55 protein-coding genes and 2 pseudogenes (1 of these 57 only partly in view) are annotated in these 55,026 nt (G+C 68.5%); 24 read left to right on the plus strand and 33 right to left on the minus strand.

The window, feature by feature from the left end; all coding sequences use genetic code 11:
* The coding region (locus MKK84_RS34970) for a MucR family transcriptional regulator (protein WP_243927605.1) at positions 1 to 383 on the minus strand (383 nt) is incomplete at its 3' end.
* A 248-nt stretch (positions 384 to 631) separates the two neighbouring features.
* On the opposite strand from MKK84_RS34970, the gene MKK84_RS34975 reads away from it, so the two are divergent.
* From MKK84_RS34975 to MKK84_RS34995, 5 genes are all read left to right on the plus strand, one after another.
* Positions 632 to 931, plus strand: coding sequence for a hypothetical protein (locus MKK84_RS34975; protein WP_313899395.1), 300 nt, complete (start codon positions 632 to 634; stop codon positions 929 to 931).
* A 34-nt stretch (positions 932 to 965) separates the two neighbouring features.
* Entirely contained in the window at positions 966 to 1,151 is a 186-nt protein-coding gene (locus MKK84_RS34980) for a hypothetical protein (RefSeq protein WP_243927608.1), read from the plus strand.
* Between the two features lie 46 nt (positions 1,152 to 1,197).
* The gene (locus MKK84_RS34985) at positions 1,198 to 1,452 is read left to right on the plus strand and encodes a hypothetical protein (protein ID WP_243927610.1); all 255 of its coding nucleotides are present in this window, start codon (positions 1,198 to 1,200) and stop codon (positions 1,450 to 1,452) included.
* 118 nt (positions 1,453 to 1,570) lie between these two features.
* Positions 1,571 to 1,804, plus strand: coding sequence for a DUF6894 family protein (locus MKK84_RS34990; RefSeq protein ID WP_243927612.1), 234 nt, complete (start codon positions 1,571 to 1,573; stop codon positions 1,802 to 1,804).
* A gap of 81 nt (positions 1,805 to 1,885) precedes the next feature.
* Positions 1,886 to 2,314 (plus strand): hypothetical protein, encoded by a 429-nt coding sequence (locus MKK84_RS34995; RefSeq protein ID WP_243927614.1) that lies wholly within the window; start codon positions 1,886 to 1,888, stop codon positions 2,312 to 2,314.
* A 4-nt stretch (positions 2,315 to 2,318) separates the two neighbouring features.
* Here MKK84_RS34995 and MKK84_RS35000 read toward each other — a convergent pair whose 3' ends face one another.
* From MKK84_RS35000 to MKK84_RS35010, 3 genes are all read right to left on the minus strand, one after another.
* Positions 2,319 to 2,612, minus strand: a complete 294-nt coding sequence (locus MKK84_RS35000) for a hypothetical protein (RefSeq protein ID WP_243927616.1) — start codon at positions 2,610 to 2,612, stop codon at positions 2,319 to 2,321.
* A 214-nt stretch (positions 2,613 to 2,826) separates the two neighbouring features.
* Entirely contained in the window at positions 2,827 to 4,854 is a 2,028-nt protein-coding gene (gene thrS / locus MKK84_RS35005) for a threonine--tRNA ligase (protein WP_243927618.1), read from the minus strand.
* Positions 4,855 to 5,440: 586 nt separating this feature from the next.
* Positions 5,441 to 6,820, minus strand: a complete 1,380-nt coding sequence (locus MKK84_RS35010; RefSeq protein ID WP_409566577.1) for an RsmB/NOP family class I SAM-dependent RNA methyltransferase — start codon at positions 6,818 to 6,820, stop codon at positions 5,441 to 5,443.
* Positions 6,821 to 6,875: 55 nt separating this feature from the next.
* Between MKK84_RS35010 and MKK84_RS35015 the strand changes: the two genes are divergently transcribed.
* Together MKK84_RS35015 and MKK84_RS35020 are read left to right on the plus strand one after the other, a co-directional pair.
* Complete coding sequence (locus tag MKK84_RS35015) at positions 6,876 to 7,112, plus strand: DUF1674 domain-containing protein (RefSeq protein ID WP_243927619.1); 237 nt, start codon at positions 6,876 to 6,878, stop codon at positions 7,110 to 7,112.
* Positions 7,113 to 7,172: 60 nt separating this feature from the next.
* A complete protein-coding gene (locus MKK84_RS35020; protein ID WP_243927621.1) occupies positions 7,173 to 7,481 on the plus strand; it encodes a cupin domain-containing protein in 309 nt (102 codons plus the stop codon).
* A gap of 135 nt (positions 7,482 to 7,616) precedes the next feature.
* On the opposite strand, the gene MKK84_RS35025 is transcribed toward MKK84_RS35020, so the two are convergent.
* Together MKK84_RS35025 and bluB are read right to left on the minus strand one after the other, a co-directional pair.
* Entirely contained in the window at positions 7,617 to 8,126 is a 510-nt protein-coding gene (locus tag MKK84_RS35025) for a L,D-transpeptidase (RefSeq protein WP_243927623.1), read from the minus strand.
* 182 nt (positions 8,127 to 8,308) lie between these two features.
* Positions 8,309 to 8,947: a 5,6-dimethylbenzimidazole synthase gene (gene bluB / locus MKK84_RS35030; RefSeq protein ID WP_243927736.1), complete on the minus strand. Its 639-nt coding sequence runs from the start codon at positions 8,945 to 8,947 to the stop codon at positions 8,309 to 8,311.
* Between the two features lie 348 nt (positions 8,948 to 9,295).
* Between bluB and MKK84_RS35035 the strand changes: the two genes are divergently transcribed.
* On the plus strand, positions 9,296 to 9,670 hold the full coding sequence (locus tag MKK84_RS35035; protein ID WP_243927625.1) for a DUF2794 domain-containing protein: 375 nt from the start codon (positions 9,296 to 9,298) through the stop codon (positions 9,668 to 9,670).
* A gap of 10 nt (positions 9,671 to 9,680) precedes the next feature.
* Here MKK84_RS35035 and MKK84_RS35040 read toward each other — a convergent pair.
* From MKK84_RS35040 to MKK84_RS35060, 5 genes and pseudogenes are all read right to left on the minus strand, one after another.
* Positions 9,681 to 10,498 (minus strand): annotated as a pseudogene (locus MKK84_RS35040) (dihydrodipicolinate synthase family protein).
* Positions 10,499 to 10,641: 143 nt separating this feature from the next.
* A complete protein-coding gene (locus tag MKK84_RS35045) occupies positions 10,642 to 11,412 on the minus strand; it encodes a Bax inhibitor-1/YccA family protein (RefSeq protein ID WP_243927627.1) in 771 nt (256 codons plus the stop codon).
* 341 nt (positions 11,413 to 11,753) lie between these two features.
* Positions 11,754 to 12,494, minus strand: coding sequence for a carbonic anhydrase (locus tag MKK84_RS35050; RefSeq protein ID WP_243927629.1), 741 nt, complete (start codon positions 12,492 to 12,494; stop codon positions 11,754 to 11,756).
* 163 nt (positions 12,495 to 12,657) lie between these two features.
* Positions 12,658 to 15,234, minus strand: a complete 2,577-nt coding sequence (locus MKK84_RS35055; RefSeq protein WP_243927631.1) for an ABC transporter permease — start codon at positions 15,232 to 15,234, stop codon at positions 12,658 to 12,660.
* Complete coding sequence (locus tag MKK84_RS35060) at positions 15,234 to 15,920, minus strand: ABC transporter ATP-binding protein (protein ID WP_409566578.1); 687 nt, start codon at positions 15,918 to 15,920, stop codon at positions 15,234 to 15,236. The genes MKK84_RS35055 and MKK84_RS35060 overlap by 1 nt, the downstream gene beginning before the upstream one ends.
* A gap of 108 nt (positions 15,921 to 16,028) precedes the next feature.
* Between MKK84_RS35060 and MKK84_RS35065 the strand changes: the two genes are divergently transcribed.
* Both MKK84_RS35065 and thpR read left to right on the plus strand, forming a co-directional pair.
* Positions 16,029 to 16,724, plus strand: a complete 696-nt coding sequence (locus MKK84_RS35065) for an arylesterase (RefSeq protein WP_409566579.1) — start codon at positions 16,029 to 16,031, stop codon at positions 16,722 to 16,724.
* The gene (gene thpR / locus MKK84_RS35070) at positions 16,724 to 17,263 is read left to right on the plus strand and encodes an RNA 2',3'-cyclic phosphodiesterase (RefSeq protein ID WP_243927634.1); all 540 of its coding nucleotides are present in this window, start codon (positions 16,724 to 16,726) and stop codon (positions 17,261 to 17,263) included. The genes MKK84_RS35065 and thpR overlap by 1 nt, the downstream gene beginning before the upstream one ends.
* Before the next feature lie 319 nt (positions 17,264 to 17,582).
* Here thpR and coaA read toward each other — a convergent pair whose 3' ends face one another.
* The 3 genes from coaA to MKK84_RS35085 form a co-directional block, all read right to left on the minus strand.
* Positions 17,583 to 18,572 (minus strand): type I pantothenate kinase, encoded by a 990-nt coding sequence (gene coaA, locus MKK84_RS35075; protein WP_243927636.1) that lies wholly within the window; start codon positions 18,570 to 18,572, stop codon positions 17,583 to 17,585.
* Positions 18,569 to 18,892, minus strand: a complete 324-nt coding sequence (locus MKK84_RS35080) for a phosphoribosyl-ATP diphosphatase (protein ID WP_243927638.1) — start codon at positions 18,890 to 18,892, stop codon at positions 18,569 to 18,571. The genes coaA and MKK84_RS35080 overlap by 4 nt, the downstream gene beginning before the upstream one ends.
* Before the next feature lie 316 nt (positions 18,893 to 19,208).
* Positions 19,209 to 20,156 (minus strand): aspartate carbamoyltransferase catalytic subunit, encoded by a 948-nt coding sequence (locus MKK84_RS35085; RefSeq protein ID WP_243927640.1) that lies wholly within the window; start codon positions 20,154 to 20,156, stop codon positions 19,209 to 19,211.
* 415 nt (positions 20,157 to 20,571) lie between these two features.
* On the opposite strand from MKK84_RS35085, the gene MKK84_RS35090 reads away from it, so the two are divergent.
* A complete protein-coding gene (locus MKK84_RS35090; RefSeq protein WP_243927642.1) occupies positions 20,572 to 21,432 on the plus strand; it encodes a cytochrome b/b6 domain-containing protein in 861 nt (286 codons plus the stop codon).
* On the plus strand, positions 21,429 to 22,388 hold the full coding sequence (locus tag MKK84_RS35095; RefSeq protein WP_243927644.1) for a molybdopterin-dependent oxidoreductase: 960 nt from the start codon (positions 21,429 to 21,431) through the stop codon (positions 22,386 to 22,388). The genes MKK84_RS35090 and MKK84_RS35095 overlap by 4 nt, the downstream gene beginning before the upstream one ends.
* Before the next feature lie 4 nt (positions 22,389 to 22,392).
* Here the strand turns inward: MKK84_RS35095 and MKK84_RS35100 are convergent, their stop codons facing one another.
* Positions 22,393 to 22,722, minus strand: a complete 330-nt coding sequence (locus tag MKK84_RS35100) for a BrnA antitoxin family protein (protein WP_243927646.1) — start codon at positions 22,720 to 22,722, stop codon at positions 22,393 to 22,395.
* Positions 22,682 to 22,954 carry a BrnT family toxin gene (locus tag MKK84_RS35105; RefSeq protein ID WP_243927647.1) on the minus strand — a complete coding sequence of 91 codons (273 nt, stop codon included), beginning with the start codon at positions 22,952 to 22,954 and terminating at the stop codon, positions 22,682 to 22,684. The genes MKK84_RS35100 and MKK84_RS35105 overlap by 41 nt, the downstream gene beginning before the upstream one ends.
* A 207-nt stretch (positions 22,955 to 23,161) precedes the next feature.
* Between MKK84_RS35105 and topA the strand changes: the two genes are divergently transcribed.
* A complete protein-coding gene (topA, locus tag MKK84_RS35110) occupies positions 23,162 to 25,870 on the plus strand; it encodes a type I DNA topoisomerase (protein WP_243927649.1) in 2,709 nt (902 codons plus the stop codon).
* A gap of 212 nt (positions 25,871 to 26,082) precedes the next feature.
* Here topA and MKK84_RS35115 read toward each other — a convergent pair whose 3' ends face one another.
* A complete protein-coding gene (locus tag MKK84_RS35115) occupies positions 26,083 to 26,271 on the minus strand; it encodes a hypothetical protein (protein WP_243927651.1) in 189 nt (62 codons plus the stop codon).
* A gap of 386 nt (positions 26,272 to 26,657) precedes the next feature.
* On the opposite strand from MKK84_RS35115, the gene parE reads away from it, so the two are divergent.
* Entirely contained in the window at positions 26,658 to 28,718 is a 2,061-nt protein-coding gene (gene parE / locus MKK84_RS35120) for a DNA topoisomerase IV subunit B (protein WP_243927653.1), read from the plus strand.
* Between the two features lie 370 nt (positions 28,719 to 29,088).
* Here the strand turns inward: parE and MKK84_RS35125 are convergent, their stop codons facing one another.
* Positions 29,089 to 29,580, minus strand: coding sequence for a PRC-barrel domain-containing protein (locus MKK84_RS35125; protein ID WP_243927655.1), 492 nt, complete (start codon positions 29,578 to 29,580; stop codon positions 29,089 to 29,091).
* A gap of 188 nt (positions 29,581 to 29,768) precedes the next feature.
* A complete protein-coding gene (locus tag MKK84_RS35130) occupies positions 29,769 to 30,635 on the minus strand; it encodes an outer membrane protein (protein WP_243927657.1) in 867 nt (288 codons plus the stop codon).
* A gap of 414 nt (positions 30,636 to 31,049) precedes the next feature.
* On the opposite strand from MKK84_RS35130, the gene MKK84_RS35135 reads away from it, so the two are divergent.
* The 3 genes from MKK84_RS35135 to MKK84_RS35145 all read left to right on the plus strand — a co-directional run bounded on the left by MKK84_RS35135 (position 31,050) and on the right by MKK84_RS35145 (position 34,280).
* A complete protein-coding gene (locus MKK84_RS35135; RefSeq protein ID WP_243927658.1) occupies positions 31,050 to 31,382 on the plus strand; it encodes a hypothetical protein in 333 nt (110 codons plus the stop codon).
* Positions 31,383 to 31,568: 186 nt separating this feature from the next.
* Positions 31,569 to 33,119 carry a DEAD/DEAH box helicase gene (locus MKK84_RS35140; protein ID WP_243927660.1) on the plus strand — a complete coding sequence of 517 codons (1,551 nt, stop codon included), beginning with the start codon at positions 31,569 to 31,571 and terminating at the stop codon, positions 33,117 to 33,119.
* A gap of 102 nt (positions 33,120 to 33,221) precedes the next feature.
* Positions 33,222 to 34,280 (plus strand): sensor domain-containing diguanylate cyclase, encoded by a 1,059-nt coding sequence (locus MKK84_RS35145; RefSeq protein WP_243927662.1) that lies wholly within the window; start codon positions 33,222 to 33,224, stop codon positions 34,278 to 34,280.
* Positions 34,281 to 34,430: 150 nt separating this feature from the next.
* Here MKK84_RS35145 and MKK84_RS35150 read toward each other — a convergent pair whose 3' ends face one another.
* Both MKK84_RS35150 and MKK84_RS35155 read right to left on the minus strand, forming a co-directional pair.
* Positions 34,431 to 34,808, minus strand: coding sequence for a HesB/IscA family protein (locus MKK84_RS35150; protein ID WP_243927664.1), 378 nt, complete (start codon positions 34,806 to 34,808; stop codon positions 34,431 to 34,433).
* 122 nt (positions 34,809 to 34,930) lie between these two features.
* Positions 34,931 to 35,914 (minus strand): threo-3-hydroxy-L-aspartate ammonia-lyase, encoded by a 984-nt coding sequence (locus MKK84_RS35155; protein WP_243927666.1) that lies wholly within the window; start codon positions 35,912 to 35,914, stop codon positions 34,931 to 34,933.
* Positions 35,915 to 36,422: 508 nt separating this feature from the next.
* Between MKK84_RS35155 and MKK84_RS35165 the strand changes: the two genes are divergently transcribed.
* A complete protein-coding gene (locus MKK84_RS35165) occupies positions 36,423 to 37,391 on the plus strand; it encodes an HNH endonuclease (protein WP_243927668.1) in 969 nt (322 codons plus the stop codon).
* Between the two features lie 165 nt (positions 37,392 to 37,556).
* Here MKK84_RS35165 and lpdA read toward each other — a convergent pair whose 3' ends face one another.
* The 7 genes from lpdA to MKK84_RS35200 form a co-directional block, all read right to left on the minus strand.
* The gene (gene lpdA, locus MKK84_RS35170; RefSeq protein ID WP_243927669.1) at positions 37,557 to 38,996 is read right to left on the minus strand and encodes a dihydrolipoyl dehydrogenase; all 1,440 of its coding nucleotides are present in this window, start codon (positions 38,994 to 38,996) and stop codon (positions 37,557 to 37,559) included.
* Between the two features lie 13 nt (positions 38,997 to 39,009).
* Positions 39,010 to 40,413: a pyruvate dehydrogenase complex dihydrolipoamide acetyltransferase gene (locus MKK84_RS35175; RefSeq protein WP_243927671.1), complete on the minus strand. Its 1,404-nt coding sequence runs from the start codon at positions 40,411 to 40,413 to the stop codon at positions 39,010 to 39,012.
* A 4-nt stretch (positions 40,414 to 40,417) separates the two neighbouring features.
* Positions 40,418 to 41,011: a Uma2 family endonuclease gene (locus tag MKK84_RS35180; RefSeq protein ID WP_243927673.1), complete on the minus strand. Its 594-nt coding sequence runs from the start codon at positions 41,009 to 41,011 to the stop codon at positions 40,418 to 40,420.
* Between the two features lie 15 nt (positions 41,012 to 41,026).
* Positions 41,027 to 41,314: a DUF5076 domain-containing protein gene (locus MKK84_RS35185; RefSeq protein WP_243927675.1), complete on the minus strand. Its 288-nt coding sequence runs from the start codon at positions 41,312 to 41,314 to the stop codon at positions 41,027 to 41,029.
* Between the two features lie 65 nt (positions 41,315 to 41,379).
* Positions 41,380 to 42,822: a pyruvate dehydrogenase complex E1 component subunit beta gene (locus MKK84_RS35190; RefSeq protein ID WP_243927677.1), complete on the minus strand. Its 1,443-nt coding sequence runs from the start codon at positions 42,820 to 42,822 to the stop codon at positions 41,380 to 41,382.
* 58 nt (positions 42,823 to 42,880) lie between these two features.
* Positions 42,881 to 43,957, minus strand: coding sequence for a pyruvate dehydrogenase (acetyl-transferring) E1 component subunit alpha (pdhA, locus tag MKK84_RS35195; RefSeq protein WP_243927679.1), 1,077 nt, complete (start codon positions 43,955 to 43,957; stop codon positions 42,881 to 42,883).
* Between the two features lie 138 nt (positions 43,958 to 44,095).
* Complete coding sequence (locus MKK84_RS35200) at positions 44,096 to 44,407, minus strand: FtsB family cell division protein (protein ID WP_243927681.1); 312 nt, start codon at positions 44,405 to 44,407, stop codon at positions 44,096 to 44,098.
* 82 nt (positions 44,408 to 44,489) lie between these two features.
* Here MKK84_RS35200 and MKK84_RS35205 point away from each other — a divergent pair, with 82 nt between their 5' ends.
* Positions 44,490 to 45,671, plus strand: a complete 1,182-nt coding sequence (locus MKK84_RS35205) for an adenylate/guanylate cyclase domain-containing protein (protein WP_243927683.1) — start codon at positions 44,490 to 44,492, stop codon at positions 45,669 to 45,671.
* Between the two features lie 265 nt (positions 45,672 to 45,936).
* Here the strand turns inward: MKK84_RS35205 and eno are convergent, their stop codons facing one another.
* Positions 45,937 to 47,226 (minus strand): phosphopyruvate hydratase, encoded by a 1,290-nt coding sequence (gene eno / locus MKK84_RS35210; protein WP_243927685.1) that lies wholly within the window; start codon positions 47,224 to 47,226, stop codon positions 45,937 to 45,939.
* A 295-nt stretch (positions 47,227 to 47,521) separates the two neighbouring features.
* Between eno and queF the strand changes: the two genes are divergently transcribed.
* Positions 47,522 to 47,974 (plus strand): preQ(1) synthase, encoded by a 453-nt coding sequence (queF, locus tag MKK84_RS35215; RefSeq protein ID WP_243927687.1) that lies wholly within the window; start codon positions 47,522 to 47,524, stop codon positions 47,972 to 47,974.
* Between the two features lie 75 nt (positions 47,975 to 48,049).
* Here the strand turns inward: queF and MKK84_RS35220 are convergent, their stop codons facing one another.
* A complete protein-coding gene (locus tag MKK84_RS35220; RefSeq protein WP_243927689.1) occupies positions 48,050 to 48,391 on the minus strand; it encodes a hypothetical protein in 342 nt (113 codons plus the stop codon).
* 326 nt (positions 48,392 to 48,717) lie between these two features.
* On the opposite strand from MKK84_RS35220, the pseudogene MKK84_RS35225 reads away from it, so the two are divergent.
* Positions 48,718 to 49,389 (plus strand): annotated as a pseudogene (locus MKK84_RS35225) (class I SAM-dependent methyltransferase); the annotation flags it as partial.
* Between the two features lie 111 nt (positions 49,390 to 49,500).
* Here MKK84_RS35225 and kdsA read toward each other — a convergent pair.
* The gene (gene kdsA, locus MKK84_RS35230) at positions 49,501 to 50,355 is read right to left on the minus strand and encodes a 3-deoxy-8-phosphooctulonate synthase (RefSeq protein ID WP_243927693.1); all 855 of its coding nucleotides are present in this window, start codon (positions 50,353 to 50,355) and stop codon (positions 49,501 to 49,503) included.
* 9 nt (positions 50,356 to 50,364) lie between these two features.
* The gene (locus MKK84_RS35235) at positions 50,365 to 50,754 is read right to left on the minus strand and encodes a hypothetical protein (protein WP_243927695.1); all 390 of its coding nucleotides are present in this window, start codon (positions 50,752 to 50,754) and stop codon (positions 50,365 to 50,367) included.
* 433 nt (positions 50,755 to 51,187) lie between these two features.
* Between MKK84_RS35235 and MKK84_RS35240 the strand changes: the two genes are divergently transcribed.
* Together MKK84_RS35240 and MKK84_RS35245 are read left to right on the plus strand one after the other, a co-directional pair.
* The gene (locus tag MKK84_RS35240) at positions 51,188 to 51,973 is read left to right on the plus strand and encodes an FkbM family methyltransferase (RefSeq protein WP_243927697.1); all 786 of its coding nucleotides are present in this window, start codon (positions 51,188 to 51,190) and stop codon (positions 51,971 to 51,973) included.
* 132 nt (positions 51,974 to 52,105) lie between these two features.
* Complete coding sequence (locus MKK84_RS35245) at positions 52,106 to 53,116, plus strand: alpha/beta fold hydrolase (protein WP_243927698.1); 1,011 nt, start codon at positions 52,106 to 52,108, stop codon at positions 53,114 to 53,116.
* A gap of 224 nt (positions 53,117 to 53,340) precedes the next feature.
* Here MKK84_RS35245 and MKK84_RS35250 read toward each other — a convergent pair whose 3' ends face one another.
* Positions 53,341 to 54,516 (minus strand): amidinotransferase, encoded by a 1,176-nt coding sequence (locus tag MKK84_RS35250; RefSeq protein WP_243927700.1) that lies wholly within the window; start codon positions 54,514 to 54,516, stop codon positions 53,341 to 53,343.
* A gap of 210 nt (positions 54,517 to 54,726) precedes the next feature.
* On the opposite strand from MKK84_RS35250, the gene MKK84_RS35255 reads away from it, so the two are divergent.
* Positions 54,727 to 55,026 carry the 5' portion of a flippase-like domain-containing protein gene (locus MKK84_RS35255; protein ID WP_243927702.1) on the plus strand. Its footprint extends 813 nt past the window's final position, so only the first 300 of its 1,113 coding nucleotides appear in the window; it begins with the start codon at positions 54,727 to 54,729; its stop codon lies beyond the right edge, outside the window.

The following is a 55,026-nucleotide window of genomic DNA, read 5'->3' on the forward strand; positions in this document are numbered from 1 at the left end:
TGCTCGGCGTAAGCCGGGGCGACCATCGGGTAATCGGCCGGCAGGCCGTAGCGGTCGCGGTAGGCCCGCGGGTCCAGCCCGTGGCTGGTCAGGTGGCGCTTGAGCGTCTTGTAGGTCTTGCCGTCGATGAAGCTGACGATCCCGTCCGGACGAACCGACTTGCGGATCTGGGCCGCGCTCGGCCGGTCGATATCGGGCTGGGCCGCCGTGCCGGTCTCCGCCGTCAGGGTGCCCGAGACGAGGCCCGCGATGGCCCCATGAACCCGGGCGATCAGCGCCGGCAGCTCCGCGGCCGGAACGGGATTGTTCGACACGTAGGCGGCGACGATGTCACCGGCCAGCTCGATGAAGTTGGGGGTGGGCCCGGTGGTTTCTTCTGTCACTTCAGCATTCCTAGTGTGCCCCTCACAAGTGATTTGCTACTTCCCCCCGCTGAATGCAAGTTACAAAATCGTTTGTGGACCGGCATCCGGTGCATGATTGGCATGCCCGGCACGGCCGGCAGCCGGGTATTTCCGGCAATCGTCCAAGAGATCTTAGCCGCGGCGGCCGGGCGATACCGTCGACTGCCGGACTGTTAATCCCAGGCTGCGAAACGATCCAGCAATGCACCTAGAGTTCAGGAATATCCGTGGCCGCGCGCTTCAGGTATTCGGTCGACGGGGCTGCGACGGCGCGAGACCGCCGTGGTGACGGCGCGGCCGCGACGTGGCATTGCGCGACCATGCTCCTGCTGGCCCTCATCCTCGCCCTCCTCGTCGTCTTGGTGATGATGATCGTCCTGCGGCGCTGGACCGGCCGGCTGGCCTCGCTGGCGACGCTGCTCGCTGCGGCGATCATGGCCCTCTGGCTGGCCGAGGTCGGGTTGCTCCCGGGGTCCAAGGGGCCGCTGACCGCCGACCGACCCCTCGTGCCCGGACTCGACCGGTAACGGTCCGGTAAGCCTGTCGCGGCCAGCATGGACCATGCCCACGCTCTCCGCACCGCGCCTCCTGACCTTTCTCGTGTCGGCCGTTCTGATCGGTCTCGCCGTCGCCAGCCTGTACACACGGATCCCGATGGTCGGACGGACCGTGGTGGCGCACCGGCAATGGTTCTTCATCGGCGCCTACGTCCTTCTGGCGCTCGGTGTGACGACACGCAGCCTGTGAGCGGCGGGCCTCGGTCACGGAGGCCGCCTGCACCGAGGAGACCGCCATGGCCCTGAAAACCACCTTCGTGGTTCAGCCCTTCGAACTGCATCGCAAGCGTCTGCGCCCGGCACGCCAGGAGCCCGCGCAGAGCGAATTCGGCGCCCTCAAGAAGGCGGAGGCGCTGGCCGGACGCCTGCCCGGCGCCGTCGCCCTGAAGGTCGTCGCCGACGACGAGACCGGCGAACTCGAGAGTGTGGCGATCCTCGGCCAGTTCGGCGACGTGCCGGACGACTTCGCCGAGAGCCTGGTCGGCGGCTGACAGGCACCTGCTTCCGTCCATGCGACACAGGCAGCGCAGGTTTATAGGTGGACCGAAACTACGTAGAAACAACGGATAGTGATTCTTGCGAGCAGTTGTGCTCGCTGAGCCAGAACCTGTGACACGCTATTTCATCGACATCCATGATGGCACCAACCTTGTCCGCGACCAGGAGGGTTTTGATGTTCCTGATCTGACCGCAGCGCGGGCGCAGGCGGTGCGGATGATGACCCGCATCGCCCAGGGCCTGTCGGATCCGCGGGAGCGGCAGGATTACGTGATCGCGGTGCGCGACGCGCAGGGCGAGGTCCGTCTGCGCCTGCGGCTCTCCTACGACATCGAGCAAGGCTGACGGCGGTTGAGGGGCGAGACAGGGATAGCGCGGTCGGTCCGCCGCGTTGGTGCGCGTCGCTGGAGCGGTCGAGGAGGACGGATGACACGGACAACGGGTGCGATCGGATCTTGCGCGGCGGCGCTCGCGCTGCTCTGCGCCCTGCCCCTGGCGGCGCGGGCGCAGACGGCACCGCCGCCCCCGGCGGGGTCCGCGACGGCGACGCCGGACAACGCCGTCCTGCTGACGGTCTTCCTGCGTCATGACCAGTCGCGCCCCTTGGCCGAACTGAACGCGCAACTCGCCAAGCAGGGTTTCTACAAGGCCTTCCCGCCCCCCGGGATCGAGGTCGTCTCGTGGAATGTCGTCATGGGGATCGGGCAGATCATCACGCTGCGGCTGCCCGCCACCCGGCTCCGGGAGGTCAATCGCGTCCTCGAGGACACGGCCTGGGGCGCCTACCGCACCGAGTTCTACCCGACCTACGATTACCGGGCGGTGGGCCTCGCGGAGCACGAGAAGGCGCGCTGACGGCTCAGCGCTGGCCGCTGTCGCTGTTGCGCTGCGTGCAGCGCCATCCGGCCCAGCAGGACGGCACATCGGCGGAGGGCTCGAAGGCCGGCGCGCCGGTCTCGTCCTGTTGGCATGATCCGGAATCCAGATGGACGGTCTCGTAGGCCGTCGCGCTCCTCGCGAGGATCACGCTGCGGTCCCGGGCGACGCGGGCCCGCAGGGCGGCGCAGGTCAGGCCGTGCGTGTCGATCCGCTCCTGTGCAACGGCAGCGGTCGCAAGGACGCTCAGGACGAGGGCACAGGCGAGGCGGGGCATGGGTCCCTCCGGATGTTTGTGGCCCGATACCGGAAGCCGGTTTCGTCAGTGTTTCCGGATGTCTTCGGCGCGCTGCCGGAACGCCGCGAATAGCGACTTCAAAGATTTATTCGAGGATAAGAACGAACGGTCCAGCGTCTCTCCCTCCCCCGCAGAGGGGGGAGGGAAACACCCGCGGATATGCAGGCTGCCTCTGCCCGGAAACCATCCCCCCTCAGGGCGCGGGCTGCACCTCATGATGCCCGTCGAGCACCGTGTCGCTGGTCGGCACCGTCTCGGCCACCGCGTCGGCCCGGCGGCGGTCCGGAGCCGTCGCCTCCGCCACGAAGGCCGCCACCGCCTCGGTCAGCGGCAGCGTGCGGGTCTGCTGGCTGCCGAGCCGCCGGATCGAGACCGTCCGCTCCTCCGCCTCGCGCTTGCCCAGCGCCAGCAGCACCGGCACCTTGGCCAGCGAGTGCTCGCGGACCTTGTAGTTGATCTTCTCGTTGCGCAGATCCGCCTCGACCCGCAGGCCCGCGCGCTCCAGGGTGCGGATGACCTCCCGGGCGTAAGGATCGGCCTCGCCGGTGATCGTCGCCACCACCACCTGCACGGGCGCCAGCCAGAGCGGGAAATGCCCGGCGAAGTGTTCGATCAGGATGCCGGTGAAGCGCTCCATCGAGCCGCAGATCGCCCGGTGGACCATCACGGGCGGCTTCCTTGCGCCGTCGGCGTCGATGTAGAACGCGCCGAACCGCTCGGGCAGGTTGAAGTCGACCTGCGTGGTGCCGCATTGCCAGTCGCGGCCGATCGCGTCGCGCAGGACGTACTCGAATTTCGGCCCGTAGAACGCGCCCTCCCCCGGGTTGATCGCGGTCTTGATCCGCCCGGCCGACTGCTCCTCGATCTGCGCCAGAACCCGGGTCATCACCTCCTCGGCGTGGTCCCACAGCGCGTCGGAGCCCACGCGCTTCTCGGGCCGGGTCGAGAGCTTCACCACGATCTCGCCGAAGCCGAAATCCGCGTAGGTCGAGAGGATCAGGTCGTTGATCTTCAGGCACTCGTCGGCGAGCTGGTCCTCGGTGCAGAAGACGTGGGCGTCGTCCTGGGTGAAGCCGCGCACGCGCATCAGCCCGTGCATCGCGCCGGACGGCTCGTAGCGGTGGACCACGCCGAACTCGGCCATGCGCAGGGGCAGGTCGCGGTAGGATTTCAGCCCGTGCTTGAAGATCTGCACGTGGCCCGGGCAGTTCATCGGCTTGAGCGCGAACCAGCGCTTGTCTTCGGCCTCCTCGCCGGCCGATTGCGCGGCGAACATGTTCTCCCGGTACCAGCCCCAGTGGCCGGAGGTCTCCCACAGGGCCTTGTCGAGGATCTGCGGGGCGTTGACCTCGGCATAATCGCCGCGCAGGCGCCGGCGCATGTAGGCGATCAGCTCCTGGAAGATCGTCCAGCCCTTGGCGTGCCAGAACACGACGCCCGGCCCCTCCTCCTGGAAGTGGAACAGGTCCATCTCCCGGCCGAGCCGGCGGTGGTCGCGGCGCTCGGCCTCCTCCAGCCGGTGGAGGTAGCCGTCGAGGTCGGCCTGCGCCGCCCAGGCGGTGCCGTAGATGCGGGTCAGCATCGGGTTGTTCGAATCACCCCGCCAATAGGCGCCCGCGACCTTCATCAGCTTGAAGGCGGTGCCGACCTTGCCCGTGGAGGTCATGTGCGGGCCTCGGCACAGGTCGAACCACTCGCCCTGCCGGTAGATCTTCAGATCCTCGCCCGGAGGGATCGCGTCGACCAGCTCGACCTTGAATGTCTCGTCCTTGCCGGCGAACAGCGCCCGCACATCCTCGCGCGTCCAGACTTCCTTGGTGAAAGGCGCGTCGCGCGCAATGATCTCGCGCATCTTCGCCTCGATCTTCGGGAAGTCCTCCGGTGTGAACGGGGTCTCGCGGTAGAAGTCGTAATAGAAGCCGTTCTCGATCACCGGGCCGATGGTCACCTGGGTGTCCGGCCAGAGTGCCTGCACCGCCTCGGCGAGCACGTGCGCGCAATCGTGCCGGATCAGCTCCAGGCTGCGCGGGTCGGTGCGGTCGAGGAACTCGATGCGGGCGTCGCGCGCGATCGGATCGTCGAGATCGGCGACCGTGCCGTCGAGCGCCATGGCGACGGTGCGCTTGGCCAGCGACTTGGCGATGCCCTCGACCACGGCGCGGCCGGTGGTGCCGGCGGCGATCTCCCGGGTGTTGCCGTCGGGGAAGGTGAGAATCGGCATGGATCAAGCGTCTCCGGGCTCAGTCCTGCATACGGGGCAGGTAAGCGGTTTCGAGGGAGCGGCCGTGTAGACCGATTTGTGGGGCGAGGGAACAACGGTGCGGCGCAACTGCCCGCATTCCTGACCCGGCTGGCCTGCCCCAGCCTGTCCTCACCGCATGCGCCATCGTCCCCACCCGCCTCTCGGCGCCGGGGGCCTGGCCCAACAAGCAACACGCGGGATGCCGCGGGAGCCCAGGTGTCGGCCAAGTAGGCGCGGGAGCCGGTCCCCGCGGCATTAATCGGGCTCCCCCCGGCCGGTGCCGTCCTTCTCGTCACCGTGCCTCCAACGGTGACGATGCAAGCCGACGCGCACTCCTTTCCCTTGCGGGAAGGGGAAAGCGGCCTGCTCTCAAGGCGTTGGCGCCGGATGGAGGTGTTTGAATCCGCTAGCCCGCCCGTGGAGGCCCGTCGCTCGCTGCAACTGCGGCCCCTATTCCAGCCGGGGATCGGCACATCGACGCCCGCGGTAGAGCGAGACCCCCCGATTTCGCTGCTGAACCGCAGAACACCTCGACGCACTCGATGGTCACGCGGAGCCGCCTGCCTCACCCCACGCGCTGCAACCGGCTCGCGAAGAACCCGTCGAGCCCGCCGCGGGCCCCAGGGACCTCGGCGAGGTGGCACGGCAGGGTGCGCAGATCACCGTTGGCATCGATCAGCTCGGCCGCCCCGCCGACCTCCTCGGGCCGGACTGGCACGCGCGTGTACCGGGTGTCGCGGGAAAGGAAGGCTGCAATCTGCGCCTCCCCCTCCTCCGGCTCCAGCGAGCAGGTGCAGTAAACAAGGAGCCCGCCCGGCCGCACCAGCCCGGCCGCGTGGTCCAAAAGCTTCCTCTGAAGCACGGCGAGCCGGATGATGTCGGCCTCCGACTTGGTCCAGGCCACGTCCGGATGGCGGCGGATCGTGCCGGTGGCCGAGCAGGGCGCGTCGAGCAGCACCGCGTCGTGGTCCTGTCCCTCCAGCGCCAGGGCGTCGGCGACGACGATCTCCACGTCGAAGTTCAGCCGGGCGACGTTCTCGCGCAGGCGCTCCAGCCGCGGCGCGGACCGGTCGATGGCCGTGACGTGCGCGCCCGTGCCGGCGAGCTGCAGGGTCTTGCCGCCGGGGGCGGCGCAGAGGTCGAGCACGCGGGCGCCGGGCTGCGGTGCGAGCAGCCGGGCCGGGATCGCGGCGGCGGCGTCCTGCACCCACCACGCCCCTTCCTGGAAGCCGGGCAGCTCCGGGATTGCCGGCCCGTTCTCCGGCAGGCGCAGGGAGCCGGTGGGAAGCCGCACGGCGCCGAGCCGCTCGGCCCACTCACCCGGGTCCCCCCGCGGTGTCAGGTCGATCGCGGCGCCGGCCAGATGCGCCCGCGCGATCGCGCCCGCGCGCTCCGGCCCGTAGGCGGCGCTCCAGCGGCGGGCGAGCCAGTCCGGCGTGTTGGTGGCGAGCGCGTCGGAGCCCTCGGCCAGGATGGTCTCGCGCTCCCGGGCGATCCGGCGCAGCACCGCGTTCACGAGGCCGCCGAGATGGGCGGTCCGGTTGTCCGCCTTGGCGAGCCGCACCGCGAGGTCGACCGCCGCATGATCGGGGACCGCGAGATCGAGGATCTGGGCCGTCGCGGTGGCGAGCAGGGCCGTGAGCTGCGGCTTGGCGTCGGGGAGCCCGCGATCCAGCCGCTGGGCGAGCGCCGCGCGGATCAGGCCGTAATGCCGGAAGGTCGCGACCGCGATGGCGCGCGCCAGGGCGGCGTCTGCCGGCGCCAGCGCCTCGGTGCGGATCGCCAGCGCGAGGGCCTCGTCGAGCGCGGGCGGCCGCTCCTGGCCGATCAGCGCCACGACCGCCTGCTGCGCCGCGCGCCGGGCGCCGAGGCCCGCCGTATCGGAACCCGTGGCTGGCGTTGAAGTCTTTGTCCGCGTGTTGCGGTCGATGTCCCGCGATGCCACTTCTGCTCCAGAGCCGAATTCTCTCGTTCCACGCCCTCACACCCGAGCGAGCGCGATGCAAGACCTGAACTGGCAAGACCCCAACGGGCAAGACCCGAACACCACCGCGGCCGCGCCCCGAGCGCTGAGCCCCGCGGCGGAGCGCGCCCTCGCGGAGGCCGCCGAGCGCCGCGCCGCGATCGACGCCCGCGCGGCCGAGATCAGCGCCAAGCCCGAGCGGCAGGGCCGCGGGGGGCTGGAGCCGGTGCGCTACGACGATTGGGAGGTGAAGGGCCTCGCGGTCGACTTCTGACGCCGGAACGCGGCGGCCCGAGGGCCGTTGCCCCTGCCTGATCGACAGGGAGCGAACGCGATGGCGACGAAGGTATCGGCACGGGGTGCGGCCGAGGGGCCGCACGGCGAGATCACCCTGGCCCGGGGCGAGCGGCTCGGGATGCGGATGTGGCGCGCCGAGGAGCCGAACGCCGACAAGCCGATGACCACCTCCCCGCACGAGACCGTGGGCTACGTGATCAGCGGCAAGGCGGAACTGGTGGTGGGCGGCGAGACCATCGCGCTCGCGGCCGGGGATTCCTACTGTGTGCCGGCCGGGGCCGAGCACACCTACCGGATCCTGGAGACCTTCACGGCCGTCGAGGCGACCGCGCCGCCGGCTGGGTAATATCGGGTTCCCAAAGGACGAGCCCTTTGGCGGGTTCTCAGGGCGGTGCCCTGAGAGCTTGGCCCTGAGGTCTTCACCAGGGCTCTGCCCTGGACCCGCGAAAGGGCGAGCCCTTTCGAAACCGCGACTCGATCGTCAGTGCGTCATGTAGACCGGCGTGCCGACATCGACCCGGGCGTAGAGATCGACCACGTCCTGGTTGTACATCCGGATGCAGCCATAGGATGCGTAGGTGCCCACCGAGTTCGGCCGGTTGGTACCGTGGATCGCGTACTGGCCGCCCTGCAGGGTCATCGCGGCCGCGCCCATCGGGTTGTGCGGCGAGCCGCCCGCGATCAGGTTCGGAAGGCGCGGGTTGTCGCGCTTGACCTCGGCCGGGGGTGACCAGGCCGGCGCCACGTACTTGCCGTCGATGGCGGCGGTGCCGAACCATTGCTTGCCGGGCTTGCCCACCGCCACCGGATAGCGGAGCGCCGTCCCGTCCCCGTTGACCAAGTACAGCTTGCGCTGGGTCACGCTGATCACGATCGAACCCGGCGCGACCCCGTTCTGGAACGGCACGACCTCGCGGGCCTGCGCGCCGCCGAAACATCCGGCCAGCAAAGCGCCGGTCAGACCCAATAAAGCCGCCACTCGACCCGACATAACCCGTTCCTCGACCAGCAAGAGCGTCTGCGGCCGAGTAATCCACGGCCGAGCTTGCCGTTCCAGTGAGAGCTATGGTTGATACGTGGATGGCGCCTAAAACCACTGATTACGGTAAAGCAGCAACGTAAATTTGTGCGCCGAGATCTTACGCACGACTTCGGACCCTGCTCCGCGATCGCTCAGCGCTCGATGAAGCGGCGGCCGCGCGCGTCCTCGGCCTGCCAGCCGTGGCGCTCCAGCTCCGGATCGCAATGCTCCTCCACCGGATGGCCGACGCACAGATAGGCGACGAGCCGCCACGTCTCCGGCACCGACAGGATCGCGGTCACCGCCTCGGGTTCGAGGATCGAGACCCAGCCGACGCCGAGCCCCCGCGCCCGGGCGGCGAGCCAGAAGCACTGGATGGCGCCGACCACAGAATACGCCAGGGTCTCGGGCATGCTGGCCCGGCCGAGCCCGAGGCCGGTCTCGGTCGCCCCGTCGCAGAAGACCGCGAGATGGATCGGCGCCTCGCGCAGGCCGGCGAGCTTCAGCGCCCGGTAGCGGGCCGCCCGATCCGCGTCGTAGCGTTCCGCCGCCGCCGCGTTGCACCGGCCGAAGCTCGCGGTCACGGCGGCGCGCCGGTCGGGGTCCGAGACCCGCACGAACCGCCAGGGCCGGCTGTTGCCGACCGAGGGCGCCCGGTGCGCCGCGGCCAGGCACGCGTCGAGTTGGCTCCCGTCGACCGGATCGGTCCGGAACCGGCGCACGTCCCGGCGCCACGCGAACAGCGCGTCGAGATCCTGCAGGAAGGTGTCGTCGAAGGCGGGCGGCCCCATAACGGTGGCATACAAGCATCCCGGCCCGGACCGGAACAGAAAAAAGGCCGCCCGGATGGGGCGGCCTGAAGTCTTGGGTCTCGAAACCTCGGAGTGCCGGGTTCTGGGATCCCGACCGGCGACCGATGGCTGGGGAGCTGGGTCGCGGCGCCGGCCGGTCAAAAACCGGCGAGGTTCACCGTCTGTTGTGCCACTGCAACGCGGCTCGCAAAAGGCGCGAATCGGGCGGAACGGTGTTTTTTGTCGCTTGGGTGTGTCGCGCGCGCCACGACCGGGCCCGACCCCACCCTTGCGGGCGGCTGCGGCGGAGGCCATCATCCGGCAAAGCAACGGCGTGCGGGAGTTAGGATGACCGAGAGGATGGGCCCCGGGCCGGGGCCCGACGAGGCGGCGGGGCATGTGATTCCCTTTCCCGCCCGCGCGGAGCCGCCCCAGGTGGCCTTCAACCGGGACGAATTGCGCGTGATCTTCAACCTCTACGGACGGCAGGTCGCCGCGGGCGAGTGGCGCGACTACGCCCTCGACTTCCGCCGCGACAAGGCGGTGTTCTCGATCTACCGCCGCGCCTCCGAGATGCCGCTCTACCGGATCGAGAAGGATCCGAAGCTCGCCCGCCGCCAGGGCGCCTACGCGGTGATCGCCGCCAGCGGCCAGATCCTGAAGCGCGGCACCGAGTTGGCACGGGTCATCGCCGTGCTGGAGCCGGCGCCGAAGGCGGTCTGACCGGGCGAACTCACGCGAGGGACATCCTGCGCACGGTCCCGGCGATCCCGGCCCGGACCTCCGGCGACAGCGGCCGGATCGGACGCGGCAGCTCGGCCTGGCAGAGGCCCGGGATGTCGACTAGCGCTAGACGACCCGCAGGCTCGAATGGGCCTTGAACAGCTCCCAGAGCGGTTCGAGCGTCGCATTCAGCGCCCGGGCACGGTCCGCGTCGCCCGCCTCGACCGCCCGGACGATGACGCGGCATATCTGTGGGAACAGGCTTGCGGCGACGCTGAACCACGCGGCGCCCCTGGCGATCAGGGCCTCCGTGGCGTTCCAGTCACCGCTGAAGCCGATGGGAAAACCGGCCGGCGCTGCGACGCGCAGGGCGGAGACCCTGGCTCCGGCGGCGGCTTGTTCCGGCGCCGGACACCTGGCGGCTACCACGCCGGGCAGGCGTGCGATCCGGCCGGTCAGCTCTGGCGAGAACTGCACATCCGTGGCGTTGGGATCGTCGTAGATCACGAGCGGCAGGCCGCCCTCTCCGGCCACCGCCTCGAGATGCCCGACCAGCTCGGCTTCGGTGAGCGGCGTGTAGGAGACGGCGGCAAGGAGCCGCTCGGCCGCTCCCGCCGCCTGCGCATCCCGGGCCAGGCGGATCGCCTTGTCGGTGCGCAGCGCGCCAATGCTGGCCAGGAGGGGCGCTCGTCCGGAGACCGTCTCGGCGGCGATCTCGTCCGCCCGCCGCCGCTCGTCGCGGGACAGGTAGGCGGAGGTGCCGGTGCTGCCGAGCAGGCCGACCCAATCGACCCCCGCCGCCGTCAGAGGCTCCAGCAGTCGGCGCAGGGCGGCGGCATCGACGCGATCGGGAGGGCGGAGAGGCCGGTCATCCTGTGCATGTCGGCAGCGTAGCGCGCCGGCCGGTCAGGCAAAAAGAAACCCCGGCGGTTGCCCGCCGGGGTCTCCTCAACCCGTCAGTCCGTATCGCCTTAGCGGCGGTCGCCCATCAGGCTGAGCAGGAACTGGAACATGTTGATGAAGTCGAGATAGAGGGTCAGGGCGCCGTTGACCGACATCTTGGCCGCCATCTCACCGTCGAAGCCGCCGTAGAGATACATCTCCTTGAGCTTCTGGGTGTCGTAGGCGGTCAGCCCCGCGAAGATCAGCACGCCCAGCACCGAGATGGCGAACTGGAGGGCCGACGAGGCGAAGAAGATGTTCACCAGCGAGGCGAGGATGATGCCGATCAGGCCCATCATCAGGAACGAGCCCATGCCCGACAGGCTGCGCTTGGTGGTGTAGCCCCACAAGCTCAGCGAGCCGAAGGCCGCCGCCGTGATGAAGAACACCTGGACCACGCTACCCCCGGTGAACACCAGGAGGAGCGAGGACATCGACGCACCCATCACCGCCGCGAAGGCGAAGAACATCGTCCGCGCCGACGAGGCCGACATGCGGTCCATCCGCATCGAGAAGACGAAGATGAACGCCAGCGGGGCGAGCATCAGCACCCACTTGAGCGGGCTGAGATAGAGGGTCTGACCGAACGGGGTCAGGATCGGGCGCGTACCCTGATAGGCCGCGACCGAGGCCATGTTCAGGCCGAGGGCGACGAGACCGGAGATCCCGAGGCCGACGACCATGTTGTTGTAGACGCCGAGCATGAAGGCACGCAGGCCCTGGTCGACCTCGACCTGGGTGCCGGCGTAGCCCGACGGCTGCTGGGTGCCGTACCGGAAGGGGCTGTTCTCGAATGCCATGGGAGTTTCCTTGCGGAGGCTCTCTCAGCGTGGTGTTTCGGGCGAGGCCCACGCAGGACCTCTGGCGCCAGGCTGGCACCTCGAACCGGAATATGTTGCGCCCGCGCCTCCGACACAAGTGCCCTGCCACGGTTGCAGGGGCGGTTTTCGGTGTCCGGAGGATGTATTTTTGTCCATCGGATCAGGGATTAAAACGCAGTCCCTGCTGGTGCGGGCCGCGTTCGACCCGCAATCGCCCGGCCCCTGCACTTCAACGGGTCCGGGCGAAATCTTGACGGCTGCTTAACGGCACCGGCAGATACGGCCACGCAACTCCGGGCGCCGCTGGCCGTCGCGGGGTCTCAGATATCCTCCATCCACTCCACGTGGCCGTCGGAGAGGCCGTAGCGGGCGCCCACGACCTTCACGGTGCCGGCGTTCAGCGCGTCCTTGATGACCAGGCTCTGGGTGGTGAGGCGCTTGGCGACCCGGCGCGCGTTGCTGCGCACGGAGGCTTCGAGCAGGTCGCCGCCCAGGGTCTTGGCATCCAGAACCGCCGGCACGATCGGTTGCACCATCTCGCCGATCACGCCCGGGAAGGTCGCGTTGTTCTGCACCACCTCCACGGCTGCCGCGACGGCGCCGCAGGATTGGTGCCCGAGCACGATCACCAGCGGGACGCCGAGGACGCCGACGGCATACTCGATGCTGCCCAAAGCCGCCGTGTCGACGGTGTTGCCGGCGTTGCGGACGATGAACAGCTCGCCGAGGCCGCGCCCGAACAGGATCTCCGGAGAGACCCGGCTGTCGGAGCAGCCCACGAGCACGCAGAACGGGGCCTGTCCGCGCGCCAATTCGAGGCGGCGCTCGCGGCCGTTCGCCGCCAGCGACGGCGCCTCGTTCCGGAAGTTGGCGTTACCCTCCTTCATGAGCTTGAGAGCCTCGGCGGGGGGCAGCGTGGTCTTCGCCACCGGCCCGGCCGCCTGCACGGCACCGCTCGGCAGCGCTGTGGCCGCCAGGATACAAGCGGCCCCGAGTAAGAGGCGGCGGCGCCCGAAACGCGTCAGGCCGGTCTCGGTGCAGCAATCGCAATTGGCGTGCATGAAGGCAGATCCCCCCTGGTTCCCGCAGCGCCATGCCGCCCGCAGGATTCTCCAGTGGCGTATCGAACGTCCCCCACCTTCCCTCTAATCCGGGCGTCCGGTGCGGCGTTTCGCTGCGTCGGTCGGGCGACGCCCCGCGGGCCCTGCGGGCGGCCCGACGCGCTCAGATCTGCCTCAAATACGGCGCGGGCTTCTGCCCCAGGATCCGCCACGTGCCCAGCAGCCCGAGCAGGATTGCCAGCGCCACGGCGGCGACCGCCGCCACCAGCGCCCCCGACAGGTCGAGGCGGAAGTCGAGGTGCATCACCTTGGCCACGATCACCCAGCCGGCGAGGCTCCCGGCCATCAGGCCGAACAGGGCCGTGGCGAGGCCGAGCGCCGCGTACTCGATGGCGTAGGCCGAGAGCAGCCGCGACCGGCTCGCCCCCAGCACCTTGAGCACCACGGCGTCGTAGAGCCGCGCCCGGTGTCCGGCCGCGATGGCGCCCGCCAGCACGAACAGGCTGGCCAGCACCGCGACCGCGCTCGCCCCGCGGATCGCCAGGACCAGCCGGCCGACGAGGTCGCCGATCGCGTCGAGCGCATCCTTCACCCGCACGGCGCTCACCGACGGGAAGGTCTTGGCGACATCCCGCAGGATGTGGTTCTCGGTGGCCGCGTCGGTGCCGCCCGGCAGGGTCAGGGTGGCGAGGTCGGAATGCGGCGCGCCGCGGAAGGTGCCGGGCGAGAACACCATCACGAAGTTGATGCCGAGGTTGCGCCACTCCACCCGGCGCAGGTTGAAGATCGTCGCGGTGAGGTCGCGGCCGAGCACGTTCACCGTCACGGTGTCGCCGAGCTTCAGGCCGAGCTGGCGGGCGAGGTCGGCCTCGAAGGAGACCAGCGGCTTGGCGCCCTGCTCCGGGCTCCACCACGCGCCCTCGGTCAGGTTCGAGCCCTCCGGCACCGTATCGCCGTAGGTGATGCCGCGGTCGCCGTCGAGCACCCAGGCGGCATCCTCCGGCGCGCGGATCTTGCTCGCCGGCACGCCGTTCAGGGCGACGATCCGGCCACGCATCATCGGCACGTCCTCGATCTTCCCGTTGGGCGCCGCGCGCGCCAAAAACTCCCGGAACGCGCCCGCGTCCCGCGAGGGGATATCGAGGAAAAAGAGATTCGGCGCCCGGGCCGGCAGGGTCGCGCTGATCGTGCGGCGGACATTGGCGTCGATCAGGCTGAGCGTCACGAGGAGCGTCACGCCCAGGCCCAGCGACAACACGATGGCGGGCGTCAGCGCCCCGGGCCGGTGCAGGTTGGCCAGCGCCATCCGGGGCGCCGGCCAGCGCGGATGCGGCAGGCGCCGGGCGAGTGCCATCAGGCCGAGCGCCACCAAATGCAGCAGGCCGAACGCGATGGCGGCGGCCGCGATGAAGATCAGCGCCACCCGCCGGTCGAAGGCGGTCGCCACCGACAGCCCGACCAGCGCCGCGAGGCTCGCGGCCAGCAGGATTCGGTAGCGCCAGCGCGGGCTGACCCGGGCGGGATCGACCGTATCGCGGAACAGGCCGGAGACCGGCACGTCGTGGGCGCGGCCGAGCGGCGTGATCGCGAACGCGAAGGCGGTGATCAGCCCGTAGGCGGCGGCGAGCGCCAGCTCCCCCGGGGCGAGCGTCGGGTTGAGCGGCAGCGGCAGGTCGGCGGAGAACAGCGCGTCGAGCACGAAGGGCAGGCTCGCGCCGACGACGAGGCCGATGAGGGTGCCGAGGCTGGCGATCAGCATCACCTGCGTCAGGTAAAGCGCGACCACCTGCGAGCCCGGCGCGCCGACGCTCTTGAGGGTCGCGATCGAGGGCCGCTTGCGCTCGACGAAGGCGTGGACGGCGTTGCCGACGCCGACGCCACCGACGATCAGCGCGGTCAGCCCCACCAGGGTCAGGAACTGCGTGAAGCGTTCGATGCTCTTGGCGAAGCGCGGATCGGCGTTGCTGCGCGAGCGGATCTCCCAGCCGGCCTCCGGGGTGGCGGCGCGGATTTTTTCCTGCACGGCGCCGAGGTCGGCATCCGAGGCGCCGGGCGGCAGGATGAGGCGGTAGCTCCAGCGGTTCAGACTGCCGGGCTGGACCAGGCCGGTCGCGCGCAATGTCGGCTCGGAGATCATCAGCCGCGGCCCGAAGCCGATACCGCCCGCGATCTTGTCGGGCTCGGACACGAGGGTGCCGCGGATCGCCAGCGGATGGCCGGCCAGCGCGATCCGGTCGCCGACCTTGATGTCGAGCCGGGTGAGGAGCGCCGGGTCGGCCAGCGCCCCCGGCACGCCGTCGCGCTCCGCCAGGAGGTCGGCGACGGGCGCCTGCGGATCGGTGGCGAGTTCGCCCGCCGCCGGGTAGGTGGCCGGATCGACCGCCTTCAGCTCGACCAGGGCCGCATCGCCGCTGCCGGCCACCGCCATGGCCCGCAGGGAGGCGACGGTATCGAGCTTTCCTTCCCGCGCCAGGGCCTGCTTCTCTGCGTCGGTCGCCTCGCGGTTGATGAGGTTGTAGGCGAGATCGCCCCCGAGGATCCGGCGACCCTCCCGGCCGAGCCCGTCCGAGAGCGAGCGCGAGATCGACGCCACGCCCGCGATGGCCATGACGCCGAGCGCGATGCAGGCAAGGAACACCGCAAAGCCCGAGAGCCCGGCGCGCAATTCGCGCAGGGCCAGACGCAGGGTGAGCGGGATGCGCCGGGGGGCGGGATCGGGGTGGGTGATCGTGCCGTGCATCAGGCGGTCACCGCCTCCTCGATCTGCCCCGAGCGCAGCCGCACGGTGCGGTCGCACAGGCGGGCAAGGCCGTTATCGTGGGTGACCAGCACCAGGGTCGCGCCGCGGTCGCGCTTCAGCCGGAACAGGAGATCGACGATCTGCCGGCCGGTGGCCTCGTCGAGATTGCCGGTGGGCTCGTCGGCCACCAGGATCGCGGGATCGGGGGCGACCGCCCGCGCGATGGCGACGCGCTGCTGCTCGCCCCCCGAGAGCTGCGCCGGGTAATGGTGCAGCCGGTGCCCGAGGCCCACCGCCTCCAATTCGGCGCGGGCCCGCACCAGGGCGCCGGGCCGGTCGGCGAGTTCCAGCGGCAGCGCCACGTTCTCAAGCGCCGTCATGGTCGGCACGAGGTGGAAGGCCTGGAACACGATGCCGATCCGCCGGCCCCGGAACCGGGCGAGCGCGTCCTCGTCGAGGCGGACGAGATCGGTGTCCTCGATGACGACGCCGCCGGAATCCGGCCGCTCCAGCCCGGCCATGACCATCAGCAGGGTCGACTTGCCCGAGCCGGACGGGCCGACGAGGCCCACTGCCTCGCCGCGGCCGACGCTGAGCGAGATCCCGCGCAGGACATGGACCCGGGCGGCGCCGCGGCCGAGGCTGAGATCGATGTCGGACAGCGCGATCGCGGGGGCATGTCCCATCTTGTCTTGGCTCATCGTGCGGACGATCTGTGGGCGATGACGAGCATGGCGCGCGAGGTCCTGTCTTGGTTTCGATCTTGGCTGCACGGGCCGTGGTTGCACCGCGATATGGGTCGCGCATTGGGGCCGCGCCATGATGGCGGCGCTGTGTTCCGGCGCACGGCCCTGTTTGCCGCAGCGCTAACGCTCCTGATGGTCCCTTTCATGACAGCTCTGCAGGCCGCCCCGGGCGGCCCGATCAAGCTCGTTGCGCTGGGCGACAGCCTCACCGCGGGCTACAAGCTCCCGGCCGACGCCGCCTTCCCGACCGTGCTGGAGCGCCTGCTCAAGGCCAAGGGCGTGGACGCGACGGTGGCCAATGCCGGCGTCTCCGGCGACACCGCCACCGGCGGGCTCGACCGGGTCGACTGGTCGGTACCGGATGGGACCGACGGGGTGATCCTCGAACTCGGCGCCAACGACATGCTGCGCGGCACCGACCCGACTGTGACCGAGGGCGCGCTGTCGGCGATCATCGCGCGGCTGAAGGCGCGCGGCATCCCGGTCCTGCTCGCCGGCATGCAGGCGTCGCCCAATCTTGGGCCGGACTACAAGGCGCGGTTCGACGCGATCTACCCGACACTCGCCAAGCGCTACGACCTGATGCTCTATCCGTTCTTCCTCGACGGGATCATCGGCGACCGGGCACAGCACCTCGACGACATGCTGCACCCGAACCGGCAGGGCGTCGAGACCATCGCGTCCCGCATGCTGCCGACGGTCGAGACGTTTCTGGGCGGCCTCCGGCAGGGGGCGTCGCGGTAGTGCCGCGGCTGTTCACCGGACTCGCCGTGCCGCAGGCGGTCACCGACGCGCTGACGGTGTTTCAAGGCGGCCTGCCCGGCGCGCGCTGGATCGAGCCCGGCGACTTTCACGTGACTCTGCGCTTCATCGGCGATGTCGAGGCACCCGAGGCCAATGACGTGGTCGAAGCTTTGTCCGAGATGCGGGCGCGCCCTGCCCTGACGGTGACGCTCGATGGTCTCGGGATCTTCGGCGGCGACAAGCCGCGGGCGCTCTACGCGTCGGTGGTGCCGGAGGCGGGCCTGACGGATCTGCAGGCCGAGCAGGAGCGGCTGGTCCGCCGGGCCGGACTCGTGCCGGAGCGACGGAAATTCACCCCGCACATCACGCTGGCCCGCCTGCGCCGCGACGCGACCCCAGAGGCCGCCGCGATGTACCTGTCGCAGGCGCCGGCCTTCGCGCCGCTGACGTTCGATGTCGACCGGGTGACGCTGTTCTCGGCGAAGGCATCGACCGGGGGTGGGCCGTATGTGGCGGAGGGTGAGTTTTCGTTCGTGTAGTTCGTGGTTCGGATCAACCGCGCGGTTTTCCCTCCCCGCAGAGGCTACAGGATTCACACATCTCTGCCGGACGCCAAGATCTTGAGAAATAAGCACGCTTCCCCTCCCCTGGCGATCCCGGGCCTGCCCGGGATCGCTCGAGCTTGCGGGGAGGGGTCGGGGGTGGGGGTGGTTCAGGATCGAGCGTGACGGTGCCTCCTGCACCACCCCCACCTCCAACTCCTCCCCACAGGGGGGAGGAGCGCGCGTCTCGGCCAGCGATATGGGAATCCGCTTGCCCGCAGAGGGGGCAGGGAAACGCGCGGCGCCACCAGTGTCTCTACAACCGCCGCAATGCCACGCTCTCGATCCGGTGGCTCGCCCCCTTGGTGAGGATCAGGCTCGCCCGCTGGCGCGTGGGTAAGATATTCTCGCGCAGGTTCGGCAGGTTGATCGTGGTCCAGAGCCGGTCGGCGATGTCGAGCGCCTCGGTCTCGGGGATCTCGGCGTATTTCCGGAAGTAGGAGCGCGGATCGCGGAAAGCCGTCTGCCTCAGCTTCATGAAGCGCGTGACGTACCAGCGGTGCAGGTCGTCCTCGTGGCCGTCGAGATAGATCGAGAAGTCGAAGAAGTCGGACACGAACGGGATCGCGGTGCCGTCCCGCGGCAGGCGGGCGGGCTGGAGCACGTTCAGGCCCTCGACGATCAGGATGTCGGGGCTCTCCACCACCCGCTCCTCCCCGGGCACCCGGTCGTAGACGAGGTGCGAGTAGAGCGGTGCGGTCACGCGCTTGTGGCCGGCCTTCACGTCGTGGAGAAAGCGCAGCAGCGCGGCCGTGTCGTAGCTCTCAGGGAAGCCCTTGCGCTCCATCAGCCCGTTGGCGGCGAGCTCGGCGTTGGGCAGCAGGAACCCGTCGGTGGTGACGAGGTCGACCTTCGGGGTGTTGGGCCAGCGCGCCAGCAGGGCGGTCAGGATGCGGGCCGTGGTCGATTTGCCCACCGCCACCGAGCCGGCCAGCCCGATGATGTAGGGCGCCTTGGTCTCGCGCTCGGCCAGCAGGAAGCGCTGGGTCGCCTTGAACAGCCCCTGCGTCGCCGCGACGTAGAGGGCGAGCAGCCGCGACAGCGGCAGGTAGATCGCCACCACCTCCTCGACCGAGATCGGGTCGTTGATCGATTGCAGCCGCTCGATATCCTCTTGTTTGAGGGTGAGCGGCGTGTCGGCGCGCAATTGCGCCCATTCCTCGCGGCTGAAGCGGCGATAGGGCGAGAGCCCGGCCGACGCTTCGAGGATCGCCTCGACCGAGCCCGGCAGCGCGGCCGCGTTCACGTGGGCGGCCTCGCGGCCTTCTCGGCGATGCCGCTCTGGGCGGTGCGGCGTTCCAGTTCCGCCATCACGGCGTCGAGTTCGACCCCGCCGGCGCGCAGCAGCACCACGAGGTGGTAGAGCACGTCGGCAGCCTCGTTCCGCAGGCCGGTCTTGTCGCCCTGCACGGCCGCGATCGCCGCCTCCACGGCCTCCTCGCCGAGTTTCTTCGCCGCTTTGGCGGGGCCTTCGGACAGGAGCTTGGCCGTATAGGAGGTGGCCGGGTCGGTCCCGGCACGGCTCGCCACCAGGGCGGCGAGGTCGGCGAGCGTGTAGGCGGTCATGAAGCGATCTGCATGTTACGACGGCCCCTTATAGGGATCAGGACCGGATTTCGGCAGGAAACTGCGTCACGGCCGCCTCGCGGGCAAGCCGCGCGGGTGAAGCCGGGCGGGGATTGTCCGGTGCGCCGCCCTTTTCCCGGGCGCATGCAGGGGGAGCGGAATGCGACCCGGGATCCAGCAGAAGGCGGCGCGAAGCGTCCAACTGTACCAACCTGTGCCGCTTGCGCGGCGGGCCCCATGCTGGGTCCCGGATCGCCTTCCACTGCGTTCCAGGCGTCCGGGAAAGGGGGGCGTCTCATCGGCCCCACCGCGCCGCCTACTCGTTCGGCAGGTGCCGGGCCAACGCCTCCAGCACCGCCATGCGCACGGCGACGCCCATCTCGACCTGCTCGCGGATCAGCGACTGCGCCCCGTCGGCGATCTCGGACGAGATCTCGACGCCCCGGTTCATCGGGCCCGGATGCATCACCAGGGCGTCGGGCTTGGCCAGCGCCAGCTTCTCGCCATCGAGGCCGAAATACCGAAAATACTCCTTCACGGAGGGTACGAACGAGCCGTTCATGCGCTCGCGCTGGAGGCGCAGCATCATCACGATGTCGCAGCCGTCGAGGCCTTTTCGCATATCCGTGAAGGTCTCGACGCCGAAGCGTTCGATTCCCGCGGGCAGCAGCGTCGAGGGCGCGATCAGCCGGACCCGCGCGCCCATCGCCTGCAGCAGGATGATGTTGGAGCGCGCCACCCGCGAGTGCAGGACGTCGCCGCAGATCGCCACCCGCAAGCCCTCGATCCGGCCCTTGTTGCGGCGGATGGTCAGCGCGTCGAGCAGCGCCTGGGTCGGGTGCTCGTGGGCGCCGTCGCCGGCATTGACCACCGCGCAATCGACCTTGCGGGCGAGCAGATGCACGGCGCCGGCCGATTCGTGGCGGACCACGATGATGTCGGGCCGCATGGCGTTCAGCGTCGCCGCGGTGTCGATCAGGGTCTCGCCCTTCTTCACCGAGGACGAGGCCACCGACATGTTCATCACGTCGGCGCCGAGCCGCTTGCCCGCGAGCTCGAAGGAGGATTGCGTCCGGGTCGAGGGCTCGAAGAACAGGTTGATCTGCGTGCGGCCCCGCAGGGTCGTGCGCTTCTTCTCCACCTGCCGCGAGATCTCGACGGCGGCGTCGGCCGCGTCGAGCAGCGCTTCGATATCGGGCCGGGTCAGCCCCTCGATGCCGAGGAGGTGCCGGTGCGGGAAGGCCGGGGGCGCGGGCGTCGTCATGATGAGGCCCGGGTGTAGGTGCGGCGCGGCCTGTGGGCAAGGCTGTCGTGCACCGACATCGCGGTTCGGTCGCGACCCACTCTCCTCCCCTGGCGACCCCGGGCTTGTCCGGGATCGCCAGGGGAGGAGCCGGAGGTGGGGGTGGCTCAGGATCGAGCGTAGCGGTGCCTTCTGCACCACCCCCACCCCTGCCCCCTCCCCGCAAGGGCGAGGGGAAAAAGCTCATTGTTCTGAGACGGTTCAGCCGCGGAGGGCCGTGTATGCATCCACTAGCCCGCAAGGGAAAAGCAAAAGGCGCCTGCGGCTTTTCTTTCCGGCCGATGGTAACCGAACGCCCCTGCGCCACGTATCCGCCCGAACGATCGGGACCCATACGCTCCCGCCCCCCCACGACGCTGACCCGGGATCCAGACGCTTGGCCGCCTCCCCCGCCCTCGAAGCCCCCGAGACCGTCGACCGGCAGGGCCGCCGCTGGTTCTACCGCCATCCGCTGGTGATCCGGCTGGCGCACTGGATCAACGCCGCGGTGCTGCTCGTGCTGCTGATGAGCGGCCTGCAGATCTTCAACGCCCACCCGGCCCTCTACTGGGGCGCGACCTCGACCTTCGACACGCCGGCGCTCGCCATCACCAGCGATCAGGGACGCGACGGCACCAACCGCGGCGTCGTGACGATTGGCTCCCACACCCTCGACACCACCGGCGTGCTTGGCCTGTCGGAGGAAGGCGGCACCGAGGTCGAGCGCGCCTTCCCGGGCTGGGCGACCCTGCCGGCCAACCAAGACCTCGCCACGGGGCGGCGCTGGCACTTCCTGTTTGCATGGCTGCTGGTGATCAACGGCGCGGTCTACCTCCTGTACGGGCTGGTCTCCGGCCAGCTCCGCCGCCGCCTGATCCCGGACGGCGACCAGATCCGCCATCTCGGCGGCTCCGTGAAGGAGCACCTCCTCCTGCGCTTCCCCGAGGGCACGGAGGCCAAGCGCTACAATGCGATCCAGAAGCTGACCTATCTCGTTCTGGTGCTGGGCCTGCTGCCCGCCATGGTGCTCGCCGGGCTCGCGATGTCGCCCGGAGTGGATGCCGCCTGGCCCTGGCTCACCGAGCTGTTCGGCGGCCGGCAATCGGCCCGCAGCATCCACTTCATCGCGGCCGGGCTGATCGTGCTGTTCGTGGTGGTCCACGTTCTGCTGGTGATCGTCTCCGGGCTCGTCAACAACATGCGCGGCATGATCACCGGCTGGTTCAGCCTCGGCCGCGACCGGGAGAGCGCCCGATGATCCTCCACCGCCGCAAGCTCCTCACCGCCGGCGCGGGCCTGATGGGCACCGCGCTGCTCGGCGGCTGCGACAAGTTCGCCGGGACCGAGAGGGGGCAGCGCACCCTTCAGGTCGGCGAGGATGCCAACCAGTACGTCCAGCGCCTGTTGATGTCGCCCACGACCCTGGCCCGGGAATTCCCGACCTCGATGATCTCGCCCTGGTTCAAGCCGAACGGCACCATCGACCCGCCGGACCGGGCGTTTCGCAGCCTCGTGGCGAAGACGTTTTCGGACTTCAAGCTGACGGTGGACGGGCTCGTTCAGACGCCGCTCTCGCTCAGCCTCGCGGACCTGCGCGCCCTGCCCGCGCGCACCCAGATCACCCGTCACGATTGCGTGGAGGGCTGGAGCTGCATCGGGCAATGGAGCGGCGTGCCGCTCGCCGATGTGCTGAAGAAGGCCGGGCTGAAGCCGCAGGCGCGCTACGCGGTGTTCCATTGCGCCGACACCCTGGAGGTCGAAGCGGGCCCCAAGGGCGGGGGCAAGGGGCGCGGTCAGGGAGCGTCCCTATGGCGCCCGACCCATCCCGGGGCGGTGCGCGAGGCTTATGTCCAGCTCGCCGCCGCCGACGATTGGGGCGGCCCTGCCACCGCGACCGATGCGCCAAAAGACGATTGGGGTCAGGGCGATGCGGCCCCGGAGCCGGAGCCGGTCGGCACGCCGATCCGCTACTACGAGAGCATCGACCTCTACGACGCCTTCAATCCGCAGACGATCCTGGCCTACGACCTCAACGGCAAGCCGCTGCCGGTTTCGAACGGCGCCCCTCTGCGCCTGCGGGTCGAGCGCCAGCTCGGCTACAAGCAGGCCAAGTACGTGATGCGGGTGGAGATGGTGGAGTCCCTCGCCGGCATCGGCCAGGGTAGCGGCGGCTATTGGGAGGACCGCGGCTACGAGTGGTATGCGGGGATCTGAGCGCTCAGCGAGGTTTCAACGTACGCTCGCGCTCAATCGCCTCCGTCAGCACGGTGTTGATGCGGGCTTGCCAACCCGGCCCTTGGGCGCGGAAATATGTGACGATTTCCGGCAGGAGATGGATTGCGACCATCTCGTCAGACCTGCCGGTCGACCCACGCCGTACGAGGCGGTCGCCGACATAAAAATCGGCGCGCGCGAGCATCGCGTCCGTCAACTCCGGGATCTCGTCGTACTCCTCCGGCGTGATCGTGTGTGCGTCTACCTTGGCCAGGTCGCTCTTGATCGCGGCCTCAGCGGATGAGCGGTGCGTATGGCTTCTGCTCTCTGACATTGGCCTTCCTCATCGAGAAAACGTGACGGTCCCACCCGCGCCGGGTCCAGATTATGATCGCCATCCGACCGGCCAGGAAGCCGACGGTGACGATACGGCATTCGCCGTAATCCTGGCGGGTATCTTCGAACGTGAACACCGGGCCTTCGAACACAACGGCTGCGTCCTCGAAATCGAGTCCCCGTTCCGCCAGCGTCCGATCGCGCTTCGCGGGATCGTAAGTGATCGCCATCGCACACGACTCTCATAGGCCTCGTGCGCGGCCTACGCCGGCTCCCTCGGGTGAAGCTTGCGTCACCCCCGCCATTTGACATCCCGCCGCCCGTGACCCACTTGTCCCCGGCGCGCGGCCCCGGCCCGACGGCGGGCATACGTCCCACGCGAATCTCGAACAGAATTCGTCCGTCGCGCCCAGGCTCCGTCAGGGGCAGAGGTCTGAATGAAAGTCGTCGTCGTCGAGTCGCCGGCCAAAGCGAAGACAATCAATAAGTATCTCGGCCGCGACTATGAAGTCATCGCCTCCTTCGGGCATATCCGCGACCTGCCGGCCAAGGACGGTTCGGTCGATCCCGAACAGGATTTCAAGATGATCTGGGAGCTTGCCGACCGCGGCGCCAGCCGGGTCAGCGAGATCGCCAAGGCCGTCAAGGGCGCCGACAAGCTGATCCTGGCGACCGACCCGGATCGCGAGGGCGAGGCGATCTCCTGGCACGTGCTGGAGGCGCTGAACGCCCGCAAGGTGCTCAAGGGCATCCCGGTCGAGCGCGTGACCTTCAACGCCATCACCAAGTCGTCGGTCGAGCAGGCGATGCGCAAGCCGCGCGAGATCGACCAGGCGCTGGTCGATGCCTACCTGGCGCGCAGGGCGCTCGACTATCTGGTCGGCTTCAACCTCTCGCCGGTCCTGTGGCGCAAGCTTCCGGGTGCCCGCTCGGCCGGGCGCGTACAGTCCGTGGCGTTGCGCCTCGTGGTCGAGCGCGAGATGGAGATCGAGCGGTTCAAGCCGCGCGAGTACTGGACGCTCATCGCCACGCTGACGACCGCCGACGGCGCGACCTTCGAGGCCCGCCTCGTCGGCGCCGACGGCAAGCGCATCCAGCGCCTCGACGTCGGCACCGGCGACGAGGCCGCCGCGTTCAAGCGCGACCTCGAACTCGCGACCTTCCAGGTGGCGAGCGTCGAGGCGAAGCCCGCCAAGCGCCATCCGCAGCCGCCCTTCACCACCTCGACCCTCCAGCAGGAAGCCTCGCGCAAGCTCGGGATGGCGCCGGCCCAGACCATGCGGGTCGCCCAGCGCCTCTACGAGGGCGTCGATGTCGGCGGCGAGACGGTCGGCATCATCACCTACATGCGGACCGACGGCGTCGATATGGCGCCGGAGGCGATCCAGGACACCCGCCGGGTGATCGGCAAGGAGTTCGGCGACCGCTACGTGCCGGACGTGCCGCGCAAGTACACCGTCAAGGCCAAGAACGCCCAGGAAGCCCACGAGGCGGTGCGGCCGACCGATATGGGCCGCCTGCCGAAGGCCGTCGCGCGCCACCTGGAGCCCGAGCAGGCCAAGCTCTACGACCTGATCTGGACCCGCACCATGGCGAGCCAGATGGAATCGGCCGAATTGGAGCGCACCACCGTCGACGTCACCGCGAAGGTCGGGCCGCGCCAGATCGACCTGCGCGCCACCGGGCAGGTGGTGAAGTTCGACGGCTTCCTGGCGCTCTACCAAGAGGGCAAGGACGACGAGGAGGACGAGGAGAGCCGCCGCCTGCCGCCCATGAAGGCCGGCGACCCGCTCAAGCGCGAGCGGATCAGCTCGACCCAGCATTTCACCGAGCCGCCGCCGCGCTATTCCGAGGCGAGCCTCGTGAAGCGGATGGAGGAACTCGGTATCGGCCGCCCGTCCACCTATGCGGCCGTGCTCCAGACCCTGCGGGATCGCGAATACGTCAAGATCGAAAAGAAGCGGCTGCAGCCGGAGGATAAGGGCCGGCTCGTCACGGGCTTCCTGGAGAGCTTCTTCCGGCGCTACGTCGAGTACGATTTCACCGCCAGCCTGGAGGAGCAGCTCGACCGGGTCTCCAACGCCGAGATCGACTGGCGGGCGGTTCTGCGCGACTTCTGGCGCGACTTCTCCGCCGCGATCGGCGAGACCAAGGAGTTGCGCGTCACCGACGTGCTGGAGGCCCTGAACGGCCTGCTCGGCCCGCACATCTTCCCCGACAAGGGCGACGGCTCGAACCCGCGCACCTGCCCGACCTGCGGGGCCGGCCAGCTGTCGCTGAAGCTCGGCAAGTTCGGCGCCTTCATCGGCTGCTCGAACTATCCGGAATGCAAATACACCCGCCAGCTCTCGGCCACCGGGGTCGACGGCGACGGGGACGGTTCGTCGGCCGAGGGCGGTCAACCGGGCGTGCGGGTGCTGGGCAACGATCCCGTGACCGGGATGCCGGTGACGATCCGCGACGGGCGGTTCGGCCCGTTCGTCCAGCTCGGCGAGGCTTCCACCGAGAAGGACGCCGCGAAGCCGAAGCGCTCGTCGCTGCCGAAGGGGGCCAGCCCCTCGTCGGTCGATCTGGAGAAGGCGCTGGCGCTGCTGTCGCTCCCCCGGGAGGTGGCGCGCCATCCCGAGACCGGCGAGCCGATCCTGGCCAATCTCGGCCGGTTCGGGCCCTACGTGCAGCACGGGAAGACCTACGCCAATCTCGGCAAGGACGACGACGTGCTGGAGATCGGCGGCAACCGCGCCATCGACCTGATCGTCGCCAAGGAGCAGGGCGGCGGACGCGGCCGCCCGGCCGCCGATCCGGGCCGGCCAATCGGCAAGGACGAGACCAGCGGGCGCGACCTCGTGGTCAAGGCCGGCAAGTACGGCCCCTACGTCACGGACGGCGAGGTCAACGCCACGCTGCCGAAGACGATGAACGCCGAGGCGCTGACGCTGGACGAGGCGATCGCCCTGGTGAACGCCAAGCGCGCCGCGGGTGGCGGCAAGCCGGCGAAGCGCGGCGGCGCGCGGAAAACCGCGTCCAAGCCCGCGGCCAAGACGTCATCCCGTGCGGCCAGCGGCGACAAGCCGGCGGCCAAGAAGGCCCCCGCGAAAAAGCCGGCCGCTAAGAAGGCGCCTGCGAAGAAGACGGGGGCCGGTTGAACATACGTTGGGGCGAATACGAAAGCGATCCTCTCAAACCCCCTCATCCTGAGGTGACCGCGTGAGCGGGCCTCGAAGGAAGGCTCCAGGGATCGCAGTGGGATGTGGAGGGCTCCTTCGAGGCCTCCGCTCCGCTACGTCAGGATAAGGCTGAGGACTGGGCTTCGCTCCGGTTCGCGCTGTGCCGGGGCACATCGTGGATCCTGTCCGGCTCAAACCAGATAGGTGATCGTCGCCGCGACTGCGGTTGCGAAGGTCGCCAGCGCGATCGTGGTGGCGTTGACCAGAGCGCGTGCAGGCGGAATGCCGGCCGCGTCGTCGTCACATCCGAAGGCGGCACCGGCCGCATGCTCGAAGCGAATCAGCGTCAGGCGACGGGCCTCGATCGCGGCGTCACTCATGGACTGAGCCTCCCAGGACTGCGGCCCGCTGGCCACGGTCAAGTTTTATCTTCGCCAACAACGTCGCGCATTCGCAGCCGTTCCGACGGAGATCTACTGAGATCCGGCGGTTGCGTCGCGAGAAAGCTTTAACTCATTGTTGTGCAACACTGCGATGACGTGCGGCCGAACGGTCTCGTACGGGCGCGCCGAACAGCCCCTCGCTCGCGGCGGCGCAGCATGCGATGATACGGCTGCGTCGCCAGAGCGAAACGCTCGGGGCGAATGGCTTTGATGTTTCCGTTTTGTTCCGCTATGATGCGGGGATGAAGGCGCATGCTCCACGACCCCAGATCCGTCTGCGCGATTCCGAGCCGGCCGACGCGCCGCGCCCGCGGAGGCCGCGCGTGAGCGATCCGGCACGCGACATATTCGGGCCGGGCGGGAAGGGCTCGGCCGCCCGTTCGCCCGAGCCGCGGCGGCGCCTGGAGGCCTCCGCCTCGATCACGGCGCTCGCAGCCGCCGAGCCCGAGTCCGGCTACACTGCCTCCGACATCGAGGTGCTGGAAGGCCTGGAGCCGGTCCGGCGCCGGCCCGGCATGTATATCGGCGGCACCGACGAGCGGGCGCTGCACCACCTCTTCGCCGAGGTGATCGATAATTCCATGGACGAGGCGGTGGCGGGCCATGCCAGCTTCATCGAGGTCGAGCTGGAGGAATCCGGCTCCCTGGTGGTGACCGATAACGGCCGCGGCATCCCGGTCGACCCGCACCCGAAATTCCCCGGCAAGTCGGCGCTGGAGGTCATCATGACCACGCTGCATGCCGGCGGTAAGTTCGACTCGAAGGTCTACGAGACCTCGGGCGGCCTGCACGGCGTCGGCATCTCGGTGGTGAATGCGCTCTCGGACCTGCTTGAGGTCGAGGTCGCCCGCAACCAGACCCTCTACCGCCAGACGTTCTCGCGCGGTCATGCGCAGGGGGCCTTGGAGCTGGTCGGCCGGGTTCAGAACCGGCGCGGCACGCGGGTCCGCTTCCATCCCGACGCCGAGATCTTCGGCTCGCTGAAGTTCGACCCGCGCCGCCTGTTCAAGATGGCGCGCTCGAAGGCCTACCTGTTCGGCGGCGTCGAGATCCGTTGGCGCTGCGCCCCTGCCCTGCTCGAAGGGCTGGCGGACGTGCCGGCCGAGGCGGTGCATCGCTTCCCCGACGGGTTGCGCGACTACCTCGCCCGGGACATCGACGGCAAGGATCTGGTCACCGAGGCGATGTTCTCCGGCAAGATCACCAAGCCGGGCTCGCACGGGTCGCTCGAGTGGGCGGTGACCTGGATGGTCACCGAGGACGGGTTCTCGCACTCCTACTGCAACACGATCCCGACGCCCGAGGGCGGCACCCACGAGGCCGGCCTGCGGGTCGCCCTGCTCCGGGGCCTGCGCGAGCACGCCGAGCGCGTGAACCAAGCCAAGCGCATGACGGCGGTCACCACCGACGACGTCATGGCGACCTGCGCGTCGATGCTGTCTGTCTTCATCCGCGAGCCGGAATTCCAGGGCCAGACCAAGGACAAGCTCGCCACCGTGGAGGCGCAGCGCATCGTCGAGACGGCGGTGCGCGACGCCTTCGACCATTGGCTGGCCGCCTCCCCGGCCCAGGCCAACAAGGTCCTGGATTGGGTGATCGATCGCGCCGAGGAGCGTCTGCGTCGCCGTCAGGAGAAGGAGGTCGCCCGCAAGAGCGCCACCCGCAAGCTGCGCCTGCCCGGCAAGCTCGCCGATTGCTCGGCAGCCGGCACGGCGGGCTCGGAGATCTTCATCGTCGAGGGTGATTCCGCCGGCGGTTCGGCCAAGCAGGCCCGCGACCGGGCGACCCAGGCGATTCTCCCCTTGCGCGGCAAGATCCTGAACGTCGCCTCGGCGAGCCGGGACAAGCTCGGCGCCAACCAGCTGATCTCGGATCTGACCCTGGCGCTCGGCTGCGGCACCGGGACGGCCTTCCGCGAGGCGGATCTCCGCTACGACAAGGTGATCATCATGACGGACGCCGACGTCGACGGCGCCCATATCGCCTCGCTGCTGATCACGTTCTTCTACCGCCAGATGCCGAAGCTGATCGACCGCGGGCATCTCTACCTCGCGATCCCGCCGCTCTACCGGCTGCAGCAGGGTTCGAAGGTGGCCTACGCCCGGGACGACGCCGACCGGGAGCGCATCACCAAGACGGTGTTCAAGGGCGGCAAGGTCGAGATCGGGCGGTTCAAGGGCCTGGGCGAGATGATGCCGGCCCAGCTCAAGGAGACCACCATGGATCCGAAGAAGCGCACGTTGCTGCGCGTCGCGATCCTGGACGAGGCCCGGGAATCGACCGGCGACACGGTCGAGCGCTTGATGGGCAACAAGCCCGAGGCCCGCTTCGCCTTCATCAGCGAGCGCGCAGCCTTCGCCGAGGGGGCGGATCTCGATATCTGAGGCCCCTGCACAGGCCGCCGCATCGGGCGATGCGGCGGTGTAGGGCGCTGAGAATCGTTTTCGCTAACGTTGCGCAGGGTACACGACAGCGCGCTGTATCGGGTTTCCCATCCAACACCTTCATCCTGAGGTGCCCGCGTCAGCGGGCCTCGAAGGAGGGCTCCAGGGATCGCAGGTCCTTCTGGAGAGCTCTTTCGAGGCCTCCGCTACGCTGCGACACCTCAGGATGAGGCCGTGGGTTGGATTGGGATTGCCCGGCACGGCGCGGTCGTGTCCCGTCCGCGTTGCCCTCGTGCGCGACTCGAAACGCGCGTTGTGACGCGCGCTCCTTGGCTTAGCTGATGTCTGCCTCGTGGGAGAGCGCTCTCGCCTAATGCGCGGCGATCGCCTTCGCGGGATCGAAGGGATGGGCGGCGGAGATCGCGTCCTTGCTCATGTTGAGGACCGCCGAGAACCGGTCGCCGCCCGGCCGTAGCACCAGGGCGCCGGGCTCCACCGCGATGTGCTTGCTTCCGATGCCGAGGAAGCCGCCGACATCGAGCACGACCGCCTTGAGGGTCCCGCCATCGGCGATCAGCAGGTTGTCGATCTTGCCGACGCTGTCGCCCGCGGCGTTGCGCACCTCCACGCCGATCATCGTCGTGGTCAGGAACGCGACAGGCTTCAATCCCTGACGCTTGGCCGCATCCTGGGCATTGGCCGCCTCCATCAAGCGGCCGGCTCCGGTGCCGCCGCTGGTCGATGTCCCCGGCCCCGTTCCCGGCAGGACCGTGCCGTTGCCGATCACGCTCGTATCCTGGGCATGAGCCGGGGCGGCGGCGAGGAAGGCCGCCAGCGACAGGAGAAGATATGGGCTCCGCATGGCTGATCGCTCCGCTGCGCCCTGGTCCAGCGGGCGACGCGGACACAATCGTTCGGCCCTGGCCCGGTTCCGGCCCGCCATGTCGCACCCGCCCGAACCCGTCGGGCACCTCAGAACGAAAAAGGGCCCGGCCTTGCAGCCGGACCCCTTCGCGATGGGGCCGGGAAACCCGGCTCCGTGCATGAAGCTCAGTAGGAGCCGAACTTGTAGTTCACGCCGGCGCGGATGACGGCGAACTCGGTCTTCGCAGCGCCGCCGTTGAGGTAGACGGTGCCGTTCGGGGGCAGGACGCCCGAGAAGTAGACGCCCGAGGCGGCGTTCTTCTGGCGATCGAGGTTCACGTACAGGCCTTCGACCTTGAACGTCACGGCCGAGGACTTGAAGAAGTTCAGGAACGAGTCGGTGGGCAGCGCGTACTCGACACCGCCGCCGACCGCGTAGCCGGTGCGGAAGCTGTCGCGGAAGCGACGGCCAGCGAAGTTCTGGTCGTCCTGGCCCGAGCCGTAGGCGTAACCGCCGGTGGCATACACCAGGGTTCGGTCGAAGGCGTAGCCGATGCGGCCACGCGCCGTGCCGAAGTAGTCTAGGCCATTGCCGCTGGTGGCGACGTAGGCGCGCGGGCTGGTGAAGGCGGAGCCCGGATTGCCGAAACCGGTGTAGTTCTGCGTGCCGTTGGCGCGGCGGGCGAAGTCGACATACTGGGCGTCAGCCTCGAAGCCGATCACCACGCCCGAGCCCGGCGTGAACTGGTAGTTGTAGCCGATCTGCGCGCCGCCGGTGAAGCCGTCGTTGCTCGGCCGCTTGTTCACGCTGATGACGCCAGCGGTGTCTTCCGACCCGACGACCGAGCCGGCCGGCAGGTTGTAGTTCGTGGTGCGACGGCTGTTGGCGTCGATGCCGTAGCCGGCGTTTCCACCGAAGTAGAACCCCGTCCAGGTGAAGACCGGCATGGGCGCGAAAGCCGGCGGCGGGGCCGCGCGGCGCGGCAGGTCGGCCGCGGAAACTGCGGCGGCGGTGCCGACAAGCACAGTCGACGCAAGGAGAAGCTTCTTCATAGTTCCAAAGGTCCTGGGTTAACGGGAGCCGGCAGTCTTCTAGGCGCTCCGGTTCGCAAGGTCTGTCGCTTTCCTGCAACGAGCATCGGCAGACTAGATGCATCGAGTCAACGAATCATGAAGACTTTTCCGCGTTATCATCCTTCATGAAGGCTCTATGAACGTCAAGATTGCTATCGATATTGTCATATTCGATTTGTATCTCGCGAGCGAAGCCGAGATTAAAGCCGCAAGTAGATGGTCCGTGAGGGGGAATACAATCGAAAACGGCAATTTGGGAAGCTTCGGGTGCGGAAACGGTGCCGTCTCGCTTGGGCTCTGTCTGGCGGCGCGGCGCGTAAAGTCCAGGTTAACTTTGTCATCCGATGAATCCCGGTCGAAGGCCGGGCGCGCGCTCGGCAGAGTGAGGCGCTCATGCCCGTCCGCCACGATCAGGCTCCGCGATCCTTCGGCCGGCGGCGGCCGGTCGATGCGCCAGGCCCGGAACGCACGAGGCCCGATAGATCGGCGAGCCTGTTCGGCCGGACGCTGCGCGTGTCGGCGGTCGTCGGGTTCCTGTCCGTCCTCGGCATCACGCAGTTGGCCCGATGGATCGCGGCCGACGAGGCGCCCGCCCGGATCGCCCATGTGGCCGGTCCGGTGCCGGCCGAGCCCGAGACCACCGGCGCGATCACGGCGGCCGGGGCAGCGCGGGGTACGCATCTCGACCCCTGTCGCCTGGCCGACTCGACGCAGCTCAGGCCCTGATCCGCTGTGCGTGGCGGCGCAGGGTCGCGCATTGCGAGATTGACAAGTCGCGCCAACCCCCTAACTGACTCCTGGCATGCGCCCCGCGGCCCCGGAGCGTACCAGCGCCCCGCGCGAGCCATCCCCAGCCGTTGCCGCGACGGTGTCCTTCGCGCCGGCCGGGCGCGCAACGGTTCCTGAACGCAGATGCCTTTTTCCGACCTGGGACTGAGTGAGAAAGTCCTGAACGCCGTCGAAACGGCGGGATACACCGAGCCGACGCCGATCCAGGCCGAGGCCATTCCCCACGTGCTGGCGCGCCGCGACGTCCTCGGTATCGCCCAGACCGGGACCGGCAAGACTGCCGCCTTCACGCTGCCGATGCTGACGCTGCTGGAGAACGGCCGCGCCCGGGCGCGGATGCCGCGCACGCTCATCCTCGAGCCGACCCGCGAGCTGGCCGCCCAGGTGGTCGAGAACTTCGACCGCTACGGCACCAACCACAAGCTCAACGTGGCGCTGATCATCGGCGGCGTCTCCTTCGCCGATCAGGACGCCAAGCTGATGCGCGGCACGGACGTGCTGATCGCGACGCCCGGCCGCCTGCTCGACCATTTCGAGCGGGGCAAGCTGCTGCTCACCGGTGTCGAGCTCCTCGTGATCGATGAGGCCGACCGGATGCTCGACATGGGGTTCATCCCCGATATCGAGCGCATCGTGAAGATGGTGCCGTTCACCCGGCAGACCCTGTTCTTCTCCGCGACCATGCCGCCGGAGATCGAGCGGCTGGCCGACATGTTCCTGCACAACCCGCAGCGGGTCGAGGTGGCGCGGCCGGCCTCCACGGCCACCACGATCACGCAGCGCCTCGTCGCCACCGGCTCCGAGGGCCATTCCAAGCGCGAGCGGCTGCGGGACCTGATCCGCGGCGAGGCCGAGCTCAAGAACGGGATCATCTTCTGCAACCGGAAACGTGATGTCGCCCTGCTGCAGAAATCGCTGGTGAGCCACGGCTTCGACGCGGTGGCGCTCCATGGCGACATGGATCAGCGCGCGCGCACCACGGCCCTCGACGGGTTCCGGAACGGCGAGACCGCCCTGCTGGTCGCCAGCGACGTGGCGGCGCGCGGGCTCGACATCCCGGCGGTCAGCCACGTCTTCAACTTCGACGTGCCGCACCACCCGGAGGACTACGTCCACCGGATCGGCCGTACCGGCCGCGCGGGCCGGAGCGGCACGGCCTACACGCTTGCGTCGCCGGAGGATGCGCGCTCGCTCGGGGCCATCGAGACGTTGATCGGCCAGCCGATCCCGTGGTTCGACGGCGATCTGACCTCGGTGTCCGATTCCTCCGGCGAGACCAGCACCCGCCATCGCGGCCGCTCCGGCGAGGGCCGCCGGGGGGCCCGCTCGGCCAAGGGCGCTGCCTCAGGCGGTGGTCGGAGCGCCGAGGCCGGGGAGCGCCCGAAGGCGCGCGGCGGGCGCGGCGGATCTTCTGCTGCTCCGCGGGCCGAGAGCCGGCCTGCATCTGCGGCTCCGCGGGCTGAGAGCCGCCCCGCATCCGCGGCTCCGCGGGCTGAGAGCCGGCCCGCATCCGCTGCCCCGCGGGCCCAGAGCCGACCGGAGCCGCGCCGCGAGGAGCGGGTGCGGGACGAGCGCGGGCGCCGGCATGAGCCGGAGGGCGACACCCCCGTCGGCCTGGGGTCGCACGTGCCCGCCTTCCTGCTTCGTCCAGTCTTGGCGAAGAAAGATAAATAACAAGACTATTCCGGCTTAACGTCCCATCTACCCACCTGCCGTAGATTGGTTTTCAGGCCCCGCGCGCCCAAGCGCCGGTGGTCTGGGAGCGGCAGGACCGGAATGAGCCAGGAGACCCATTCGGATCGTGATCGCAGCTTCGCGCTGGCGAAGCGGGCGCACGATCTGATTCGCGACTACGGCCCTTCCGCGACCCCCCGCGCCTATGCGGTCTGGTACACCTACGTCGCGGCGGAAATTCCCCTGCTCAGCGACGCGGTGAAGCGCCTCACCACCGAGAATGGCGCCCTCACCGAGGCCGATATCGACGACCTGCACGAGACGTATCTCGATGGGCGGCGTCTCGCGACCGCGGCCGGGGACATCAGCGGCGTGGTCCTGAGCGAGATCGCCGCCGTCACCGATATCCTCGACCTCTCCCTCGGCTCCACCGCCCAGTTCGGCGAATCCCTGCGCGGGCTGGCCCAGGACCTCGCCCAGGGCCTGCCGAGCGGCGCGCGGCTGGGCGAGATCGTCGCGACGCTTGCGTCCACGACGCGCGAGGTCGCGGTGAACAACCGGGTGCTCGAAGCGCGCATGCGCGAGACCCGCAGCGAGATCGAGACCCTGCGCGAGAAGCTGGAGGCGACCCGCCTCGAGAGCCTGACCGACACGCTGACCGGCCTGTCCAACCGCAAGTCGTTCGAGGAGGCCCTGAAGGCGGCCATGGACGCGGCGCGCCTGCGGGCCGGCCCGATGAGCCTGATCATCCTCGACATCGACTTCTTCAAGCGCTTCAACGACCAGTACGGCCATCTGACGGGCGATCAGGTGCTCCGGCTCGTGGCGATCGTGATGCGCGAGAAAGCCGGCAAAACCGCGCAGCTCGCCCGGTTCGGCGGCGAGGAGTTCGGCATCGTCCTGCCCGGGGCGGACCGCAGCGCCGCGCGGCAGGTGGCCGAGACGGTCCGCGCCAGCGTGATGGGGCGGGAACTCGTGAAGCGCTCGACGGGGGAATCGCTCGGCAAGGTCACGGTGTCGCTCGGCGTCGCGGTTTTGCGCCCGGGCGACACGCCGGCCTCGCTGATGGAGCGGGCCGACCTGTGCATGTTCGCGGCCAAGCGCGGCGGCCGTAACCGCGCCGTGGACGACACCGCCGAGGCCCTAACGCAGGTGGCGTAACGGGTTTCGAAAGGGCGAGCCCTTTCGCGGGTGCAGGGCAGAGCCCTGCGATACGGCTCTTCCACCCCCTCGAAGGGGGTGAAAGAGCCGTTTGTCGGGGTTTCACCCCAACACCCCACCAAAGGACGCGTCCTTTGGGAACCCGGGACGTCAGACCGGAGCGGGGATCCGGTCGGCCGAGACCGGCGTGATCGCCACGGACTCGCCGCAGCCGCAGGCGGAGGTCTGGTTCGGGTTGTTGAACACGAACTGCGAGGCGAGCTTGTTGGTGGTGAAATCCATCTCGGTGCCGAGCAGGAACAGCACCGCCTTCGGATCCACGAACACCCGCACGCCGCGATCCTCGACCACGTCCTCGCCGGGCTTGGCGGCTTCCGCATACTCCATCGTGTACGACATGCCGGCGCAGCCGCCGTTGCGGACGCCGACTCGCAGGCCGGCGATCGGCCGGTCGGCATCCGCCATGATCGCCTTGATCCGATCGGCGGCCCGATCGGTCAGCGAGAGAACCTTGAACCCAGTCGACATCGTCACCCTCCCGCCGATCCGGGTTCAAGGCCCGGGGGCGCGTATTCTGACCGCTACAAGATAAGCATTGGGCGGCAGTCGGTCCACCGCGCCCGGGTCACACCCGCCCGGCATTCGGCGCGTCAGGCCGTGAGCTGCGCAAACGTCGCGAGATCGACATTGCCGCCGCTGATCACCACGCCGACCCGCTTGTCCCTGATATCCACCAGCCCGTGCAGCACCGCCGCCGCCGCGAGGCAGCCGGTCGGCTCGACCACGATCTTCATCCGGCTCGCGAAGAACCGCATGGTCTCGACGAGCTGTGCGTCCGACACCGTGACGATGTCGGCCACGTGGCTCTGGATGATCCCGAAGGTGAGCGCGCCGAGCGCCGTCGATTGCGCCCCGTCGGCGATGGTGCGGGGCACCGAGATCGTGACGATCCGGCCATCCCGGAACGAACGCTGCCCGTCATTGCCAGCCTCGGGCTCGACGCCGATCACCCGGCAGCCCGGGGACAGTTCCGCGGCGGCGAGCGCGCAGCCCGCGAGCTGGCCGCCGCCGCCGAGGCAGGCCACCAGCATGTCGAGCTGGCCCACGGTCTCGATCAGCTCCTGCGCCAGCGTCCCCTGCCCGGCTATGACGTCGGGATGGTTGAACGGCGGGATCAGGGTCAGGCCCCGGGGCTCCGCGATCGACCGGCCGAGCGCCTCCCGGTCCTGGCTGTAGCGGTCGTACAGGATCACCTCGGCGCCGTAGCCGCGGGTGCCCTCGATCTTCGCCGCCGGGGCGTCCGCCGGCATGATGATCGTGGCCGGGGCGCCGAGCAGGCGGCAGGCCAGGGCGACCGCCTGGGCGTGGTTGCCCGACGAGAAGGTGATCACCCCGCGGGCGCGCTCCGCCTCGGACAGGGCGCTGATGGCGTTGTAGGCCCCGCGGAACTTGAAGGCCCCGGCCCGCTGCAGGTTCTCGGCCTTGAAGAACAGTGTTGCGCCGGTCATCGCGTCCGCGGTGCGGGAGGTGAGCACCGGTGTGCGGTGCGCGGCCCCCGCGATGCGCTCGGCCGCGCGCGCCACGTCGGCATAGGTGGGCAGGCGGGTGGCCGCCGCGCCGTGTTCGCCCTGCATCGGATCCCGCCTCGTTCCCGCTCCGTGGGGCCGAGTCATACGGGCGATCGGCCCCCCGCGCATCCCGGTCCCACGCACGGCTGCAAGCGGAGCCATTCGTCGGCTCAGGGCTTATCCCGACAGGATCAATCTTGGCAGCAGCGCTGGGGGGCGGCGTCGTCATGCGGATGGGATCGAACGGACGACGCGGCACGGCCGCTGACCGGCTGGCCGGAGGGGGCGCCCGGTGAGCGGCTGGGTGCGCGCGCAAAAGCCGGGCGACGGGGCGACCGAGGTCACGTTCCGGGGCCGCGGGCTGGCCCTGCGCGCCGGCGGGCGGCTGATCCTCTTGGTGTGTCCGCTCTGCTCGCAGCGGAACGCGCAGCGGGGGGCCGAGCGGGGGATCTGTGAGTGGTGCGCGTATGTGCCTTCGCCGGAGGAGGCGGAACCGGTGGAGGTGGGGCGGGGGTGAGCTTTTCCGCCTTTGATTGACGCTCACTCTTCCACAAAGATCTGCGGCTTAAACAAAATGAAACTTCAACAATCTGATGAAGAGGTAGCACGACTTATCCACGAAGCTACCCTTTTCTACGCGAAGAATTATGACCTTAAAACTTGGCGCGTCGGTCGAGGCGGCTCTGACAAATTATTTCTAGGAAGTGCAACAAATCGCAAATGTCGCTTTTGTAGACGTTCTGAGCCAGACGTTTCGTTCCGAAATAACGCTCACGCTATACCAGAGGCGTTGGGAAACAACACGGTATTTTCGAATTTCGAATGCGATGTTTGCAATCAAGAGTTCGGGGACACGATTGAGAATGACTTTGGAAACTGGTTTTTGCCTCGAAGAATGCTGGCGGGTCTAAAAGGAAAAAATAAATACCCGAAAATAAAGAGTAAGGACAGAAAATCCCGGCTCGATTGGCGAGATACTGGACTCCATGTTGATAATGCAGATGAGAGTGATTTCTTCATCGCAGACGAAGAAAGTAAAACGCTGAAATTAAACTTAGATGTGCCGTCTTATATCCCAATAAACGTATGGAGGGCGTTTGTAAAAATGGGTATAAGTCTCGTCGACGAAAGCAGATACCGTTATTTCAGTGATGCTGTAGCATGGGTTAAGGGTGATTTGAAGCCAGATGAACGTGTTCGGACATGGCCCATACAATCTTATGCTATGCCTGGGCCAAGCAAAATTACAGATGTGACCATCGCAATGCTTTATAGAAATAACGATTGGTTAAAACTACCTTATGCGATGCTATTAATCAATTATGGTATTCACTCTTTCCAGGTGCACATTCCATCTTCGGCGAAAGATTTTATGGTGGAAGACGGCGGTATAGATATGCCACTCGTGCCAATGTTTAGCGCGGCGGATATAAAACAGTATGGTGTTCCACAATTGATAGAGCTGGATTTTTCTGGCGACCAAGTGGTCAAGGGAGAGAGATTTACATTTAGGGGGACATACAGTGGGGTGACCGAATTATAGATTGACGCTTATTTCGTCTCGAACATGTTCTTTGTCGCGCACTTTAGCGGAATTTGCCTTCAAAATTGCCCCTGTGGAGGCGTATATTTCAAACTAGTTAACCTTCGGAATAATTGAGTACCCCGAAGGATTGAAGTAAAGATCGGTCGAAAATTAGTTTCCCGCCTATGTATGAATCACCTTCCCATACGCGTCCAGCACGCTCTCGTGCATCATCTCGCTGAGCGTCGGGTGCGGGAACACCGTGTGCATCAGCTCCTCCTCGGTGCTCTCCAGGTTCATCGCCACCACGTAGCCCTGGATCAGCTCGGTCACCTCGGCGCCGACCATGTGGGCGCCGAGCAGCTGGCCGGTCTTGGCGTCGAACACGGTCTTGATCAGCCCGTCCGGCTCGCCGAGCGCGATCGCCTTGCCGTTGCCCGCGAAGGGGAACCGGCCGACCTTCACGGCAAAGCCCTGCTCCTTGGCCTTGGCCTCGGTCAGCCCGACGCTGGCGATCTGCGGCTGGCAATAGGTGCAGCCCGGGATCTTGGCCTTGTCCATCGGGTGGGTGTGCAGGCCCTTGATGGTCTCGATGCAGATGACGCCCTCGTGCTCGGCCTTGTGGGCCAGCATCGGCGGGCCGGCGACGTCGCCGATCGCGTAGAGGCCGGGCACGTTGGTGCGGCCGAGCCCGTCGGTCGCCACGATCCCGCGGTCGATCGTCACCCCGAGCTTCTCGAGGCCGATGCCCTCGATGTTGCCGACCACGCCCACCGCCGAGATCAGCTTCTCCGCGGTGATTGTTTGTGACTTTCCGTCGCCGCTTTCGATGGTCGCCGTGATCGAATCCGCGCCCTTCTCGACCTTCGTGACCTTGGCACCGGTGAGGATCTTGATGCCCTGCTTCTCGAAGCGCTTGCGGGCCAGCCCGGCGATCTCGGCATCCTCCACGGGCAGGATCTGCGGCAGCAGCTCCACCACGGTCACGTCGGCGCCCATGGTGCGGTAGAACGAGGCGAACTCGATGCCGATCGCGCCCGAGCCCATCACCAGCAGGCTCTTGGGCATCGTCTCGGGCACCATGGCCTCGTAGTAGGTCCAGATCAGCTTCTTGTCGGGCTCGATCCCGGGGATCGCCCGGGGGCGCGCGCCGGTCGCCACGATGATGTGCTTGGCCTGGTAGGTGCCGGCGCCCTTGGCGCCCTTCGGCGCCTCGGCCCGCTTGGTCTCCTTCACGGTGACCTGGCCGGGCTGGTTGCCCTTCGCGACGCTGTCGACCGCGGCCTCGCCCCAGATCACGTCGACCTTGTTCTTCTTGAGCAGCATGCCGACGCCGCCGTTGAGCCGGCCCGAGACGCCGCGGGAGCGCTTCACGATGGCGGCGGTGTCGAACCCGACCTTCTCCGCCGTCAAACCGTAATCGCCAGCGTGCTGGAAATAATGAAAAATCTCGGCCGAGCGCAGCAGCGCCTTGGTGGGGATGCAGCCCCAGTTCAGGCAGATGCCGCCCAGGTGCTCGCGGTCGACCACGGCGGTCTTGAACCCGAGCTGCGCCGCACGGATCGCCGTGACGTAGCCGCCGGGCCCGGCGCCGATGATGAGGACGTCGTAGGTATCGGACATCGTGTGCTCCGCCTCAGACCAGCATGCCCATCGGGTTCTCGATCAGCCCCTTGAAGGCCGAGACCAGCTCCGCGCCGAGCGCTCCGTCGAGCACCCGGTGGTCGCACGACAGGGTGGCGGTCATCACCTGCGCCACGGCCGGGGCCCCGTCGCGCACGACGATGCGCTTCTCGCCCGCGCCCACCGCCAGGATGCTGGATTGCGGCGGGTTGATCACCGCGGTGAAGTGCTTGATCCCGAACATGCCGAGGTTCGACACCGAGGTAACGCCGCCCTGGTACTCCTCGGGCTTCAGCTTCTTGGCCCGGGCGCGGGCGGCAAAGTCCTTCATCTCGTTGGAGATGGTCGAGAGCGTCTTCTCGTTGGCCCGGCGGATCACCGGGGTGAACAGCCCGCCGTCGATCGCCACCGCGACGCCGACCTCGGCGTTCTTGAAGCGCAGGATCCGGTCCTCGGCCCAGACCGCATTGGCGGCGGGCACCCGGGTCAGCGCGAGGCCCATCGCCTTGATGACGAAGTCGTTCACCGAGAGCTTGAAGGCGGGCTTGCCGTCCTTGTCCTTGCCGGCGGAGGCGTTCAGCGTCTCGCGCAGCTTCATCAGCGCGTCGAGCTCGCAATCCACCGTCAGGTAGAAGTGCGGCGCGACCTGCATCGCCTCGGTGAGGCGCTTGGCGATCGTCTTGCGCATGCCGTCGAGCGGCACTTCCTCGTAGGAATCCTTGGCGAAGAAGCCCCGGACCTGATCGGTCGTGAGCCCGGCCGGCGCGCCGCCGGCAGGCGCGGCCTTCGGGGCGGGGGCTGCCGCCTTCGGCGCCTCGGCGGCGGCCTGGGGCGCGGGTGCCTTGGTGGCGCCGGAGGCCTTCGCAGCCTGGACGTCGCGGGCGATGATCCGGCCATGCGGGCCGCTGCCCTGGACGGCACCGAGTTCCACGCCCTCCTGCTTGGCGATCCGGCGGGCCAGCGGCGAGGCGAAGACCCGGCCGCCCGCGCCAGCCTGCGGCGTCCCGCTCGGCTGCGCGCCCTCCGGCGCCGCGTTGATCCGCTCGTACGACATGTGGCCGCCGCCGGGCGTGGTGTTCTGATCGGCAGCGGAAGCGTTGGCTTCCGGCTTGGCCGCGCCGTTGGAGGCCGCCTTCGGCGCAGCGCCGCCGGCCTGCACGCTCGCCGGATCCTCGCCCTCGGAGGCGATGATGGCGATCAGGTCGTTGACCGGCACGTCCGCGGTGCCCTCGGGCACGAGGATCTTGGCGAGCACGCCCTCATCGATGGCCTCCACCTCCATGGTAGCCTTGTCGGTCTCGATCTCGGCCAGCACGTCGCCGGACTTGACCGGGTCGCCCTCTTTCTTCAGCCACTTGGCGAGGTTGCCCTTCTCCATGGTTGGGGAGAGCGCGGGCATCAGCACGTTGATCGGCATGGCATCAGGTCTCGGGCTGGGCCGGGGCGGCCGGATCGTCGAAGGGGAAGAGGTCGTCGAGGGGGAACGGAACGGCGTCGAAGGGCGGCAGGGCCACGGTCTCGCCGCACTGGATCGTGGCGAGGAGCACCCAGCGCTCGTTCATGAAGGCAAAGCCTTCGAGTACGCCGGCCGCCGGATCGAGCAGCCAGAGATGGCCGACACCGGCCTCCCCGTAGATGCGGCGCTTCGGGCCCCGGTCGAGCCGGGTCGTGGACGGCGAGAGGATCCCACAGATCCAATCCGGGGGCGTCTCTATGAAGGCATCCTCGGGTTCGGTCGGCATCCGCTCGCGGCGCCAGCCCGCCAGATCGGGCACGACCACCTGCAATCCAAGGTGAAGCTCCGGCTCGATGATGAAGATCCATCCGCCTGGACCACCACGCCCACGTGCGAATGGCCGATCCAGCTCTCCCGACAGGCGGGCTGCGGCCATGCCATGCCGTGGCCTCGGACGCGGATGCGTCTCCAACGTCCCATCGATGATCTCGGCGACGAGATGCGCCGGGACCGCTTCGAGATCCGCGTAGGTCGCCTGCCGGACGGCCGCCTCAGCCATGGTCGGATGCCATCGCTAGTTGAGGCCGCCGGGGTCGAGCCCCTCGGCCTCCCACCCGGCGCGGATGCGCTCGACCGCCTCCTCCTCCGACATGTCGGTCTCCAGCGCGTAGGCGCGGGCCGCCTGCCGGGCGAGGTCGGCCAGAAGCCGTCCCCAGGTCGCCGGATCGTCGAAGGAGCGGCGGAGCGCGACGCTCACCGCGCCATCGACCACGGCCGCGCGCAGCACCTCGACGCCGCCCTGTTCCCGGGCGTCGGGCGGGATCGCGAGTTCGGCGAAGTCGCTGCTGGAATCTTGGCTCATGGCGCGCCGGCTGTTCCTTGACCCCCTGCCGGGACGGGGCGGGACCAGGCCCGCCCACGCACCGGTCACTTGTAGCAGACGCTCTTGGCCGCCTCGACGACCTCGGCCACGTTCGGCAGGGCCAGCTTCTCGAGGTTGGCCGCGTAGGGCATCGGCACGTCCTTGCCGGTGATGCGCAGGACCGGGGCGTCGAGGTAGTCGAAGGCATCGACCATCAGGCGGGCGACGATCTCGGCGCCGATGCCCGATTGCGGGAACCCCTCCTCCACGGTGATGCAGCGGCCGGTCTTCTTCACCGACCGGACCACCGTCTCGGAATCCATCGGGCGGATCGTGCGCAGGTCGATCACCTCGGCCTCGATCCCCTGCTCGGCCAGGATCTGGGCGGCCTTGAGCGCGTAGGTCATGCCGATGGCGAACGACACGATGGTCACGTCCGTGCCGGGGCGGTGGATCCGCGCCTTGCCGATCGGCAGCACGAAATCGTCGAGCTGCGGCACCGGGAAGGACTGGCCGTACAGGATCTCGTTCTCGAGGAAGATCACCGGGTTCGGATCGCGGATCGCGGCCTTGAGCAGGCCCTTGGCGTCCGATGCCGTGTAGGGCGCGATCACCTTCAGGCCCGGCACGTTGGAGTACCACGCGGCGTAATCGTGGCTGTGCTGGGCGCCGACCCGGGCGGCGGCGCCGTTGGGTCCGCGGAACACGATCGGGCAGCCGAGCTGGCCGCCCGACATGTACAGGGTCTTGGCCGCCGAATTGATGATGTGGTCGATCGCCTGCATGGCGAAGTTGAAGGTCATGAACTCGATGATCGGCTTCAGGCCGGCAAGCGCCGCGCCGACGCCGATGCCGGCGAATCCGTGCTCGGTGATCGGGGTGTCGACCACGCGCTTGGCGCCGAACTCCTGCAGCAAATTCTGGGTGATCTTGTAGGCGCCCTGGTACTCGGCGACCTCCTCGCCCATCACGAACACGTCGCCGTCGCGGCGCATCTCCTCCGCCATGGCGTCGCGCAGGGCCTCGCGCACCGTGGTGGTGACCATCGGCGTGCCGGCCGGGAATTCCTCCATCACCGGCTCGTCGGCCTTGTTGGTGATGACGGCCGGCGCCGCCGGCGCCCGCGGGGCGTCGTCGCTGGTCTTCGACGCCGGGGCGGCCGTGTCGGCCATGCCCTCGGCCTGCATGTCGGGGGTCGGGGCCGGATGGCCGCCGGCGCCGTTGGGCTTCGGCGCCCCGCCCGACTGGACGCTCGCCGGATCCTCGCCCTCGCCGGCGATGATGGCGATCGGCGTGTTGACCGCGACACCCTCGGTGCCCTCCGCGATCAGGATCTTGGCGAGCACGCCCTCGTCGATCGCCTCCACCTCCATGGTGGCCTTGTCGGTCTCGATCTCGGCCAGCACGTCGCCGGACTTGATCGGATCGCCCTCTTTCTTCAGCCACTTGGCGAGCTTGCCCTCCTCCATGGTCGGGGAGAGGGCGGGCATCAGGATGTCGGTCGCCATGCTCAGCTCTGCGGTCGTCGTCTCGATAGGGGGGCGGCCAGCGTCGTCGGCGACGCGCTCAGGCGTGCGCGTCCAGCAGGATGTCGGTCCAGAGCTCGGACGGATCGGGCTCGGGGTCGTTGGTGGCGAACTCGGCCGAGGCGTTGACGGTCTCGCGGACCTTGGCGTCGGTCGCCTTCAGATCGGCCTCTGGAACCCCATGCAATTCGAGCAGGCGCTTGCGCACCATCTCGATCGGGTCGTGCTCGTCGCGCATCTTCGAGACCTCGTCCTTAGTCCGGTACTTGGCCGGATCGGACATGGAATGGCCGCGGTAGCGGTAGGTCTGCATCTCCAGGATGTACGGGCCCTGGCCGGTGCGGGCGTGCTCGATCGCCCGGCCGGCGGCCTCGCGGACCGTGCGGACATCCATGCCGTCGACCTGCTCGCCCGGGATGCCGAAGGAGAGGCCGCGCTTCGAGAAGTCGGTCTGCGCCGAGGCCCGGGCCACCGAGGTGCCCATGGCGTAGCGGTTGTTCTCGATCACGTAGACAACCGGCAGCTTCCACAGAGCCGCCATGTTGAAGCTCTCGTAGACCTGGCCCTGGTTGGCGGCGCCGTCGCCCATATAGGTCAGGCTGACCTTGCCGTTCTCCCGGTAATGGTCGGCGAAAGCGAGGCCGGTGCCGAGCGAGACCTGGGCGCCGACGATGCCGTGGCCGCCGAAGAACTGCTTCTCGCGGCTGAACATGTGCATCGAGCCGCCCTTCCCGCGGCTGTAGCCGCCGCGGCGTCCGGTCAGCTCGGCCATGACGCCCTTCGGGTCCATGCCGCAGGCCAGCATGTGACCGTGGTCGCGGTAGCCGGTGATGACCTGGTCGCCGTCGACCGAGGCCATCTGCATGCCGATCACCACGGCTTCCTGGCCGATATACAGGTGGCAGAAGCCGCCGATCAGGCCCATGCCGTAGAGCTGGCCGGCCTTCTCCTCGAAGCGCCGGATCAGCAGCATCTCGTGGTAGGCGTGGAGGTCTTCCTCGCGGGTGAATTGCGGCATGTTGGGCGCCGCCGGCTTGTGCGACTCGGCGGCCTGAGGACTTCCGGCCTGCGATGACCCGGACGAGGCGTCCTTGGCGGGCTCCTTGGCGGCATCCATCGGCGCTCTCCCCGTGATTCCACGCGACTTCGTGGGGGTGTAGGACAGCGACGAAGGGAAAGCGAGGGTCACCGCTCTGACAGGAGGCCGCTCTTGTCAGAGGATCGCGGGGACTAAGGAATACTTTGATGTGGGCAATCAGGGCGTGATGATCACCACGTCGTTGGCGTGAACCCGCCCGAGCACGATCCGCGCGCGCTCCTCCAGAAGATCGCGGTCGATCTGATCGCTCTTGAGGAGCGCCACCCGGTGCTCCCAGGTCGCCCGCTCGGCCTTCACGGCGTTGAGTTCCTGGGTGAGCTGGTAGGCGCGGATCTTGAGGACCTTCTTGGCCTCAAGGCCGCGGTTGCCGCTCTCGGCCTGCCACACGAAATAACCGACCACGAGCGCCGACAGGGTCCAGAGACCCAGCGGCAACACAACCATTCTGACTCGGCGGCGCACGACCATGGCGTGACCCTCGCGCGGAAAGGTTAACGGATCTCTTCGATCACGCACCGCGACCGGCACGAACAGAGGGCGAGCCTGAGGGATGGACCTGACGCATCTGAGGCGCTGGATCGCCGAACACGCCACGGCGACCGACGACCACGACACTCTGCTCTCCGGCTTCTGCGAGTCGCTGGTCGAGGCCGGCATCCCGGTCTGGCGGGTCAGCGTCATGGCGCCGGCCCTGGACCCGATGCTGCGCGGCGTCAGCCTCAACTGGCACGCGGGTGAGGGGATGTCGTTCGTGGCCAATGCCCACGGCGCCGACGAGGAGAGCGACTGGCTTCTCAGCCCGGTCTACGCCCTGGTGGAGACCGGCGAGACGTTCGGCCGCTGGCGCCTCGACGCCCCCGAGCTGGAGGCGGACTTTCCGGTCCTGAAGGCGCTGGGGGCGCAGGGCGGGGTCGACTACGTCCTGCACATCGTCGCGTTCGCCCCCGGCACGGCGCTCCAGGGCATCGCGGTCTCGTTCTGCACCCGCGAGGCCGCCGGCTTCACCGACGCGCACCTGTCGGCCATTGCGGACGTGCTGCCGTTCCTGACCCTGGCGATCGCCAAGATGGGCTTGGCCCACACCTTCCGCGAGGTGTCGGCCACCTATCTCGGCCGCTCAACCGCCGAGCGCGTCCTCGACGGCCAGATCCGGCGGGGCGAGGGACGCGCCGTGCCGGCCGCCATCCTGCTGACCGACCTGCGCGGCTTCACGGCCCTGGCCGACCGGGTGGATCCGGCCGACATGGTCACCTGGCTCAACGAGCATTTCGACGCCCTCGGCGACCCGGTGGAGCAGCACGGGGGCGAGATCCTGAAGTTCCTGGGGGACGGGTTCCTGGCGATCTTCCCGGTGCCGGACACCGGCGCCCTCCCCTGCCCGGTCTGCGGCGGCGCCCTCGATGCCGCGACCGAGGGACTCGCGGCCAATGCGGCGCTCAATGTCCGCCGCCGCGCGGCCGGGCTGCCCGAACTGCCGGCCGAGTGCGTCGTGCATTTCGGAACGGTGATCTACGGCAATGTCGGCACCGCGCGGCGGCTCGACTTCACGATCATCGGGCGGGCGGTCAACGAGGCCAGCCGGATCGAGAGCCAATGCGCGGCGCTCGGCCACGAACTCCTGGTGTCGGATGCCTTTGCCGAGCGGTGCGCGCGGCGGCTGGAGCCGGTCGGGACGATCGAGTTGCGGGGCCTGTCGCGGCCGATGCGAGTCTGGAGCGTGCCGGGGGCGTGAAAGCCGGCCTTCTCATAGAGCGCCGCACGGATGGCTCGAGGCGCCGCCCTTTTCCCGGGCGCATGCAGCGCCAGCGGAATGTGTCCCGGGATCCAGCACGGAAGGTCACGAAGCGTCCGTCTGGATTAACAAGTGCCGCGGTCGCGGCCTGTTCTTGTGCTGGCTCCCGGATCAGGTTCCGCTGACGCTTCACCTGTCCGGGAAAAGGGTCCGGTTCGTGACAGGAATGGCCCGCCTCGCTCAGGCGAGGCGGGCCTGCGCGGCTTCAGCGGCGGGCGAGCTGCTTCAGCGCCGACGGGCCGGCGTAGAGCGCCTGCGGGCCGAGGCCCTCCTCGATGCGGATCAGCTGGTTGTACTTGGCCAATCTGTCCGAGCGGGCGAGCGAGCCGGTCTTGATCTGCCCGCAATTGGTGGCGACCGCGAGGTCGGCGATGGTCGAATCCTCGGTCTCGCCGGAGCGGTGCGACATCACCGCGGTGTAGCCGGCGCGCTGGGCCATATCGACCGCCGCCAGGGTCTCGGTGAGCGTGCCGATCTGGTTGACCTTGATCAGGATCGAGTTCGCCGTACCCTCCGCGATGCCGCGGGACAGGCGCTCGACATTGGTGACGAACAGGTCGTCGCCCACGAGCTGGCAGCGATCGCCGATCTTCTCGGTCAGCAGCTTCCAGCCGGCCCAGTCGTCCTCCGACATGCCGTCCTCGATCGAGACGATCGGGTAGGCGTCGACGAGCTGGGCGAGGTAGTCGACCTGCGCCTCGATGGTCCGGCTCGTGCCCTCGCCCTCGTACGCGTAGGCGCCGTTCTTGAAGAACTCGGTGGCGGCGCAGTCGAGGGCGAGCGCCATGTCCTGGCCGGGCTTGAAGCCGGCGGCGCTGATCGCGTCCATCACGAAATCGAGGGCGGCCTCAGCGGACGGAAGATTCGGGGCGAAACCGCCCTCATCGCCGACATTGGTGTTGTGGCCGGCCTTCTTCAGCTTGCTCTTGAGGGTGTGGAACACCTCGGAGCCCATGCGCACGGCCTCGGCGAGCGAATCGGCGCCCACCGGCATGATCATGAATTCCTGGAAGTCGATCGGGTTGTCGGCATGCGCGCCGCCGTTGATGATGTTCATCATCGGCACCGGCAGCACCCGGCCCTGCACGCCGCCGACGTAGCGGTAGAGCGGCAGGCCGGAGGCCTCGGCCGCGGCCTTCGCCACCGCCAGGGACACGCCCAGGATCGCGTTCGCGCCGAGCCGCGCCTTGTTGGGCGTGCCGTCGAGCTCGATCATCGCCTCGTCGATCGCGACCTGTTCCTCGGCCTCCATGCCGCCGATCGCGTCGAGGATCTCGGTCTGTGCCGCCTCGACCGCCTTCAGCACACCCTTGCCGAGGAAGCGGTTCGTGTCGCCGTCGCGCAGCTCCACCGCCTCGTGGGCGCCCGTGGAGGCGCCCGAGGGGACCGCGGCACGGCCGAACGAGCCATCCTCTAGGATGACGTCGACCTCGACCGTGGGATTACCGCGGCTGTCGAGGATCTCGCGGGCGCTGATATTGGTGATCGCGGTCATGGAACGTCCTCTCGCGGGGCCGCTTGTCGGCGGCGGCAGCCCCGATTCGGGGTGCGGCGCATCGCGGCGGCTTATCCGTCAAGCCGCGTTCGGCGGCAAGCACCGCCGTAGGCCGTGCCTGTGCACGTGTCGTGACAGCCCGAACTGGACAGCGATCAACTAAGGGGATCCCAAAGGGCCAGCCCTTTGGCCGGGGCTTGGGGGCAGAGCCCCCAATGGACCTGGGCTCTGCCCTGGACCCGCAAAAGGGCTCAGCCCTTTTGAATCTGGAACTCTCCAGATCTATACCGCTCACATGACCGCACCTGAGACGCTCCAACTCGGCCAGCCGACGCCCTTCCCGACCTCCCCCGAGGAGGCGCGGCTCGACCGGGTCCCGAACCCGCACGCCGATACAGACTACGTAGCCCGCTTCACCGCGCCCGAATTCACCTCGATCTGCCCCGTCACCGGCCAGCCGGACTTCGCCATCCTGGTGATCGATTATGTGCCGGGGGACTGGCTGGTGGAGTCGAAGTCGCTGAAGCTCTATCTGGGCGCGTTCCGCAACCACGGCGCGTTCCACGAGGATTGCACGGTGGCGATCGGCAAGCGGCTGCGCGACCTTCTGGAGCCACGCTACCTGCGCATTGGCGGGTTCTGGTATCCCCGCGGCGGCATCCCGATCGACGTGTTCTGGCAGACGGGCGATTTGCCCAAGAACGCGTGGCTGCCCGATCCCGGAGTCCCGCCCTATCGCGGCCGGTGATGGGCGACGGATCCCGCCAAACGAAAAGGGCGACCGGCTTGCGCCGGTCGCCCCTTCACTGACGGTTACTGGATCTCAGTAGCCGTAGCCATAGTAGCCGTAGCCCGGAGCCGCGTAGCCGCCGCCGTAGACGGGCGCGTAGCCGTAGCCATAGGACGGGGCGTAGCCGTAGCCGCCACCGTAGTAGCTGTCACGGGCCGCGCCGGCGGCGATCGCGCCAGCCGCAAGGCCGGCGATGCCGAGGCCGATGGCGGCGCCGGTGCCGATGCCGCGACGGCCGCCGCGGTAGTAGCCGCCGTGACCGTAGCCGCCGTAGCCGCCATGGTAGCCGTAGGGACGTGCCTCGGCGCTGGACGTGGCGGCAACGCTGCCGAGGGCCAGAGCGGCGGCGGTGGCGATGATACCGATCTTGCGCATGATGTTCCTTCTCGATCCTCGATCGAACCTGCCCAATAACGTAGCCACCGCGGGACAGTTCCAAGTTCTCACAGGTCTTGGCGTGCGGCTCCGCACACAGTCAGTTTTATGAACCGCGGTTCATCATGCGCGATGCCTCGGCCGTACGGCGCTGCTTGCCGTTCTGAGGAGCGTCCGATCCGAAACCTTGCGAAAATATTCCGATGCGCGCGCATCTCGGCCCAATCGGGTCGCCATCCCGCGGCGTAGGGGCCGCCTCTGCTCGAAGCACGTCGAGATCGCCTCCGCCCCGTGCCGCCCTATGATGGCAGCCCTGGAGGACTGACCGCATGGATGCCCTGACCCTGATCCGCGAGACCTTCGCGCCGCTGTCCCGCAAGCGGATCCTCGACATCGGGTGTGGCGGCGGAACGCTCGCGAAACGCCTGAGTGAGGATGGTGCTGCGGTGACCGGCATCGACCCGGGCGATGCGGCGCTTGCGCAAGCCCGGGCCGCGGTCCCGGAGGCGCGGTTCGAGGCCGCCTCGGGCGAAGCCCTACCCTTCCCCGATGCCAGTTTCGACGGGGCCGTCCTGCTCAACGCCCTGCACCACGTGCCCGACCCTACCGCCGCCCTCGTCGAGGCGGCGCGCGTGCTCGTCCCGGGCGGGTCGCTCGTGGTGGTGGAACCGCTCGCGGTGGGCAGTTTCTTCGACGCCCTGCAGCCCATCGAGGACGAAACTGCGGTGCGCGCGGCCGCCCAGGACGCGATCGCGGCAGCCCTGTCCGGCGGCACGTTTGCATGCCGCCGCGACGTCACGGTCGAGCGGCGGGAGAGCTTCGCGTCCCTCGATGCCTTCCTGGCGCGGGTCTGCGCCGTGGACCCCGCCCGCGCGGCAACGGTCGAGGCCCGGCGCCCCGTCGTGGAGGCGGCATTTGAGGCTGCGGCGGAACGCGAGGCGGATGGCCGCTACGGTCTCGTCCAACCCCTGCGGATCCAGGTGCTGGCGCGCCCCTGATCGGGGTTTCGAAAGGGCGAGCCCTTTCGCGGGTCCAGGGCGGAGCCTTGGAACTCAGTCAAGGCTTTGCCCTGACAACCCACCAAAGGGCTCGCCCTTTGGAAACCCCATCTACGCGACGCGGCTCTTGGCCAGCTTATCGAAGGCGATGAGTTCGGCGAGCAGCGCCGGCAGGTCTTTCAGCGCCACCATGTTGGGGCCGTCGGAGGGCGCCCGGTCGGGGTCGGGATGGGTCTCGATGAACACCCCCGCCACCCCCACCGCCACGGCGGCCCGGGCCAGCACGGCGACGAATTCGCGCTGGCCGCCGGAGCTCGCGCCCTGGCCGCCCGGCTGCTGCACGGAATGGGTCGCGTCGAACACCACCGGCGCGCCGCCCGTCACCTGCGCCATGATCGGCAGGCTGCGCATGTCGGAGACCAGGGTGTTGTAGCCGAACGAGGCGCCTCGCTCGGTGACGATGACATTGGGATTGCCGGCCTCCGTGACCTTGGCGGCCACGTGCTTCATGTCCCAGGGCGCTAGGAACTGGCCTTTCTTGATGTTGACCGCCCGGCCAGTCGCGGCCGCCGCCAGGAGCAGGTCGGTCTGGCGGCACAGGAAGGCCGGGATCTGGAGCACGTCCACCGCCTCGGCGGCCCGGGCGCAATGCTCGGCCGCGTGCACGTCGGTCAGCACCGGCAGGCCCAGGGATTCGCGGATCTCCGCGAAGACCGGCAGCGCCTCGTCCAGGCCGACGCCGCGGGCGGCGCTGCCCGAGGTGCGGTTGGCCTTGTCGAACGAGGTTTTGAAGACGAGCCCGATCCCGGCACGCGCCGTCATCTCCTTGAGGGCAGCGGCGATCTCCAGGGCGTGGTTTCGCCCCTCCAGCTGGCACGGGCCTGCGATCAGCGCGAGCGGCAAGTGGTTGGCGAAGCGCGCTTGGCCCACCTGGACGACGGGACCGGGGTGTTCGGGATTCGACATGGGTGCGGTCTAGCCCGCACGGCGGATCCGCGAAAGCCCGGTGCGAGGCGCGACCCGGCAGACCGTGAGATCCTCCCGGAGGCCATCGGTCCGTGGGCCGATCTCGCACAGCATCGACGCGCGACCGGAGCTGCCGCGGCGCGGGGCGTTGGCCAGGAGGCTGGCCTGATGCAGCTTGAGCGCCAGCACCTCGGCGGCGGCGGGATCCGCCCCGGCCAGGGCCTGGGCCGCGCGGCCGACCAGGATGAAATAGGCCTGAGACGGCTCCCGATCCCGGGAGGCCACGGTGATCCGCGCGGGCGCCCGGCAATCGAGGCTCATCCGCTCCGCATCCTCGGCGCGGAACACCGCGTAGGGGCCGGCCCGGCCGGCGAGCGAAGCGCCGGTGTCGTGGATCACCCGGGCGGCCAGGCTATCGCACGCATCCGCGGCAAGGACCGGAGCTGTGCTGAGGCCGGTCAGGATAGCAAGCGTTAAGATCGTTTTTGTGGTTCGTGTCATTGACTCGTTCCAAATCCTTTGCAAAAGCTCATCCCAGGCTCGGCCGTAAGAAGGGTAAAATAGTCCGCGTTGTTCTTTACTTGTATCGATCTTATCTTTCGATACGTGCAGAATGACGTTGGTTTATTCCCAATATGGGCACTGTATTGTATGTGGCGAATTCATCCGGGTTGGATTGTTCTTGCCTAGTTCCGTCAATCGGCCGGTCGTCCGGTGCGGGGGCCTGAGCGGGACAGGCAGAATGCCACGCTGATCGATGAATGTCGGCCCGGAAGGTTCCGGGGATCTGCGACGGACCGATCGCTCGGACGCGTATGTAGAGGAGTTAATCGTGGAAAATGAGCTTGGAATCGTCTTCAGGTCGGTCTTGAGTGTTCGAGACACGCTCGAAGGATCGATCGCGGAGATCAAGAAGCTCGTCGGTCCGGGCCAGGAGGCTCACGCCGAAGCGATCGACTTCCTCACCTTCGCGGCCCGGCGCGCGGCGCTCTCCAGTGCGCCGCTCCTTCAGGATCTCTGGGCCCTGTTCGAACTCGGTGAGAAGCGGAACGGTTATTTCGTCGAGTTCGGTGCCGCGGACAATCGGGGTGCCAGCACCACGCGCCTGCTTGAGAAACTCTATGGCTGGCAGGGTGCGATCGCGGAACCGGCACGCAGCCGGCACGAGAAGCTGCGCGCCGACCGGACCTGCTACGTCACGAACAAGTTCATCTACACCGACGATGGCTTGAAGATCCTGTTCAACGACCCGGACAGTGCCGAAGATGCGTCGGCCGGGACTGCTCCGGCAGCGGGCACGCGGCGGGGTGGAAAGCGGTACGAGGTCGACACCATCACGCTGCGCAGCCTTCTGCAGGCGGCGGATGCGCCGCGCACGATCGACTTCCTGAGCATCAACGCCGAGGAGGATACGCTCGACCTTCTGAAGTCCTTCGATTTCGCCGAACACGATGTGACGCTGCTCTGCGTCGCGAATACCGATCCGCAGCAGAACGAAGCGCTCGCCGAACTTATGGCGCGGAAGGGGTACGAGCGCCGGTTCGCGTCGTTCTCCATGTCCGACGCTTGGTACACCAAGCGCGATCAGGCTGCCGTGGCGCAGCCGGCCGCGGCCTGAGGTTACTCCGCGCTGCCCGGGCCCGGTCGCTGACGCACCGGGCCCGCAGCATGGACAGCGCCCTCCGGATGCCCGATCTGTGCCGGCGGCGCGGCGCCTGACGCCGCTGGCATACGAGGCTCCGACGCGACCATGCTCCGACCCATCCTCGCCGCCGCGCTCCTCGCGCTGGCCTCTGCCGGCGCGGCGACGGCGGACCGTGTCGCCACCCCGGCCTTCGGACCGGAGCTGGAAGGGTTCGACTATCCCTTCCCGGTCAAGCGCTTCACCTTCCCGTCACAGCGCCAAACGCTCCAGATGGCCTATCTTGACGTGCCGGCCGGGACGCTGAACGGCCGGACCGCTGTGCTGCTCCACGGCAAGAACTTCTGCGCCGCCACCTGGGAGAGCCAGATCCGCGCGCTCAGCGCGGCCGGCTACCGGGTGATCGCGCCCGATCAGATCGGCTTCTGCAAATCGAGCAAGCCGGCGGCCTATCAGTTCACCTTCCGGCAACTCGCCGAGAACACGCACGCGCTGCTGGAGCAACTCGGGGTCGAGCGCCCGATCCTGGTCGGCCACTCGACCGGCGGCATGCTGGCCGCCCACTACGCCCTGCTCTACCCGAAGGCGGTGGAGCAGCTCGTGCTGGTCAATCCCGTCGGCTTGGAGGACTGGAGCGCCAAGGGCCTGCCGCCGATCTCCCTGGCGCAGTGGTATCAGCGGGAGCTGAAGACTTCGGCGGAATCGATCCGCGCCTACGAAACCGGGACCTATTACGCGGGCCAATGGGAGCCCCGCTACGAGCCGTGGGTGACCATGCTGGCCGGCCTCAACAGCGGGCCCGGCAAGGAGGCGGTCGCCTGGGATTCGGCGCTCGTCTACGACATGATCGTCACCGAGCCGGTGGTCTACCGGTTCCCGCAGATCGCGGTGCCGACGCTGCTGATGATCGGCCAGAAGGACAACACGGCGATCGGCAAGGACCTCGCCCCGCCGGAGGTGCGGGCGAGTCTCGGCCACTATGCCGAATTGGGCCGGGCGGCCGCGCAGGCGATCCCGGGTGCTCGGCTCGTCGAATTTCCAAACCTAGGCCACGCGCCGCAGATGTCCGACCCGGAGGGCTTCAACAAGGCGCTGATCGAGGGGATCGCGGCGCGGTGAGCGCGGATGGCCCCTTCCCTGATCCGGTTTGGCGGATCCGAGCGCCTTGATTTGGCGCCAAGGTCTTCAAAAACAAGGCGCTTTTCCCTCCCCCTTGTGGGGAGGGGCAGGGGTGAGGGTGGTTCAGGATCGAACGCAGCGGTGCCTTCTGCCCCACCCCCACCTCCAACTCCTCCCCGCAAGGGGGAGGAGAGTTCTGCCGTGGTGTTAGGCTTTCGCGACTATCAAAAATACGACTTCAGCACACCCCGGCGGCGCACGTCGAGGGTCGCGCAGTGGAACGAGCCGCCGAACGGGCCATAGCTCAGGAACGGCGCCGGGATCGGATCGAAGCCCCAATCCTTCAGCGCCTTGATCAGCGTCGGCTGGCTCTGGTCGACGACGATCTTCTTCTCGGTGATCGCGAGCACGTTGATCGAGGTCCAGGGCGAGCACATCGAGATCTTGCTCATGAAGCCCTCGACCGGGTCGGGGCGCGGGGCGATCAGCACGTCCCACTTCTTGAGCACGGCCGGCAGCTTCTCGACGTCGACGTAGTCCGGGTTCACCAGCACCTTGCCGGGGGCCAGCGGCATGAACGACGAGTCGATGTGCATCGGCTGGGGGCAGCGGCTCTCGATCTCGTGGATACGGAAGCCCGGGCCGAGGTGGCGGCGCAGCCACTCGATGCCCATCAGGTTGGTCACGTTCGAGCGGGTGACGAACAGGTCGCGGCCGCAGCGGACGAAGTCGGCGGCGTCGAAGACCGGCTCGAACTCGTTGACCGTGAACTGCATGGGTTCGCCGGCCTTCAGGTTCGGCACCCGGTAATCGTAGTTGTAGAGGTCGTCGGTCAACTGCGGACGCGGCGCCGAGGTCCAACGGGCGCCGGCGCGGAAATACTCCTTGAACAGAGACCGGTAGGCGTCGCCTTCGAAGTAGCGCGAGCGCCAGCACATCGGGCTCTCGATGATCTCGTCGCCGATGACGAGGTACGGGTCGCGCGGGCAGGCCACGCAGAAGCCCCGGGAGGACCAGCGCGGCGCCTTGAACTTCTTGGAGAAGTCTACCGTGTCGGGGCGGCGGACCTTCACGCCCTCGCCGGCCAGGATGGTGATGAAGTTGTCGAGCTCGGCTTGCGCCAGCTTCTTCATGAACCCCGGATACTTCCAGCCGCTCGCCAGCCGGTAGAACGGCTGCGCGGCGCGCGGCAGATTGAAGATCACCGTCAGGTGGTGGGTCGGGATCGTGGCGCCGTCGAGCGAGCCGACGATCACCTCCTCCAGCGGATCCCACTCGTTCCACGCCATCACGGGGGAGTGCGGGGCCGGCACGCCCGGCGCCGCTCCACCCGCATAATGGCCGGCATGCGTGTCCTCGCTCACGGCCTCGAGGGCCGTGATCGGTGATTCGCGCTCCATGACGTGTGCCCCTTCTGCGACGTGCCGCGGCCTTCTACGCAGGCGCTCTTGCGCCGCCGCCGCTTTGGCCCCCGGTGTGTTAAACGGGTGATAGACAGCGCTCATCCGTGCTGCAACGTGGCAGAAACGTTCTCGGCCCGTCGGACCTATTTCTGCCGCGACCGTGGCCGATTTCCCGCATCAAGCCTTTTGCGAGCTTGAAAGACGACAATGAAGCGCCTGACGACCTTGGCCTCGATCGCCGGTCTCTGCACGGTCGTCGGCCTGTTTATGTCCTCCGGTCTTGAGGATGTTTCGGCCGCCGTCGTCTCTGCCGGCTGGGGTACCGCCCTGGTGGTGCTGGCCCGCATCGTGGCCGTCGCCTGGGCGGGGCTCGGCTGGCAGGTGGTGTTCCCCAAAGGCGCCGCCAAGCTCGCCGATTGCGTGTCGCTCCGCTTCGTGCGCGAGGGGATCAATACGCTGCTGCCGGTGGCCACCGTCGGCGGCGATTTCGTCGGGGCGCGCCTCCTG

The organism is Methylobacterium sp. E-065, from assembly GCF_022829605.1.
Taxonomy (GTDB): Bacteria; Pseudomonadota; Alphaproteobacteria; order Rhizobiales; family Beijerinckiaceae; genus Methylobacterium.

Coding starts and splice junctions, on each gene's coding strand:
- MKK84_RS34980 (WP_243927608.1), top strand. CDS start 966: ATGCCCACGCTCTCCGCACCGCGCCTCCTGACCTTTCTCGTGTCGGCC.
- MKK84_RS34985 (WP_243927610.1), top strand. CDS start 1,198: ATGGCCCTGAAAACCACCTTCGTGGTTCAGCCCTTCGAACTGCATCGC.
- MKK84_RS34995 (WP_243927614.1), top strand. CDS start 1,886: ATGACACGGACAACGGGTGCGATCGGATCTTGCGCGGCGGCGCTCGCG.
- MKK84_RS35000 (WP_243927616.1), bottom strand. CDS start 2,612: ATGCCCCGCCTCGCCTGTGCCCTCGTCCTGAGCGTCCTTGCGACCGCT.
- thrS (WP_243927618.1), bottom strand. CDS start 4,854: ATGCCGATTCTCACCTTCCCCGACGGCAACACCCGGGAGATCGCCGCC.
- MKK84_RS35015 (WP_243927619.1), top strand. CDS start 6,876: ATGCAAGACCTGAACTGGCAAGACCCCAACGGGCAAGACCCGAACACC.
- MKK84_RS35020 (WP_243927621.1), top strand. CDS start 7,173: ATGGCGACGAAGGTATCGGCACGGGGTGCGGCCGAGGGGCCGCACGGC.
- MKK84_RS35025 (WP_243927623.1), bottom strand. CDS start 8,126: ATGTCGGGTCGAGTGGCGGCTTTATTGGGTCTGACCGGCGCTTTGCTG.
- bluB (WP_243927736.1), bottom strand. CDS start 8,947: ATGGGGCCGCCCGCCTTCGACGACACCTTCCTGCAGGATCTCGACGCG.
- MKK84_RS35035 (WP_243927625.1), top strand. CDS start 9,296: ATGACCGAGAGGATGGGCCCCGGGCCGGGGCCCGACGAGGCGGCGGGG.
- MKK84_RS35045 (WP_243927627.1), bottom strand. CDS start 11,412: ATGGCATTCGAGAACAGCCCCTTCCGGTACGGCACCCAGCAGCCGTCG.
- MKK84_RS35050 (WP_243927629.1), bottom strand. CDS start 12,494: ATGCACGCCAATTGCGATTGCTGCACCGAGACCGGCCTGACGCGTTTC.
- MKK84_RS35055 (WP_243927631.1), bottom strand. CDS start 15,234: ATGCACGGCACGATCACCCACCCCGATCCCGCCCCCCGGCGCATCCCG.
- MKK84_RS35060 (WP_409566578.1), bottom strand. CDS start 15,920: ATGGGACATGCCCCCGCGATCGCGCTGTCCGACATCGATCTCAGCCTC.
- MKK84_RS35065 (WP_409566579.1), top strand. CDS start 16,029: ATGGGTCGCGCATTGGGGCCGCGCCATGATGGCGGCGCTGTGTTCCGG.
- MKK84_RS35080 (WP_243927638.1), bottom strand. CDS start 18,892: ATGACCGCCTACACGCTCGCCGACCTCGCCGCCCTGGTGGCGAGCCGT.
- MKK84_RS35085 (WP_243927640.1), bottom strand. CDS start 20,156: ATGACGACGCCCGCGCCCCCGGCCTTCCCGCACCGGCACCTCCTCGGC.
- MKK84_RS35095 (WP_243927644.1), top strand. CDS start 21,429: ATGATCCTCCACCGCCGCAAGCTCCTCACCGCCGGCGCGGGCCTGATG.
- MKK84_RS35100 (WP_243927646.1), bottom strand. CDS start 22,722: ATGTCAGAGAGCAGAAGCCATACGCACCGCTCATCCGCTGAGGCCGCG.
- MKK84_RS35105 (WP_243927647.1), bottom strand. CDS start 22,954: ATGGCGATCACTTACGATCCCGCGAAGCGCGATCGGACGCTGGCGGAA.
- topA (WP_243927649.1), top strand. CDS start 23,162: ATGAAAGTCGTCGTCGTCGAGTCGCCGGCCAAAGCGAAGACAATCAAT.
- MKK84_RS35115 (WP_243927651.1), bottom strand. CDS start 26,271: ATGAGTGACGCCGCGATCGAGGCCCGTCGCCTGACGCTGATTCGCTTC.
- MKK84_RS35125 (WP_243927655.1), bottom strand. CDS start 29,580: ATGCGGAGCCCATATCTTCTCCTGTCGCTGGCGGCCTTCCTCGCCGCC.
- MKK84_RS35130 (WP_243927657.1), bottom strand. CDS start 30,635: ATGAAGAAGCTTCTCCTTGCGTCGACTGTGCTTGTCGGCACCGCCGCC.
- MKK84_RS35135 (WP_243927658.1), top strand. CDS start 31,050: ATGCCCGTCCGCCACGATCAGGCTCCGCGATCCTTCGGCCGGCGGCGG.
- MKK84_RS35140 (WP_243927660.1), top strand. CDS start 31,569: ATGCCTTTTTCCGACCTGGGACTGAGTGAGAAAGTCCTGAACGCCGTC.
- MKK84_RS35145 (WP_243927662.1), top strand. CDS start 33,222: ATGAGCCAGGAGACCCATTCGGATCGTGATCGCAGCTTCGCGCTGGCG.
- MKK84_RS35150 (WP_243927664.1), bottom strand. CDS start 34,808: ATGTCGACTGGGTTCAAGGTTCTCTCGCTGACCGATCGGGCCGCCGAT.
- MKK84_RS35155 (WP_243927666.1), bottom strand. CDS start 35,914: ATGCAGGGCGAACACGGCGCGGCGGCCACCCGCCTGCCCACCTATGCC.
- MKK84_RS35165 (WP_243927668.1), top strand. CDS start 36,423: ATGAAACTTCAACAATCTGATGAAGAGGTAGCACGACTTATCCACGAA.
- lpdA (WP_243927669.1), bottom strand. CDS start 38,996: ATGTCCGATACCTACGACGTCCTCATCATCGGCGCCGGGCCCGGCGGC.
- MKK84_RS35175 (WP_243927671.1), bottom strand. CDS start 40,413: ATGCCGATCAACGTGCTGATGCCCGCGCTCTCCCCAACCATGGAGAAG.
- MKK84_RS35180 (WP_243927673.1), bottom strand. CDS start 41,011: ATGGCTGAGGCGGCCGTCCGGCAGGCGACCTACGCGGATCTCGAAGCG.
- MKK84_RS35185 (WP_243927675.1), bottom strand. CDS start 41,314: ATGAGCCAAGATTCCAGCAGCGACTTCGCCGAACTCGCGATCCCGCCC.
- MKK84_RS35190 (WP_243927677.1), bottom strand. CDS start 42,822: ATGGCGACCGACATCCTGATGCCCGCCCTCTCCCCGACCATGGAGGAG.
- pdhA (WP_243927679.1), bottom strand. CDS start 43,957: ATGGATGCCGCCAAGGAGCCCGCCAAGGACGCCTCGTCCGGGTCATCG.
- MKK84_RS35200 (WP_243927681.1), bottom strand. CDS start 44,407: ATGGTCGTGCGCCGCCGAGTCAGAATGGTTGTGTTGCCGCTGGGTCTC.
- MKK84_RS35205 (WP_243927683.1), top strand. CDS start 44,490: ATGGACCTGACGCATCTGAGGCGCTGGATCGCCGAACACGCCACGGCG.
- eno (WP_243927685.1), bottom strand. CDS start 47,226: ATGACCGCGATCACCAATATCAGCGCCCGCGAGATCCTCGACAGCCGC.
- queF (WP_243927687.1), top strand. CDS start 47,522: ATGACCGCACCTGAGACGCTCCAACTCGGCCAGCCGACGCCCTTCCCG.
- MKK84_RS35220 (WP_243927689.1), bottom strand. CDS start 48,391: ATGCGCAAGATCGGTATCATCGCCACCGCCGCCGCTCTGGCCCTCGGC.
- kdsA (WP_243927693.1), bottom strand. CDS start 50,355: ATGTCGAATCCCGAACACCCCGGTCCCGTCGTCCAGGTGGGCCAAGCG.
- MKK84_RS35245 (WP_243927698.1), top strand. CDS start 52,106: ATGCTCCGACCCATCCTCGCCGCCGCGCTCCTCGCGCTGGCCTCTGCC.
- MKK84_RS35250 (WP_243927700.1), bottom strand. CDS start 54,516: ATGGAGCGCGAATCACCGATCACGGCCCTCGAGGCCGTGAGCGAGGAC.